This window comes from Shinella sp. AETb1-6 (genome assembly GCF_009826875.1).
GTDB classification, from domain to species: domain Bacteria; phylum Pseudomonadota; class Alphaproteobacteria; order Rhizobiales; family Rhizobiaceae; genus Shinella; species Shinella sumterensis.
The window spans coordinates 343,301-400,971 of record NZ_WUMM01000003.1 but is presented as its reverse complement, the minus strand read 5'-3'; the positions used below and the strand labels follow the sequence as shown (position 1 = coordinate 400,971).

45 protein-coding genes (1 of these 45 cut by a window edge) are annotated in these 57,671 nt (G+C 64.4%); 12 read left to right on the top strand and 33 right to left on the bottom strand.

Going from position 1 to position 57,671, the window contains the following annotated elements; translation table 11 throughout:
* Nucleotides 1–41 precede the first annotated feature (41 nt).
* The 11 genes from GR158_RS07470 to GR158_RS07420 all read right to left on the bottom strand — a co-directional run bounded on the left by GR158_RS07470 (nucleotide 42) and on the right by GR158_RS07420 (nucleotide 12,286).
* The gene (locus tag GR158_RS07470; protein ID WP_160870576.1) at nucleotides 42–1,049 is read right to left on the bottom strand and encodes a CorA family divalent cation transporter; all 1,008 of its coding nucleotides are present in this window, start codon (nucleotides 1,047–1,049) and stop codon (nucleotides 42–44) included.
* Between the two features lie 14 nt (nucleotides 1,050–1,063).
* A complete protein-coding gene (gene ppk2, locus GR158_RS07465; protein ID WP_134648788.1) occupies nucleotides 1,064–1,972 on the bottom strand; it encodes a polyphosphate kinase 2 in 909 nt (302 codons plus the stop codon).
* A gap of 151 nt (nucleotides 1,973–2,123) precedes the next feature.
* Nucleotides 2,124–3,584, bottom strand: coding sequence for an FAD/NAD(P)-binding protein (locus GR158_RS07460; protein ID WP_160870575.1), 1,461 nt, complete (start codon nucleotides 3,582–3,584; stop codon nucleotides 2,124–2,126).
* A 2-nt stretch (nucleotides 3,585–3,586) separates the two neighbouring features.
* Nucleotides 3,587–4,999: an LLM class flavin-dependent oxidoreductase gene (locus GR158_RS07455; protein WP_160870574.1), complete on the bottom strand. Its 1,413-nt coding sequence runs from the start codon at nucleotides 4,997–4,999 to the stop codon at nucleotides 3,587–3,589.
* Between the two features lie 233 nt (nucleotides 5,000–5,232).
* A complete protein-coding gene (locus tag GR158_RS07450) occupies nucleotides 5,233–6,447 on the bottom strand; it encodes an SfnB family sulfur acquisition oxidoreductase (protein ID WP_160870573.1) in 1,215 nt (404 codons plus the stop codon).
* A gap of 81 nt (nucleotides 6,448–6,528) precedes the next feature.
* Nucleotides 6,529–7,569, bottom strand: coding sequence for an isopenicillin N synthase family oxygenase (locus GR158_RS07445; protein ID WP_160870572.1), 1,041 nt, complete (start codon nucleotides 7,567–7,569; stop codon nucleotides 6,529–6,531).
* A 215-nt stretch (nucleotides 7,570–7,784) separates the two neighbouring features.
* The gene (locus GR158_RS07440; protein ID WP_160870571.1) at nucleotides 7,785–9,146 is read right to left on the bottom strand and encodes an O-acetylhomoserine aminocarboxypropyltransferase/cysteine synthase family protein; all 1,362 of its coding nucleotides are present in this window, start codon (nucleotides 9,144–9,146) and stop codon (nucleotides 7,785–7,787) included.
* Nucleotides 9,147–9,171: 25 nt separating this feature from the next.
* Nucleotides 9,172–9,468 (bottom strand): hypothetical protein, encoded by a 297-nt coding sequence (locus GR158_RS07435; RefSeq protein WP_160870570.1) that lies wholly within the window; start codon nucleotides 9,466–9,468, stop codon nucleotides 9,172–9,174.
* On the bottom strand, nucleotides 9,458–10,246 hold the full coding sequence (locus GR158_RS07430; protein WP_160870569.1) for an ABC transporter ATP-binding protein: 789 nt from the start codon (nucleotides 10,244–10,246) through the stop codon (nucleotides 9,458–9,460). Before GR158_RS07430 ends, GR158_RS07435 begins: the two co-directional genes overlap by 11 nt.
* Complete coding sequence (locus GR158_RS07425; protein ID WP_160870568.1) at nucleotides 10,246–11,247, bottom strand: ABC transporter permease; 1,002 nt, start codon at nucleotides 11,245–11,247, stop codon at nucleotides 10,246–10,248. The genes GR158_RS07430 and GR158_RS07425 overlap by 1 nt, the downstream gene beginning before the upstream one ends.
* A 4-nt stretch (nucleotides 11,248–11,251) precedes the next feature.
* Nucleotides 11,252–12,286, bottom strand: a complete 1,035-nt coding sequence (locus GR158_RS07420) for an ABC transporter substrate-binding protein (RefSeq protein ID WP_160870567.1) — start codon at nucleotides 12,284–12,286, stop codon at nucleotides 11,252–11,254.
* Nucleotides 12,287–12,717: 431 nt separating this feature from the next.
* On the opposite strand from GR158_RS07420, the gene ssuD reads away from it, so the two are divergent.
* Nucleotides 12,718–13,887, top strand: a complete 1,170-nt coding sequence (ssuD, locus tag GR158_RS07415) for an FMNH2-dependent alkanesulfonate monooxygenase (RefSeq protein ID WP_160870566.1) — start codon at nucleotides 12,718–12,720, stop codon at nucleotides 13,885–13,887.
* 108 nt (nucleotides 13,888–13,995) lie between these two features.
* On the opposite strand, the gene GR158_RS07410 is transcribed toward ssuD, so the two are convergent.
* The 7 genes from GR158_RS07410 to GR158_RS07380 all read right to left on the bottom strand — a co-directional run bounded on the left by GR158_RS07410 (nucleotide 13,996) and on the right by GR158_RS07380 (nucleotide 22,548).
* Entirely contained in the window at nucleotides 13,996–15,669 is a 1,674-nt protein-coding gene (locus GR158_RS07410) for a glycerol-3-phosphate dehydrogenase/oxidase (protein WP_160870565.1), read from the bottom strand.
* A gap of 15 nt (nucleotides 15,670–15,684) precedes the next feature.
* The gene (locus GR158_RS07405) at nucleotides 15,685–17,208 is read right to left on the bottom strand and encodes an FGGY-family carbohydrate kinase (RefSeq protein WP_160870564.1); all 1,524 of its coding nucleotides are present in this window, start codon (nucleotides 17,206–17,208) and stop codon (nucleotides 15,685–15,687) included.
* Between the two features lie 67 nt (nucleotides 17,209–17,275).
* Nucleotides 17,276–18,130, bottom strand: coding sequence for a DeoR/GlpR family DNA-binding transcription regulator (locus GR158_RS07400; protein ID WP_202402175.1), 855 nt, complete (start codon nucleotides 18,128–18,130; stop codon nucleotides 17,276–17,278).
* Between the two features lie 112 nt (nucleotides 18,131–18,242).
* Complete coding sequence (locus tag GR158_RS07395) at nucleotides 18,243–19,190, bottom strand: D-ribose ABC transporter substrate-binding protein (protein ID WP_134648774.1); 948 nt, start codon at nucleotides 19,188–19,190, stop codon at nucleotides 18,243–18,245.
* A gap of 116 nt (nucleotides 19,191–19,306) precedes the next feature.
* Nucleotides 19,307–20,347, bottom strand: coding sequence for an ABC transporter permease (locus tag GR158_RS07390; RefSeq protein ID WP_160870563.1), 1,041 nt, complete (start codon nucleotides 20,345–20,347; stop codon nucleotides 19,307–19,309).
* Nucleotides 20,348–20,359: 12 nt separating this feature from the next.
* Nucleotides 20,360–21,901, bottom strand: coding sequence for a sugar ABC transporter ATP-binding protein (locus GR158_RS07385; protein ID WP_134648772.1), 1,542 nt, complete (start codon nucleotides 21,899–21,901; stop codon nucleotides 20,360–20,362).
* Nucleotides 21,898–22,548 (bottom strand): DUF2291 family protein, encoded by a 651-nt coding sequence (locus tag GR158_RS07380; RefSeq protein ID WP_134648771.1) that lies wholly within the window; start codon nucleotides 22,546–22,548, stop codon nucleotides 21,898–21,900. Before GR158_RS07380 ends, GR158_RS07385 begins: the two co-directional genes overlap by 4 nt.
* A 732-nt stretch (nucleotides 22,549–23,280) precedes the next feature.
* Between GR158_RS07380 and GR158_RS07375 the strand changes: the two genes are divergently transcribed.
* Genes GR158_RS07375 through GR158_RS07350 form a run of 6 tightly spaced genes read left to right on the top strand, consistent with a single transcriptional unit; the run spans nucleotide 23,281 to nucleotide 29,596 of the window.
* Nucleotides 23,281–24,831: an FGGY-family carbohydrate kinase gene (locus GR158_RS07375; RefSeq protein ID WP_160870562.1), complete on the top strand. Its 1,551-nt coding sequence runs from the start codon at nucleotides 23,281–23,283 to the stop codon at nucleotides 24,829–24,831.
* A 46-nt stretch (nucleotides 24,832–24,877) separates the two neighbouring features.
* Entirely contained in the window at nucleotides 24,878–26,389 is a 1,512-nt protein-coding gene (locus GR158_RS07370; protein WP_160870561.1) for a glycerol-3-phosphate dehydrogenase, read from the top strand.
* An 8-nt stretch (nucleotides 26,390–26,397) separates the two neighbouring features.
* Nucleotides 26,398–27,333 carry a sugar phosphate isomerase/epimerase gene (locus GR158_RS07365; protein WP_160870560.1) on the top strand — a complete coding sequence of 312 codons (936 nt, stop codon included), beginning with the start codon at nucleotides 26,398–26,400 and terminating at the stop codon, nucleotides 27,331–27,333.
* A gap of 43 nt (nucleotides 27,334–27,376) precedes the next feature.
* Nucleotides 27,377–28,321: a sugar-binding transcriptional regulator gene (locus GR158_RS07360; RefSeq protein ID WP_160870559.1), complete on the top strand. Its 945-nt coding sequence runs from the start codon at nucleotides 27,377–27,379 to the stop codon at nucleotides 28,319–28,321.
* A gap of 28 nt (nucleotides 28,322–28,349) precedes the next feature.
* The gene (locus GR158_RS07355; protein WP_160870558.1) at nucleotides 28,350–29,120 is read left to right on the top strand and encodes a triose-phosphate isomerase; all 771 of its coding nucleotides are present in this window, start codon (nucleotides 28,350–28,352) and stop codon (nucleotides 29,118–29,120) included.
* A 14-nt stretch (nucleotides 29,121–29,134) separates the two neighbouring features.
* Nucleotides 29,135–29,596, top strand: a complete 462-nt coding sequence (locus GR158_RS07350; RefSeq protein ID WP_134648765.1) for an RpiB/LacA/LacB family sugar-phosphate isomerase — start codon at nucleotides 29,135–29,137, stop codon at nucleotides 29,594–29,596.
* 42 nt (nucleotides 29,597–29,638) lie between these two features.
* On the opposite strand, the gene GR158_RS07345 is transcribed toward GR158_RS07350, so the two are convergent.
* A complete protein-coding gene (locus GR158_RS07345) occupies nucleotides 29,639–30,085 on the bottom strand; it encodes a PPC domain-containing DNA-binding protein (RefSeq protein WP_160870557.1) in 447 nt (148 codons plus the stop codon).
* 54 nt (nucleotides 30,086–30,139) lie between these two features.
* Nucleotides 30,140–30,952, bottom strand: a complete 813-nt coding sequence (gene otsB, locus GR158_RS07340) for a trehalose-phosphatase (RefSeq protein ID WP_160870556.1) — start codon at nucleotides 30,950–30,952, stop codon at nucleotides 30,140–30,142.
* 108 nt (nucleotides 30,953–31,060) lie between these two features.
* Between otsB and GR158_RS07335 the strand changes: the two genes are divergently transcribed.
* Entirely contained in the window at nucleotides 31,061–32,137 is a 1,077-nt protein-coding gene (locus tag GR158_RS07335) for an ROK family protein (protein ID WP_160870555.1), read from the top strand.
* A gap of 21 nt (nucleotides 32,138–32,158) precedes the next feature.
* On the opposite strand, the gene GR158_RS07330 is transcribed toward GR158_RS07335, so the two are convergent.
* The 4 genes from GR158_RS07330 to GR158_RS07315 all read right to left on the bottom strand — a co-directional run bounded on the left by GR158_RS07330 (nucleotide 32,159) and on the right by GR158_RS07315 (nucleotide 34,853).
* Nucleotides 32,159–32,461, bottom strand: a complete 303-nt coding sequence (locus GR158_RS07330) for a plasmid stabilization protein (RefSeq protein WP_134648761.1) — start codon at nucleotides 32,459–32,461, stop codon at nucleotides 32,159–32,161.
* 91 nt (nucleotides 32,462–32,552) lie between these two features.
* Nucleotides 32,553–33,302 carry an SDR family NAD(P)-dependent oxidoreductase gene (locus tag GR158_RS07325; RefSeq protein ID WP_160870554.1) on the bottom strand — a complete coding sequence of 250 codons (750 nt, stop codon included), beginning with the start codon at nucleotides 33,300–33,302 and terminating at the stop codon, nucleotides 32,553–32,555.
* 10 nt (nucleotides 33,303–33,312) lie between these two features.
* Complete coding sequence (locus GR158_RS07320) at nucleotides 33,313–34,092, bottom strand: SDR family NAD(P)-dependent oxidoreductase (protein ID WP_160870553.1); 780 nt, start codon at nucleotides 34,090–34,092, stop codon at nucleotides 33,313–33,315.
* 29 nt (nucleotides 34,093–34,121) lie between these two features.
* Complete coding sequence (locus GR158_RS07315) at nucleotides 34,122–34,853, bottom strand: GntR family transcriptional regulator (RefSeq protein WP_160870552.1); 732 nt, start codon at nucleotides 34,851–34,853, stop codon at nucleotides 34,122–34,124.
* 193 nt (nucleotides 34,854–35,046) lie between these two features.
* Between GR158_RS07315 and GR158_RS07310 the strand changes: the two genes are divergently transcribed.
* A complete protein-coding gene (locus GR158_RS07310; RefSeq protein WP_160870551.1) occupies nucleotides 35,047–36,060 on the top strand; it encodes an SIS domain-containing protein in 1,014 nt (337 codons plus the stop codon).
* A gap of 81 nt (nucleotides 36,061–36,141) precedes the next feature.
* A complete protein-coding gene (locus GR158_RS07305; protein WP_160870550.1) occupies nucleotides 36,142–36,954 on the top strand; it encodes a PfkB family carbohydrate kinase in 813 nt (270 codons plus the stop codon).
* A gap of 11 nt (nucleotides 36,955–36,965) precedes the next feature.
* Here the strand turns inward: GR158_RS07305 and GR158_RS07300 are convergent, their stop codons facing one another.
* The 6 genes from GR158_RS07300 to katG form a co-directional block, all read right to left on the bottom strand.
* On the bottom strand, nucleotides 36,966–37,937 hold the full coding sequence (locus GR158_RS07300) for an amino acid ABC transporter permease (RefSeq protein WP_160870549.1): 972 nt from the start codon (nucleotides 37,935–37,937) through the stop codon (nucleotides 36,966–36,968).
* Between the two features lie 26 nt (nucleotides 37,938–37,963).
* Nucleotides 37,964–39,244 (bottom strand): FAD-binding oxidoreductase, encoded by a 1,281-nt coding sequence (locus tag GR158_RS07295; RefSeq protein WP_160870548.1) that lies wholly within the window; start codon nucleotides 39,242–39,244, stop codon nucleotides 37,964–37,966.
* 59 nt (nucleotides 39,245–39,303) lie between these two features.
* A complete protein-coding gene (locus GR158_RS07290) occupies nucleotides 39,304–40,131 on the bottom strand; it encodes a transporter substrate-binding domain-containing protein (protein WP_160870547.1) in 828 nt (275 codons plus the stop codon).
* A gap of 430 nt (nucleotides 40,132–40,561) precedes the next feature.
* Nucleotides 40,562–40,867 (bottom strand): hypothetical protein, encoded by a 306-nt coding sequence (locus GR158_RS07285; RefSeq protein ID WP_134648752.1) that lies wholly within the window; start codon nucleotides 40,865–40,867, stop codon nucleotides 40,562–40,564.
* The gene (locus GR158_RS07280; protein WP_160870546.1) at nucleotides 40,864–43,155 is read right to left on the bottom strand and encodes an FdhF/YdeP family oxidoreductase; all 2,292 of its coding nucleotides are present in this window, start codon (nucleotides 43,153–43,155) and stop codon (nucleotides 40,864–40,866) included. Before GR158_RS07280 ends, GR158_RS07285 begins: the two co-directional genes overlap by 4 nt.
* A gap of 188 nt (nucleotides 43,156–43,343) precedes the next feature.
* Nucleotides 43,344–45,527, bottom strand: coding sequence for a catalase/peroxidase HPI (katG, locus tag GR158_RS07275; protein ID WP_160870545.1), 2,184 nt, complete (start codon nucleotides 45,525–45,527; stop codon nucleotides 43,344–43,346).
* Nucleotides 45,528–45,695: 168 nt separating this feature from the next.
* Between katG and GR158_RS07270 the strand changes: the two genes are divergently transcribed.
* Nucleotides 45,696–46,622 carry a hydrogen peroxide-inducible genes activator gene (locus GR158_RS07270; protein WP_160870544.1) on the top strand — a complete coding sequence of 309 codons (927 nt, stop codon included), beginning with the start codon at nucleotides 45,696–45,698 and terminating at the stop codon, nucleotides 46,620–46,622.
* Nucleotides 46,623–46,782: 160 nt separating this feature from the next.
* Nucleotides 46,783–53,571, top strand: coding sequence for an S-layer family protein (locus GR158_RS07265; protein WP_160870543.1), 6,789 nt, complete (start codon nucleotides 46,783–46,785; stop codon nucleotides 53,569–53,571).
* Between the two features lie 68 nt (nucleotides 53,572–53,639).
* Here the strand turns inward: GR158_RS07265 and aguB are convergent, their stop codons facing one another.
* The 3 genes from aguB to GR158_RS07250 all read right to left on the bottom strand — a co-directional run.
* Nucleotides 53,640–54,518 (bottom strand): N-carbamoylputrescine amidase, encoded by an 879-nt coding sequence (gene aguB / locus GR158_RS07260; RefSeq protein WP_160870542.1) that lies wholly within the window; start codon nucleotides 54,516–54,518, stop codon nucleotides 53,640–53,642.
* 124 nt (nucleotides 54,519–54,642) lie between these two features.
* The gene (locus tag GR158_RS07255; protein WP_160870541.1) at nucleotides 54,643–56,367 is read right to left on the bottom strand and encodes a biotin carboxylase N-terminal domain-containing protein; all 1,725 of its coding nucleotides are present in this window, start codon (nucleotides 56,365–56,367) and stop codon (nucleotides 54,643–54,645) included.
* A 10-nt stretch (nucleotides 56,368–56,377) separates the two neighbouring features.
* Nucleotides 56,378–57,671 carry the 3' portion of a 5-oxoprolinase/urea amidolyase family protein gene (locus GR158_RS07250; protein WP_160870540.1) on the bottom strand. The gene runs 299 nt beyond the window's last position, so only the last 1,294 of its 1,593 coding nucleotides appear in the window; its start codon lies off the right edge, out of view — the gene reads right to left on this strand; it ends in the stop codon at nucleotides 56,378–56,380.

Sequence of the window (57,671 nt, the reverse complement as noted above, 5' to 3'; positions counted from 1 at the left end):
GATGAGATTGCAAGACCCTTTTTTGGAAGATCCCGGAATCCTCAGAAGCGAAGGCTGATCCCGGCGCGGCGCAGCAACCAGTAGAAAAGCCCGGTCGCGGCGATCCCCAGCGCCATGGCCCAGCCGAAACCCGAATCGCCGTGGCTGAACGGCAGGCCGGCCGTGTTCATGCCGAAGACGCCCACAACCAGCGTGCCGGGCAGGAGAAGCGCGCTCATGATCGCCATGGCGCGCAGGCTGCGGTTGGACTCGTCGGCAAGCTCGGCCGCCATTTCCTCCTGAAGCAGGCGGGCGCGATCGTTGAGGGTGACGATTTCGCGATCGAGCCGTTCGAGCCGCAGGGAAAGCCGGCGCAGAACGGCATGGGCCGTTTCCGACAGCGTCCAGCCCTCCCGGTCTTCCTCATCGAAAAGCGCCACCATCCCGGCGACGGGCCGGTGCAGGGACACGGCGAGGCGGCGAACCTCCTTCAGGCTGCGCCGTTCGTCGCTCAGCCGTTCGGTGACGATCCGATCCTCGATGGTATCGAGCAGGCCAGACGCCTCCTTGAGCCGAAGATTGGTGTTCTTGCAGAAGGCGGCGACAATGCCTTCGAACAGCTCGTAGGCCGTGGCGGGCGCGAATCCCTCCGAGAACGAGCGGCGCACCTTGTCCACAGCGGCGAGCGGATGGCGCCGCGCCGTCACGAGAAGCCGGTCGGTCAGTGCGAAATGCAGCCGTCCGACCACGGTCGTCACGCGTCCCATGTCCTGCTCCAGGTCGACCACGACGCCGTGGGTGGTGCCCGCCTCGTGGCCCAGCACCAGGCTCTCGTCGTGCCCGTCGAGGACCGCACGTGCGGCGATGGGAAGGGCACAGCGCCCGGTCAGCCAACCCTGCATGCGCTGATCGACGAGATCGACATGCAGCCAGACCCACCCGCTGTCGTCGGCCAATGCCGCATCGAGATCCTGCGGCGCGATCGGCCGCACACGCCCGCCGGGTTCTCCCCGCCAGGCGCCGACGAGCCCGGGCGCATGCCCGCCTTCATTCTCACTTAAAAGCGTCACAGGTCCCGGCCGCGTCAGTAGACCTCGGGAACATACATTTCGTCGGGTGGCTCACGGCGAATGTAGTCGTCATGCCGCACGCGTTCCGGCAGTTCGACGGCGGCCTTCGGCACGTCCTCGTAGGGCACCTGCGCAAGAAGGTGGGCGATGCAGTTCAGGCGCGCTTTCTTCTTGTCCACGGCCTCGACGATCCACCACGGCGCCTCGGGAATGTGCGTGCGCTCCAGCATCTCTTCCTTGGCCTTGGTGTAGTCTTCCCAATGGACGCGGCTTTCCAGGTCCATCGGCGACAGCTTCCACTGCTTCAGCGGATCGTGGATGCGCATGCGGAAGCGGAATTCCTGCTCGTCGTCGGTAATCGAGAACCAGTATTTGATGAGGATGATACCCGAACGCACGAGCATACGCTCGAATTCCGGCACCGAGCGGAAGAACTCCTCCAGTTCGTCGGGCGTGCAGAAGCCCATGACGCGCTCGACGCCGGCGCGGTTGTACCAGGAGCGGTCGAACAGCACCATTTCGCCGGCCGTCGGCAGATGCGGCACATAGCGCTGGAAGTACCACTGATTGCGTTCGCGCTCGGTCGGTGCAGGCAGCGCGACGACGCGGCAGACACGCGGGTTGAGCCGCTGCGTGACGCGCTTGATGGCGCCGCCCTTGCCGGCGGAATCGCGCCCTTCGAACAGCACGACAACCTTGAGCTTCTTGTGCTGGACCCAGTCCTGAAGCTTGACCAGTTCGTGCTGGAGGCGGAACAGCTCGCGGAAATAGATGCGGCGCTCCAGCGTCGGCGCGGGCGCCTCGGACATGCCCTCCGAGATGAGGTCGTCCAGTCGATCCTCCTCGATCTGCATTTCGAGCTCCTCGTCGAAGCTGTCGGCAATTTCCGCCTTGATGCGGTTCAGATTGTTGTCGTTGAACATGACCGGTATCCGCCAATGAACGCTGCGCCCGGAGGCGGCCGCCGCCGGGGTCAGTGAGGCGCATGCCGGCCGCAAGCCAGCATCGGCGCTGCCTAGAGATAGGAAGGCTTCATGAAGCTTTTGTGACGGCAGCATGTGCGCCACCGGCGTCTCAGTCGGTCCGGTAGTTCGCCGTCGTGACCGTTTCCGAAATTGGATGCGTCAGGACCGCAGCGATCCGCTCGGCCACGAAGAGCGCGTGTTCCGTCACCTGGGGCAGGCCCATCAGTTCGCCGAACGTCCCGCGGGCAAGCGGCCCCGCGACATAGAGATCGCGCATGCTCGTGCCGTCCTTGTCGATGACGCGGCTGTCGGCATCGACCGCTATGCCGAGACCGACATTGTCGACCTGCAGAAGACCGGCTTCCGCGAGCCCGGCGAGACAAGGCTGGCTGGACAGGATGCTGCCATGGCCTGGCCCTGTCGCCAGCACCAGCGCATCGTAGCGCCCTTCGAAGGGCTGACCTCCACGGCGCGGGCGGAACGTTACCGCGATCGTATCGTCCGGCTCGCGCGAGACCGCGGCAAGCGACGCCGCATGAAAGTCGAGGCCGCCGGTTGAAAGACGCCGCTCGATGGCCGCCTCGACCTGCGGCGCGATGCGGAAACGGTGGACATCCCAGTAGGGCCGCAGGAAGCGCACGAGCCGCCTTCGCTCGGAAACCGGCAGGGCGCGCCAGATGTCACCACCCTGCGCCCGCAGCCGATCGAAGACCGCGTGCCATGTCACGCCATGCGCCTCGGCGACTGCGATCGTACGGCGAACCCGCTTCAGCAGGACGCCCGCCGTGCGGCTCGGCGGATCGGCGAACTCGCCGAAGGGCTCCTGCGGCAGCAGATTATGACCGCGCGAGCGCAACCCGCGCCGGGAAACGGCGGTTATCCTGCCGGAATGACCGGCCGCATCGAGCGCGGCGATAATGTCGGCCGCGGTCAATCCCGTTCCGACGATCAGTACGCGATCGTGGGGCCGGATCGCCGCGAGCGCCGATGGCCGGGTCGCATCCGCGATGTAACGGGGATGCCCGGCAAGCGCCCGTACGATGCCGGCGGGCGCCTGCGGACCCGGATGGCTCGTCGCCAGGACGAGGTGGTCGGCCACGAGGCCTGCACCATCCTCCGTCTCGATCCGCCATGCCTTGCCCGCCCGCGCGACCCTGACGACGCGCGCCCTGTGATGTTCGACAGCGCCGGCCGCCAGGAACGGCTGGAGCTGCGCCGCGACGTAACGTCCAAAGGCCGAGCGGCGCGCGAAGACATGGCCATCAGGCGTCGTCGCGTCCGCATCGTCATCCAGCGCGCCCGTCCCGACCAGCCAGTCCTGGAAATGTGACCCCTCGCTTGGGATAAGCGACATGCGCGAAGCCGGTACGTTGATGCGGTGGACGGGTTCGGCCGTATCATAGGCCAGCCCGCCGCCAAGGTTTGCACGCGGCTCATAGACCACGATGCGGACCGCCTCTGCACGCACAAGACCAGCGAGATGATAGGCCAACGCCGCGCCGGTGAAGCCGCCGCCGATGATGGCGACAACCGGCCGGGACAGCTCTTTGTGCGGAAAAGGCACCGTCATGATCACCCCGCGATCTTCACGGCCGGGACAACCTCGGCCTCGCGTCGTTTGAAAGCCTCGATATCCCGGTAGCCCTCCGCCGGATGAGACTTCGGCAGATACGGCCCCTCGCCGAACAGTTTCTCCCGCAGCGTTCCCGGCTTGTAGGCCGTGGGATAGGCGCCGCGCTTTTGCAATTCCGGCACGATATGGCCGACGACATCCTCGAAACTGTCAGGCGTTACGGCATAGGCGATGTTGAAGCCATCGACATCCGTATCCGCTACCCACTCCTGCAGGATATCGGCGATGTGCTCCGGCGAGCCGACAAAGACCGGGCCCATGCCCCCGATGCCGCCGAATTGCGCCAGCTCGTCGATGGTCCATGACTTGTCGCCGCCGGCAATGTGCTCGACGAAGGAATGGATCGCATTTGTCTCGATCCTCTCGACGACATCGGTCGGCGCATATTGCCCGAAATCGATGCCGCTCCAGCCGGACATGAAGGTCAGCGAGCCGTCATAGGAGACATAGCTGCGGTAATCCGCGAATTTTTTCTGCGCCTTCTCTTCCGTCTCGTCCGTGATGATGGTGACGAGCGTATAAATGTAAACCTTCTTCGGATCGCGCCCTGCGGCGGCGATCCGCTGGCGAATATCGGCGACATAGGCCCTGAGCACGGCCTTGGTCGGCGCCGCCACGAAGATGCATTCGGCATGGCCGGCGGCGAATGCCTTGCCGGGACCGGACGCGCCGGCCTGGTATAGCACGGGCGTGCGCTGCGGCGAAGGCTCCGTCAAGCCGTAGCCCGGCACCTCGAAATACTTGCCCTTGTGACCGATCTCGTGGACCTTTTCGGGATGGGTAAAGATGCGATTTTCGCTGTCACGCACGACGGCGCCCTCTTCCCAGGACCCTTCCAGCAGCTTGTAGAGCACTTCGAGATATTCGGCGGCGACCTCGTAGCGGTTGTCATGCTGGCGAAGACCGCCCTGCCCAACATTCTTCGCCCCGCTCTCCAGATAGGAGGTGACGATGTTCCAGCCCACGCGGCCCTTGGTGTGATGATCGGCCGTCGCCAGCCGCCGGGCGAAGGTATAGGGGTGTTCGAAGGACGTCGAGGCGGTTATGCCAATACCCAAGTGCTGCGTGGCGAGCGCGATGGGCGCTGCCAGTTGCAGGGGATCGTTCACCGGTATCTGCGCGGCCTGATGGATGGCGTGGTAATTGGAGCCCTTGTAGACGTCGTAATAGCCGACGACGTCGGCGATGAAGATGCCATCGAAGACGCCGCGCTCCAGCGTGCGGGCAAGGTCCTGCCAATAGTCCAGATCCTTGTATTTCGCAGACTTGTCGCGTGGATGCGCCCACAGGCCCGGTGACTGATGGCCCACGCAGTTCATGTCGAAGGCATTGAAACGAATGTGGCGTGCCATGTGTGTCTCCAGAGGTGGGGAATGCCGAGCGGCTTCCGGTTCTGGCGGAGAATAATGCTCCTGCGCATTAAATACAGAAATTCCATCTTTTATATAGATTAATTTTGGAAATCGCATTTCAGCCGAACCGTCCAAGCCAGGCAAACCGCCAGGTCTTGCGGCACCAGCGCATAAAAAAGGCCGCAATCCCAAAGGATTGCGGCCAGTCGACCACCCCCACCACGAGGTTGATCTCAAAGCGCTCCGTTTTTCGGCGGAATGACGTCGTTGAGATGATAGTTGCCCACGACGTGGTATTTCCAGCGAACCGGATCATGCAGCGTATGGGTGCGGGCGTTGCGCCAGTGGCGTTCGAGGTTGAGGCCGCGCTTCGTCGCGGATGTGCCGGCAAGCTCGAAAAGCACGTTCGTCGCATCGATGACCAGTTCGGTCGTCAGGACCTTCGCAGCGGCCACCGCGAGCGTTGCGGCGACAGCATTGTCCGCGTTGAGGCTCACCTGCGCCTGGTCGATCTTCCGCCCCGCCCGCTCCACCGTCGCCTCGGCCGCCTCTATGCGGATGGCCAGGTCGCCCACCCGGGTGATCGTCAGTGGATCGTCCGCGGCCCGCTCGACGCCCGAATCCATCCATGGACGTGCCTTGTCGCGGACATAACCGATGAGTTCCTTGAACGCGGCGCGGGCAATGCCGAGATCGACGCCGGCATGGATGATCTGTCCGACGGAGCCGATTGTGCCCGGTCGTTCGAAGCCCTTCTGATGCGGCACGACGGCATCGGCGGGAACATAGACGTCGCGCAAGATCGTCGTGCCGCTTCCCGTCGTGCGCTGGCCGAAGCCGTCCCAGTCGTCAACGATCTCGATGCCATCGGTGTCACGCGGCACGAAGGACATGGTCAGCCGGTCCTGATCGTCAAGCGCGAAGACGGTGACCCAATGGGCGAACAGCACACCCGTCGAGTAGAACTTGCGCCCATTGATGCGAAACCCCGCCCCGTCAGGCGTGATGCGCGTGTTGTAGTCACCGACCGTCTTCGTGCCGACCTCCGAAAGGGCATTGCCGAAGCGGTCGCCGGCAAGGGCGCGGCCGAAATAGAAGCGCTTCTGCGCCTCGCTCCCGTCATGGCGCAAGGCCTCCAGGATATAGAAATGGTTCTGCGGGATCTGCCCGATCGAGCTGTCGGCCTCCGAAAGGATCGCCGTCACCTCCGCAAGCACCGCGTTCGAAACATCGATGCCGCCGTATTCGGCGGGAACCGTGATGGCGAGCAGGCCCGAGTCGGAAAGCCTGTCCAGCTCCTCGTGCGGCAAGGCGCGTTCGAAGTCGCGCCGGCTCGCGCCGCCGGCGAATTCTGTGGCGAGCGCGCGGGCAACGGAAAGCGCCTCCTCCTCGCTTGCGATGCGGTTGGCAACCTTCGGGGGCTGGACGAGCGTGGTGACGCTGCTCATGGTTCTTCCTTTCTGATTAAGGCCGGCATCCTAAGGCCGGCATCGGCGCTCGAATGGCCACGTTCGAAACCGCGACCCGCGTCACGCCTTGGCGGGCTTGTCCAGCAGATGAAGCAGGTCGGAATGGTGTCGCTCGGCCACATCGGGATGGGAGCGCAGCCGGCTCTTCAGGTGGTTGATGCCGACCTCGCGGAAGATGGGATTGAGCGGATCGACCGTGACGCCGCGCTCGCCGCGCTTCAGTTCCTCCGGCAGCGGAATGACGGGGATGGTTGCGTCGTAACGCGCACCGAGGAAGAAGGCGACCGAGAAGCGCTCCACGCCGGCCGGCGGCGTCACGACATCATGCACGTCGGCGCGCACGAAACCGTTCGTCGCCAGTTCGAGCAACTCGCCGCTGTTGATGATGAAGGTTCCAGGCACCGGCGGCGCCTCGATCCAGACACCCTCTTCGGTGCGGATGCGCAGGCCGGGCGTTGTATCCTGCAGCAGGACCGTGACGAAGCCGCCATCCTTGTGTGCGCCGACCCCCTGGTCGCTGCCGGCAGCCTCGCGGCCGGGATAGCGGATGATCTTCAAGAGCTGGGACGGCGTCGGCTCGTAGATGTCGGCGAAGGCATTTTCCGGCTGCCCAAGCGAAAGCGCGATCGCCTTCAGCACGTCGATACCGATGCGTGTGACTTCCGCCTGATAGCGCAGGAGAAGCGGTTTCAGTTCCGGCAGCGCCTCCGGCCATTGGTTGGGGCCGTGAAGCCGGTTCCAGGGCGTATCCGCGCCACCCTCGACAACCGTGCCCTCGGTGTTGATGTCGAGCTGTTCGCGCCAATCCTGCTCGCCGCGCGTGCGCTCGTATCCGGCCCGATTGTAGCCGCGAAAATGCGGCGACTTGACCATCTCGATCGACAGCTTTTCGGCCTCGGGCAGCGCGAAGAAGCGCTTCGAAACGGCGATAACGTCATCGATCAGGCTCTGCGGCACGCCGTGGCCCGTGAGATAGAAGAAGCCGTGATCGTGCAGAACGCGGGTGAGCTCCCGGATGAAGCCGTCACGTTCGGCGACATCGCCATAGAACCTTGAAAAATCGATGGTCGGCAGATGAACCGGCTTGGTGTGTATCGTCATGTCGCGCGTCCCGCGTTGTTGTGGCGTGGCCGGACAATGTGCCGCGCCCGATCTGAAACGAGACTAGCGGTCGCTTCACAAAAATACAGAAATTCTATCTTTTTTATGCGATTAAAGATGAAATGGCATTTCTTTTGACGGAACGGCAGTTCCTGCAAAGGAAGCCCCGGCGCTGGGAGGAGGTACGCCGGGGCGGTACCGATCGAACGGACGGGTCAGGCCAGTGAAATGGCGCGTTCGAGATCGGCGATCAGGTCATCGGGATGTTCGAGGCCGATGGACAGGCGCACATAGCCGGGCGTTACGCCGGTTGCGAGCTGGTCGTCCTGCGACAGTTGCGAATGGGTCGTCGTCGCGGGATGGATCGCCAGCGAGCGGGCATCCCCGATATTGGCGAGGTGATAGAACAGCTGAAGATTGTCGATGAAGCGGCGGCCAGCCTCACGCCCGCCCTTCAGCTCGAAACCGACCAGCGCGCCAAAATAGCCCGGCTTGAAATACTTGTCCGCCCGGGCCTTGGCCGTGCCCTCCTGGAACTTCGGGAAGATCACGCGCTCGACCTTCGCGTGGCCCTTGAGGAATTCGGCGACCTTCACCGCGTTCTCATTATGCTGGCGCAGGCGCAGCGGCAGGGTTTCGAGCCCTTGGATGAACTGGAAGGCGTTCTGCGGGCTGATCGCGGCACCCAGATCGCGCAGCAGCACGGCGCGGGCGCGCAGGATATAGGGATGGAAGCCGATGGCCGCCGCCTTCTCGATCCAGGTCTTGCCCTGGTAGCTCGCGTCGGGCTCCGTCAGGTTCGGCTGGCGGGCCGGGTTCTCCGTCCAGGGAAAGGTGCCGCTATCGACGATCGCGCCGCCGATGGACGTGCCGTGACCGCCGATATATTTCGTGGTCGAATAGACAACGACAGCCGCGCCATGCTCCAGCGGACGGATGACCAGCGGGGCGGCAGTGTTGTCGACGATCAGCGGAACGCCGTGCCGGCGACCGATGGCGGCGACTTCCGCGATCGGGAAGACTTCCAGCTTCGGGTTCGGCAGGGATTCAACATAATAGGCGCGCGTGTGCTCATCCGTCGCTTTCTCGAAGGCTTCCGGATCGGCCGCGTCGACAAAGCGCGTCTCGATGCCGAAGCTTTTCAGTGTCGCCGCAAACAGCGCCCAGGTGCCGCCGTAGAGGCCGGCGGCGCTGACGATATTGTCGCCGGCGCGCGCAAGGTTGAGGATGGCGAAGGCGGAGGCCGCCTGCCCCGACGAGACCGCCAGCGCCGCCGCGCCGCCTTCGAGCTCTGCCAGCCGTTGTTCGAAGGCATCCTGCGTCGGGTTGGAGACCCGCGTGTAGAGATGGCCGGGCGCCTCAAGCGCAAAGAGCTTGTCCGCCCCGTCGGTGCCGGGCAGCTGGAACGAGGACGTCTGGTAGATGGGCACGGCGACCGCGCCCGTCGAGGGATCGAAGCGGAAACTGCCGCCGTGCAGCGCGATGGTTTCGGGGTGTCGGCTCTTGAACGTCGCGGCGCCCGCGGGAAGGTCGACGATATCCTGCTCGGCGACCTCGGGGGATTGATGGATCGTCATGACATTTCTCCTATGATGACGCGCTTCAGGCGCGCGAGGGACGAGCCGACAGGAACGCGCCGGCGACGAAGAGGCTTGATGCGACCCAGAAGGCTTCCGGCGCGTACCACCGGATGCCGTAAAGGTGATCGTTGGTGCAGAGCGCCTGGGCGAGCGCACAGAGATCCGTCGCCCCGGCAATGCAGGTCACGGCCTGGCGGACGCTCAGGTAGTCGGCCTCGATGACCTTGCTGAAGATCAGCCACCACCAGCCGAGCGCGGCGATGGAAAAGACACCTCCGGCCGCAGCGATGATCGGATAGGGTCGCGCGCTAGACGTCATGGGAAATCCCGAGCTTTTCCAGCAGTTCACGGCGAAGCGCGACGAGGCCGGCGTCATCGCGCCGTCGCGGATGGGGCCGATCGACACGCACCTCTGCGACGATGGACGCCGGCCGGTCCGACAGCACGATCACCCGGTCGGCGAGAAGCAGCGCTTCCTCGACATCGTGTGTGACGAGAAGCGCGGTGAAACCGGCACTCTTCCAAAGCTCGAGAAGCTCGTTCTGCATTTTCAGCCGCGTCAGCGAGTCGAGTTTGCCGAAGGGCTCATCAAGCAACAGGAGTTTGGGATCGTTGACGAGGGCACGGGCGAGGGCCGCACGCTGGGCCATGCCGCCGGACAGCTGATGCGGATAGACATCCGCGAAGCCCTCAAGCTTCACCAGCTTCAGCACCTCGTCGATCCGGTACTCCAGCTCTCGGATGAGACCGCGCGCCTCCAGGCCGATCGCGACATTGTCCCGCACCGTGCGCCATGGAAACAGCGTCGCATCCTGAAAGACGAGGAGACGGTCCGGATCGGGTGCAATGATCGGCCGCCCGTCCTCCAGCACACGGCCGGTGGTTGGCGTCTCCAGGCCGGCCGCAAGCCGCAGGAGCGTGGACTTGCCGCAACCCGACGGCCCGAGCAGGGCGACGAACTCACCGGGCTCGATGACGATGCTGACATTGTCGAGAACCTGAAGGTCCCTGCCGTCGAGGTCGTAGCGGTGTGTGACGCCTTCGATATCGAGGGCAATGCTGTTCGAGACAACGTTCTCCGCAAGAGCAAGCGCCATCAGAGAATCCCCTTCTGCCAGCCGAGCAACCTGTCGCGCACCACGAAGAGCAGGCGCACGAGGCCCGCGCAGATCAGCGCCATGATGATGAGGGCGGCATAGACATTGGCGTAGGCCGAATAGGCGGTGTTGAACTGGAGATACCAGCCGAGGCCGAACTTCGCGCCGAGCATTTCGGCGACGACCAGCACGGCGAAGGAGTAGTAAAGCCCCATGAAGACGCCGACGAAGACGTTCGGCAACGACGCGGGAATGGCGACCTTGAAGATGAGGAAGCGATTGCTGGCGCCGAGCGTACGAGCGACATCATAGAACGAGCGGTTGACCTGCCCGACGCCGGCGGCCGTGAGGATGGCGACAGGAATGCCGGACGCGAGCGCGACGAGGAAGATGGACGCGTGGAAGGTCGTCGGAAACAGGAAGAACGTGCAGGGAATCCAGGCGCTGGCCGGCACGGGGCCGATCAGCTTGAGAAGCGGCATGCCCCAGTAGGCGAAGCGCTTCGACCAGCCGAGCGCCACGCCGCCGGCAAAGCCCACGAGGACGCCCGAAAAGAAGCCGAGACCCCAGAGCCGCCCGGTATAGGCGACGCAGATCAAAAGCCGCTCCCAATCCGTGACATAGACATGCAGCAGGCCCTGCGGCGGCGAGAAGAAGGGTTTGGGCAGCCAGCCGAGCTTGGCCGTCAGCACTTCCCACGCGGCAAGCCACAGGCCGAGCACGATGAACCAGGGCCCGTAGTGCACGAGGGTGCGTCCAACGCTGCCGAGGCGGTGCACCGTCAAGGACAGCGCAACAAACAGGATCGCGCCGGCAAGCGTCACGATTGCGAACAGCTCCGTTGCGCCCCAGGTGATGACATCGGGCAAGCCGTAGGTCATGGCGGAGGCGAGCAGCCATGTTCCGGCTGCAAGCAGGCCGTTTCGCCACAGGCCGGTGACGGGCAAAGCGAGGGATCGCCGCCCTGTCCCGCCGAATGTATCCTCTATCGCAGCGCTCATGGCATCACGCGAAGATGTCGATGGTGATGCGGTTTGCGATCTCGTCGGGGTCCGTCGACGCATCGATGACGCCGGTCAGCTTGAGATCCTCGTAGCCGATCTTCACCTCCTTCAGCAGATCCTTGCCGAACCAGTGGTCGTGGTAGGTAAAGGAGGAGAGGACTTCCGTCAGGTCTTCCAGCGGAAGGCCGGGCTTCAGCGTATCGAAGTACCACTTGGCGACCTCGTCCGGGTGTTTCGCCGTGTACTGGTGGATTTCCAGATTGGCGGCGGCGACGCGCTTGATGGCATCCTTGTTGGCCTCGTAATAATCGCCGTTGACGCCGAGCACGCAGCACACGCGGTCCTTGAAGGTACCGGTCTGCGTGTCGGCGACGCGGCGGAAGCCGTGCTGCTTTTCATAGGAATAGGCCCAGGGGTCCATGTGCGCGACGGCATCCGCCTCGCCCTTCAGCACGCCCTCCGCCACGAGATCGAACGGAAAGACCTTCCAGGTGACATCGGTCTCGGGATTGAGGCCCGCCTTGGCGAGCGCGACGGAAAAGGCGACGCGCGACGGCGACATGACATCGAAGGTGCCGATGGTCTTTCCCTTGAGGTCCGTCAGCGTCTTGATGTCGGAGTCCGGCTTGACGAGCACGCTCTGGCAGCCGCCATGCGAACCGGCAAAGAGCCGCACGTCGAAACCCTGCTCGATGGGCTTCAGCCAGTCGTACAGCAGGCCCGGCCCGGCTTCCGCCTTGCGGGTGGCGAGCGCCTGGATCAGGGTCTGGCCGCTGGCGCCCTGATAGAACAGCTCCACATCCAGGCCATGCTTGGCATAGATGCCCTTGGAAAGACCGAAGCCGACAGGCGAATGGCAGGCCGCCACTTCCGTCCATTCCAGCTTGATCGGTATCGGATTGCCGGCGATGGCATAGCGCGTCGAGCGCGCACCGATGATACCGGCCGTGGCCGCTGCGGCGGTTACCCCGGCTGCCTTGATCAGGCCGCGACGCGACAGGCCCTTGGAAAAGGTGGATTCGGATTGCTGGGTCATCAGAGGTCCCCTCGACTGTTGATGACATCAGCTTAGTTGAAACGCTTATTGTTTATAGATTTTATAGATTATATGTCGCCGTGTGACGGGAATATTGTTTTGTCGAGTGCCGCCGCTCGCGCATTCTGGTCCTCATGACGGGAGAGGAAACGACTTTGCTGCCTATCAAGGCGACCACAGCGGTTGCCGGCAGCCTGAATGAAACATTTTGTCGGGAGAACGCGTCGATGCGGCCCATATTCACTTGAAAACCGTGGCAGACGTCGATCGCGTTTTTACCTTCCATAGGTCGCGATAAAAATCCACGGGCATCCGCCATAAGAGAATTTAATTCCTTACTGAAAATATAGAATTTATTATCCTCCGGGAAACGCCTGTGTTCTCAGGCGCATCATAAGAGACGGCACCATGCACACCGCAGGAGACATTTCGTGACGAAGACAGCCAATCCCCTCGATTTCCTGTGGTTCATCCCATCATCCGGCGACGGCTCCTATCTCGGCTCCGACAAGCTGAGCCGTCCATCGGATCCGGGCTATTTCCGCGAGATCGCCGTTGCCGTCGATCGGCTGGGTTATTCGGGCGTTCTCATCCCGGTCGGCGCGGCCTGCGAGGAGTCCTTCGTGCTTGCCGCCGATCTCGCCGCGCGGACGGAACAGCTGAAATTCCTCGTCGCCATCCGCCCCGGCACGGCAACACCGGCCTATTACGCCCGCCTTGCCTCGACGCTCGACCGCGTATCGAACGGCCGCCTGCTGCTCAACATCGTCGTGGGCGGCAGCGCGCAGGAACTGGCCGGCGACGGCATCTTCCTGCCGCATGACGAGCGCTACGACCACGCCGCCGAATTCTTCAAGGTCTTCAATGAACTGATCGAAACCGGAAGGTCCACCCTGGACGGCAAATATATCAAGGCAATCGATGCCCAGCTCGGCCTTCCTCCGGTGCAGCAGCCGCGCCCGCCGATCTATTTCGGCGGCTCCTCGGACGCCGCGATAGATTTCGCCGGCGGTCTCGTCGACAAGTACCTCACCTGGGGCGAACCTCCGGCGCTGGTGGCCGAAAAGATCGCGCATGCCCGCAAGGCCGCCGCTGCCAAGGGCCGCGACGCGACCTTCGGCATCCGGCTGCATTTCATCGTGCGGGAGACGGACGACGAGGCCTGGGAGGCAGCCGACAGGCTGATCTCCCATCTGTCCGACGAGGCGATTGCAGCGGCACAGGAAGTGCTGACCAAGAATTCGGATTCGGTCGGCCAGGCACGCATGGTCGCCCTGCACAACGGCCGCCGCGACAAGCTGGAAGTCTCGCCCAACCTTTGGGCCGGCATCGGGCTCGTGCGGTCCGGTGCAGGAACGGCGCTGGTCGGCTCGCCGAAGACGGTTGCCGCACGCCTGCGCGAATACCAGGACCTCGGCATCGACACGGTCATTGCCTCGGGTTATCCGCATCTCGAAGAGGCCTACCGCGTCTCCGAACTGCTCTTCCCGGAACTCGGCCTGCCCGGGCCGCGCAACCAGCTGCGCGCCTCCTTCGGTCACCATCAGGTTTTCGGCGGCGGCGGCCACGGCGGCAACGTCAAGCTCACCTCCGCTTCCTGAGTACCACGCCGTCGCCTTGCGTCACGCCGGAGCCTCCGGCGGGCGCCTTGATCACGGGTTCTCGGAAGCGAGACCAGCCACGAGGACGGGTTAAGCGGAAGCCGCGCCTTAAAGGCTGACGCGGTTGAAAGCCGTGAGGTGTGCGGTGACGGCAGCGAGTTCCTCGGCCCGCTTCTCCTCGCTCCAGCCGAGAGCCGCAGCCGCAACGCGTGCGATCTCGTCGAGCCCCGCCGCGGTCAGCTTGCCCTCGATCGCAAGCGTCGTGCGGCGCATGACGATATCGGCGAGATGGCCGACCATCTCGTTGCGCACGATCCAGTCGATCTCGCCCTGGCCATAGCCTTCGACGTGGACGAGCGGCTGGTCGCCCACCTGGCGGATATGCGCCAGCACCGCGTCGGCGGTCGTGCCGTACCGTGCAAGAAGCGTTTCTATCCGAGACGCCGGAAGGCCACTTTCTGCGGCACGCCGTCCGATCCACGCCTTGCGCGTGGCCTCGTCCGTCGGGAAATCCCGTCCGCCACCGATCGGCAGCATCTGGGTGCTGACCGTGCGGCTGCGACCGATGCGCGAGAGGATCGTGTCGGCGACTTCCTCGGCAAATCCACGAAACGTCGTCCACTTGCCACCGACCAACGAGATGACCGGGAACGGCCGTCCCTTGGCCGGCTCGGCGACCGGTGCCGAATGGTCGCGGCTGATCAGGCCCGGATTGCTGGCATCGGATGCCGGGAGCGGACGAATACCGCTATAGGCATAAACGATCTGCTCGCGGTTGAACTCGAGTTTCGGCAGGAGGGCGCGCAAGCTGGCGATGAAGTAGTCGATCTCGTCTTCCTCGCAGCGCACCGTATCCGGATTGTCGGCCTTGATATCCGTCGAGCCGACGAGGGCGAGCCCGAGGAAATCGTAGACCAGGCAGATGCGCCCGTCGTCAGCCTCGAAGTAGATCATCCGGCCCTTCAGGCTTTTCACCAGGTCCGGATGCTGCAGCAGGATATGCGAGCCCTTGGTACCGCCGATCAGCTTGCCGGATATGCCGAGCGCTTCATTGACGTGATCGATCCACGCGCCGGCTGCATTCACCACGGTCCCGCCGCGAACCAGCCGCTCGTCGCCGTTTGCGTCGCGCAGCGTGATCACCCCGTCCTGTTGGCCGATCAGCGTGGTGCCATTCATCGCGCGGGAGCCCACGCTGGCGTCAAGGCCATCGCGCACCAGTTCCCAGACGAGCCGCTCAGGCCGGCTGATCTTCGCATCATAATAGATGCCGCCGGCGACGATACGCGGCGTCAGCGCCGGCATTTCCCGGAGCGCCTTGCGGCGGAAGAAGAACTGGTGCTTCGGCATCACCCGGTGGCGCGCGCCGTAGAGATCATAAAGCGCCAGGCCGATCTTGATGAGCACGGCGCCACGGCTGCGCGGCGCGGTCGTGGAGCCGAGAAGCGTGCGCAACGCGGCAAAGGCCCCCTTCATCAGGGAGAAGGACGGGATGAAGGTCGGCAGCGGCTCCACGCAATGCGGTGCGTTGCGCAGAAGCAGGTTGCGCTCCAGCGTCGACTGCGCGACGAGGCCAAGCTCGCCGGTCTCCAGATACTTGATGCCGCCGTGGATGAGGCGCGAGGGCGCTGCACTGGTGCCGGCGCCGAAATCCGCCTTTTCGACAATCAGGCACTTCAGCCCCTGGAGGCAGAGGTCGCGAAAGAGCCCTGCCCCGTTGATGCCCGCGCCGAGAATGATGACGTCGAATGTTTCGACCGCATCCGCTGTCATGTCCGTCATGATGGGTATGTCCTGTTACTGTGCCGCGCCGCCGAGACGCCGCAGCGTCGGCCAGAGCGGCTTCATGGCCTCTGCGAGATCGAGAAACACCCGGTACTTCTCGTCATAGGCTTTCTGCCGGCCGGGGTCCGGCTGATAGGTCGTTTCGATCGACGCCAAATCGCGGGGATCGTCCGTCGGAGAGGCGAAAAGCCCCGCGCCCGCGCCAGCGCAGAGCGCCGCACCCCAGGCGGCAGCCTCCTCGGTGCGCGTCGCCGTCACCGGCATGCCGAGAATATCGGCGAAGAGACCGGCCATGGCCGGATTGCGCGAGACGCCGCCCGTCAAGCGTGCCGAACGGGGTGCAAATCCGTCGCGCAACGCATCGACATGGACACGGTGGTTGAACGCGATGCCTTCCAGCACGGCGCGCACCAGATCGCCACGGTCATGCCAGGCATTGAGGCCATAGAAACCGGCGCTCGAAGCACCACCGAAGGGCGACCCGAAAAGATAGGGATGGAAGAAGACGCTCGACGGTCGGGCGCGTGCCGCCTCGAATTCCTGACCGAGAATGGCGTGGATGCTCTGACCGGCGGCTTCCGCCGTCTTCGCATCGCTGGCGCAGAACTGATCGATGAACCAGTCGTAATTGGCGGTCGAGGCCGGCGAGATCGACATGCTGTTCCATTCGCCGGGAAGGATGCCGTTGCGGCAGAACCAGCGGGCATCGACCTTCGGCGCACGCGACACCGTTTCATTGATCGAATAGGTGCCGGCAATGACGGCGACGACACCTTCGCCGTAACCACCCATGCCGAGCGCGGAGGCGGTGACGTCGTGGAGACCGGCCATGACGGGCGTGCCCTCGACGAGGCCCGTGAGGCGCGCGGTGGCCGCGGTCACGCCGCCGACGACCTCGGTAGAGCCTGCGATCGGTGGCTGCCGGCCGACGAGACCGTCCAGCCCGAACAGCCGCAATGCGTCGTCAGTGTAGTCCTGGGTGCGAACGTCGGTGAAGGACGTGCTCGCCTCCGTCCGGTCCGTGCCGATCGTGCCGCAAAGGCAGAAGCGCAGCCAGTCCTTCGCGGCGATGAAATGCGCAATCCGCGCATAACGCTCGGGCTCGTTGTCGCGTATCCAGCGCAAGATGGCAGACGGCGCCGAGGCGTGCGGCTTCTGGCCCGTCAGAGCCAGCGATTGTTCGCCGATCTCGGCACTGTTCCAGGCATCCGCAATCGCATCGGCGCGCGTGTCGAGCGAAACGATGGCGTTGCCGAGCGGTCGCGTATCCTTGTCCAAGAGGTAGATGCCGTCGCCATGGGCCGTGGCCGCGATGGCGACGATGTCGGAAGCCGGACGGCCGCAGGCAAAGACCGCCTCCCGGATCGCGTCTGCGGTCGCCGCCCACATGCCGTTCATGTCGCGCTCGATATGCTGCGGCGCGGGGATGAGCTGCGGGACGCGCCGACGGGCGGTGGACAGAACCGTGCCGTCCGCATCGAAAATCACCGCCTTCGTCACGGTCAGTCCGCTGTCTATACCCAAGATGCAGGGCATCGTTGTCTCCATTCTCAAGCGAAGGAGAAACGGTGCCCGGCATCAGCTGTCCGCACCAGCGAACCCTTCAGCCGGACCGCTCCCCATCCGCCACTATGACGTTGATCCCCTTCGAGCGCAGGCGCGACAGATGGGAGACCGGAATATCCTCGTCGACGATCACGGCGTCGAATTCCTGCAGCGTCGCGAAGTGATGCAGCGCGCGCCGCTCGAACTTGGTGTGATCAGCCAGAAGCACGCGACGCGACGCGCATTCGAACATCGCCCGCTTGGTCTCCACCGTCTCCGGCGACTGGTGGTAGACGGCCTCATCGACGATGGCCGAGAGCGACATGAACACGGTATCGGCGCGCAGCCGGCGGATTTCGTTGGTGGTGATGTGCCCCATGAAGGCATTGCACCAATGGTAGAACTGCCCCCCGAGACAGATGAGGTTGATGTCCTTCACCTCCTTCAGCTCGGTGATGAGGACGAGGGAATTGGTGATGACCGTCAGCGGCACCTTGGCCGGCAGGAAACGCGTCATCTCGTGGACCGTGGTGGCATCGTCCATGAAGATCGCCTGCCCCGGCTCGACGAACTGCATCGCCGCCCTGGCGATGGCCTTCTTCTCCTTGGCCTGCTTGGTCGCACGATAGGCGTCGGAGGACTCGATCAGGCTCGTCGGCGCTGCGGAAACGATGCCGCGCGTCTTGCGAAACAGCCCACGGCTGACGAGTTCGTCGACATCGCGGTGAGCGGTCATCAGGCTGATGCCGAAACGTTCGGTCAGGTCCTCGATGCGCAGCGAGCCCTCGGCGATCACCGCCTCGGCGATCATCTGGCGTCGCGCGATCTGTCGGGCGTGCCGGCTGTCGCTCGGCAACTCCTCCGAAAGCAAATCCTTGACATCGACTTTCTTGTTCACGGGAAATCCTGCCATGCTTCGAGGTAAGAGCTGTCGTATCTCGTATCGGGCGGCAAGGAGAATACCAAGCTGACCGGGCAGTGCCCTGGTGGGATGGGAGCGCCCCGAAAGGCGCCCCCGGTCTCGATTACTCGCTCAGAACGAACGGAGCGGTGTACTTGTCGACATTGTCCTTGGTGATCAGCAGGCAATCGAAGAGCTGCTTTTCGGTTTCGACGCCGGTCGAGCCCGTCTTGATGACGTTGTCGGCCTGCTTGACGGCTGCTTCCGAGAAGACGGCAACCGGCTGAAGGACCGTATACTGCAGTTCACCGGCCTTGATGGCGGCGACAGCGTCCGGCGAACCGTCGAAGCCGCCGACCTTGACCTGGTCGAGCTTGCCGGCTTCCTTCAGGGCAGCGATGGCGCCAAGGGCCATTTCGTCGTTACCGCTGATCACGCCGATGATGTCGGGATTTGCCTGGAGCAGCGACTGCATCTTGGCATGGCCCTTGGTGCGGTCCCAGTCAGCGACTTCGCGGCCAACCTTCTCGAGGTCCGGGTACTGCGTCAGCACGGTTTCATACCCGTTGGAACGCGTTGCAGCGTTGTTGTCGGAGGGCGCGCCGAAGAGTTCGACATACTTGCCCGTCTCGCCGACCGACTCGACCCACTGCTGCGCACCGAGAGCGGCGCCCTGAGCGTTGTTGGAGACGAGCTGCGCCTTGGCGAGGCCTTCCTGGTTGATCTCGGCATTGACGAGAATGACCGGGATACCGGCAGCAACGGCTTTCTTGACCGCGCCGACCGAACCGTCGGCATTGGCCGGGTCGAGGATGATCGCGACCGACTTGTTGGTGATCGCGGTGTCGATCAGGTTGCTTTCGGTGTTGGTGTCGCCCTTGTGCGCGCCGACATTGGCCGTGTAGCCGAGGCCTTCGGCCGTCTTCTTGGCAACTTCGCCTTCCGTGAACCAGTACGGGTTAGACGGATCGTTGACGATGACGGTGATGAGGCCTTCGGCCCAGGCCGAGCTGAACAGCAGCGGCACGACGGCCGTTGCTGCGAAGAGGATACGCATACCTTTTTTGAACATAGTCTCACTCCCTTTGTTGAGTCCGTTGACGCCGGTGTCCGGCAATACTTTCCGCGGCCGGCTCCTCGATGGTCCGCCTCGTCGGGCCGCGGTCAGTTCTAGTCAGCCGTCGCGTTTCAGCGACGGCCGTATTTGACGCTGTTCAGGAGAACGGCGGTAACGATGACGGCGCCGGTGAAGACCGTCTGCCAGTAGGCGGAGACGCCGATGATCACGAGGCCATCCGACAGGAAGCCGATCACGAAGGCGCCCAGCATGGTGCCGATGACCGTGCCGCGGCCACCCGTCAGCGCCGCACCGCCGATCACCACGGCCGCGATTGCGGTCAGTTCGTAAGTGGTGCCGGCCGTCGGGCCTGCCGACGTCAGCTGCGATGACAGGACAAGGCCCGCCACGGCGGCGCAGATACCGGAAAGCACATAGACGCTGATCTTGACGCGCTTGACCGGCACGCCCGACAGTTCGGCCGCGCGCTCGTTGCCGCCGGACGCATAGAGCCAGCGGCCGAAGGCGGTACGCGTCAACAGGATGTGGCAGACGACCGCGAAGACCAGGAGAACGAGGACGCCGATCGGCACGCCGGCCAGGCGGTTGAAGCCGAGCCAGTCGAAACCGGTATTGCCAAGCTCCGGACGGCCGCCGAGATTGTTGTAGGTGAGGCCGTTGGTCATCAGGAGAGCGATGCCGCGGGCAACGTAGAGCACGCCGAGCGTGGCGACGAAGGCCGGGACGCGCAGATAGGCGATCAGCACGCCGTTGACCGCGCCGACGACCGCGCCGAGCAGGCAGGTCAGGACCACGACGACCCAGACGGACGGATAGAGGATCACCCCGATTTGCGGCAGCGTCACGCCCTGCATCAGGAAGCCCGCGACCACCCCGGCAAGCCCAAGGGTCGAACCGACCGACAGGTCGATGCCGCCATTGAGGATGACGAGCAGCATGCCGATGGCCAGGAGGCCGAAAATCGCCACATGCGACGCCATGATCAGGAAGTTGTTGATCGTGAAATAGTTCGGCGACATCAGCGAGAAGACGACCACGATGGCGATCAACGCGAAGAAGGCGCGGCCTTCGAACAGCAGTTCGACAAGGCTTTTCTTGCGCTTGCCGCCGCTCGTCGCCGCCTTCGTGTCTATTGCAGGTGTGACTGACATGCTTCAGCGCTCCTAATGGGCATGCACGGCTTCGCCGGAGGCGGCCATGATCTGTTCCTTGGTCGCATCGGGACCGAATTCTGCGGAAATGCGGCCACGCCGCATGACGATGATACGGTGCGCAATGCTGAGGCACTCGCCGACCTCGGAGGTCGTGTAGACGACGGCAAGACCCTGCTTTGCGCGCTCGGCCAAAAGCTTGAACACTTCTGCCTTGGCGCCGATATCGATGCCACGGCTGGGCTCGTCGAGCAGGATGACTTCAGGATTGGTCGCCAGCATCTTGCCGATAACCACCTTCTGCTGGTTGCCGCCCGAGAGCGAACCGATCGCCGCGTCGCCGCCATCCGTCTTGATATGCACCTTGCGGATCGCGTTGCCGACGAGATCGAGCTCGCGGCCGGCGGACGTGAAGAGGCCGCGGGTGAAGGAGCCGATACTGGCGAGCGAGAGGTTGCGGCCAACGGTCATGGTCTGCACCAGACCGTCGCGCTGGCGATCTTCCGGCACGAGCACGAGGCCGTCGCGGATGCACTGGGCGATCGACTGCCCGGTCACGTCCCTGCCCTTCAGCACCACCTTGCCGGCAGTCGGCGTGAGCCGTCCCGCCGCCGTTTCCAGCAGTTCCGTCCGTCCCGCGCCCATCAGGCCATAGATGCAGACGATCTCGCCCTCGCGGACGGACAGCGACAGGCCGTCGACGACCGAATAACCGGCGCCGCCCGGATCGGGCACGGTCAGGCCTTCGATGGAAAGCGCGACATCGCCCATCTCATAACCCGTCGGTGGCGAGCCGAGATCGAAGTTCTCGCCGACCATGTGGCGGACGATCCATTCCAGATCGATTTCCTCGCGCCCGGCATAGGCCGTCATGGCGCCGTCGCGCAGAACCACCGCATGGTTGGTGATCTGCAATGCCTCTTCGAGGTGGTGCGAAATATAGACGATGGAGACGCCGCGGGCGGTCAGGTCGCGGATGACCTTGAACAGCACTTCCACCTCGGAGGCGCTGAGTGCCGAAGTCGGCTCGTCCATGATGAGGATTCGCGAATTGACGGACAGCGCGCGCGCGATCTCGACGATCTGCTGCTGGCCGAGGCGCAACTCCTCCACCGGGGTCAGAGGATCGATATCCTCTTCGAGCTCTTCCATCAGGAGGCGCGTCTGGCGCTCTTCTTCCGCGAAGTCCACGCCCGTCGCCGTCATGATTTCGCGACCCATGAAGATGTTGTCGCGGACGTTCATGTTGGGAGCAAGGCTGAGCTCCTGATGGATGATGGAGATGCCGCGGTCGCGTGCTTGGGAGGATGACGCGAAAGCGACGGATTCCCCATCGAGTATGATTTCGCCGGACGTAGGCTGCACCACGCCGGACAGGATTTTCATCAGCGTCGACTTACCGGCGCCGTTCTCGCCGAAAAGCGTTGTCACTTCGCCGCGGCGAATGTCGAAATTCACGCCCTTCAGGGCATGGATATTGCCGTACGACTTCGCCACGTTGCGTGCAGCGAGGACGACGTCACCCTTCTGGCCGATGTCGGCAACTTCGCTCATTGGACGTCGAACCTCACGGGCGTCACGATCCAGCTCTTCGGGTTGACCAGCTTGAAGACGCCGATGACAGTGACGGTCTTGCCTTCGATCGCCGCCGGATCGAGATTGCCGAGAACGACCTTCTTCACCTCGTTGTTGATGGCGGAACCGGCATCCTGATACTCGATCTGGTTCTTGAACTGGCCGAATTCGATCTTGCCCGTCGCATCGCGCAGGTCTGTACCGTTGAGTGCCGGCCCGGTCTGGACGCGCACGGTCAGCTCGGCCGGCAGGCCCTCGACAGCAACGACATTGTAGTTGGCCTTGCGCTCGCCGAGCACACCGGTGAACTTCACGGGAAAGACGGGCCCGACGGACGTGGCGACGCCGTACTTTTCGCCGGCGGCCTTCCTGTCGGCCGCAATGGCCTGCGACAGCTCGACAGCGTCGACGGCGCGCCCTTCCACATCCTGCTTGATGATCGGGAACTGCTCGGCACCGAAGGCGACCGGCGAGAACTTCTGCACCTGGACATCGGCGTCCGAGCCGATCGTCACGATCTTCGTGTCGAAGGCCATGGCGCCGACGAGCACGATGGCGGCTGCAATGCCAAACCAGCGATAGGACCGCGCCGGCTGCGGCGATTTCGAAAGCGTGGCTTCAGTCATGTCCGTTGACCTTGAAATAGAACGAGGAGGTTTTCAGCGAGGACGACGACGACAGAAGCGGCACGCCGCTTACGCGATGTCCGTTTAAGGGGATCTGAAGACCAGAAGATGTCACGACGTCCTCCCATGAACGCGCTGGCCAGATCTCCTCACCCGCCTCGCGCTGCATTGCACAAACCTTCGCATCTGCGGTATGTGCACGTTATATGTCCCAACACATATGTTAACTTAACACAAGCTGTCAATCGGACTTTTTTCGGTAATCCACATTGGCGCGCCGTGTCGCACCCACAGGAAACATTGATATTTGCAGCACCGGTAGAGCATGAGGAATGACGGATAATTACCTTGAGAAAAATCTAAAATGCCACTGATATTAATGCATTTATCGACAAAACTAATTCAGTGCGCCTGAGGATTGGGCGACGTTGGAGGAAGCGCCCAAAACCCTGCTCGCCGCGCCTACACGTTGAAAATCGCCTCCAATCCACATGCCGTAGAACGTCCGCCTACGTTGAAAAAAACTCCATTGCCCGAAATTTTTTCCGCGACACGCGATAACTTTGTGTTATCTTCTGCATCGAGGTACGGAATATCAGCGTTATTTTCCCTTGCGGGGCGGCATCACCGACGGGTCAAGGAAACCACGCGCTTCCGGAAAGACGTGTCGGGAGGACTGAATGCCCTGTTTTGGATCAGGCAACGCGGCGGATGCCGTTGCACGGGTGCGCCATGACTGATGCGCAGGACCTGATCATCGGCATCGACGCCGGCACATCGGTCATGAAGGCGGTGGCCTTCAGCCTGAACGGTCGCCAGATTGCCAGCGCATCGGTGCGCAACACCTACACGACAGGCGACGACGGCTCCGTTACGCAGTCCCTCGACCAGACCTGGCACGACTGCACGCGCGCGCTTCGCGGCCTGGCGGACAAGGTCGCGCGTCTTGCTGAGCGCACCGCCGCCATCGCGGTTACCGCCCAGGGCGACGGCACCTGGCTCGTCGGCGCTGGCAATCGGCCGGTTGGGGACGCGTGGCTATGGCTCGATGCCCGTGCCGCCTCCACCGTCGAGCGCCTTGCCGCGACAGATGCGGACCGCGCCCGATTCGAGGCGACGGGAACCGGGCTCAACACCTGCCAGCAGGGCACGCAGCTTGCCCATATGGACCGCTATTATCCGGAGCTTCTTGCCGGTGCGGAAACGGCCATGCACTGCAAGGACTGGCTCTATCTCAACCTGACGGGCGTGCGTGCGACGGATCCTTCCGAAGTCAGCTTCACCTTCGGCAATTTCCGCACACGCCAGTACGATACGGATGTGCTGGCCGCGCTGGGTCTTACGCACCGACGCAACTTGCTGCCCGAGGTCATCGACGGCACACAGACCTCGCACAAGCTGACTGCAGAGGCGGCAGCGGCATCGGGTCTGAGAGCCGGAACGCCTGTTAGTCTTGGCTATGTCGACATGTGCATGACGGCGCTGGGTGCCGGCGTGCGCAGCGACGGCCGCAACGCGGCCTGCTCCGCCATCGGCTCGACCGGCGTTCATCTGTTGGCCACGGCTGTGGAAGACGTCGTGCTGAACGCCGAACGCACCGGCTATGTGATCGCGCTTCCGATTCCCGGCATCGTCACCCAGGTCCAGACCAATATGGGCGCGACCATCAATCTCGACTGGCTGCTGCAACTGGGCGCCGATATGCTGGGCGAATTCGGTGTCAGCGTCGGGCTGGACGAGATGATCGCCCGCGTCGACCAATGGTTTGCGGCAAGCAAGCCGGGCAACATTCTCTATCACCCCTATATTTCGGAAGCCGGGGAACGCGGGCCCTTCGTCAACGCCCGCGCCCGCGCCAATTTCACGGGCCTTTCCAGCCGCCACCGCTATCCCGATCTCGTTCGCGCGGTGGTCGAGGGTCTCGGCATGGCGACACGCGATTGTTATGCCGCCATGGGCGCCCTGCCCTCCGAACTGCGCGTGAGCGGCGGAGCAGCCCGGTCAGCCTCCCTTCGACGCACGCTCGGCGCCGCCCTTGGAGCGCCGGTGCGCGTCAGCACGCGCGAAGAAGCCGGAGCCGCAGGCGCCTCGATGATGGCAGCTGTCGCCATCGGCGCCTACCGTACCATGGACGACTGCATCGCCAACTGGGTGACGCCCGAGCTCGGCGCGGCCGAACAGCCCGACATGGAAGCGTCCGAACGCATGACACGCCTCTTTACCGCCTACGCGGATGTGCGCCGGGGCATCGCGCCCGCCTGGGACATCCTTGCCGCGCGCTGAGGAAAACGATGATCGTGCCGCTGCGGCGGCGCCAGAGGAGACTGATATGACCGAGCCACAGCTTATTGACCTCTTCGTCATCGGCGGGGGCATCAACGGCGCGGGCATCGCACGCGACGCTGCCGGACGCGGCCTGTCCGTCGTGCTGAGCGAAAAGGACGACCTTGCCGAAGGCACCTCCTCACGTTCGGGAAAACTGGTCCATGGCGGCCTTCGCTACCTGGAATATTACGAGTTCCGTCTGGTCCGCGAAGCCTTGATCGAGCGTGAGGTGCTGCTCAACGCCGCTCCGCACATCATCTGGCCGATGCGTTTCGTTCTGCCCCATAGCCCGCAGGACCGGCCGGCCTGGCTCGTGCGCCTCGGCCTCTTTCTCTACGACCATCTCGGCGGTCGCAAGAAACTGCCTGGCACCCGCACGCTGGACCTCAAGCGCGATCCCGAGGGCACGCCGATCCTCGACCAGTACACCCGCGGCTTCGAATATTCCGATTGCTGGGTGGACGATGCCCGCCTCGTGACGTTGAACGCCATCGGCGCCGCCGAGAAAGGCGCCGTCGTCCTGACCCGCTCGCCCACCGTATCGGCGCGCCGCGAGAATGGCGCCTGGACCGTCACGACCCAGAACAGCGTGACGGGCGAGACCCGCACGTTCCGCGCCAAGTGCCTCGTCAACTGTGCCGGCCCCTGGGTGACCGACATCATCAACCGCGTCGCCGGCTCGAATTCCGCGCGCAATGTCCGCCTCGTGAAGGGCAGCCACATCATCGTTCCAAAGTTCTGGGCGGGCGCGAACGCCTATCTGGTCCAGAACCATGACAAGCGCGTCATCTTCATCAATCCCTACGAGGGCGACAAGGCGCTGATCGGTACCACCGACATCGCCTATGAAGGCCGCGCCGAGGACGTTGCCGCCGACGAGGCGGAGATCGATTACCTGCTGAAGGCCGTGAACCGCTACTTCAAGGAGAAGCTTCGCCGTCAGGACGTGCTGCATTCCTTCTCCGGCGTGCGCCCGCTCTTTGACGACGGCAAGGGCAACCCCTCAGCCGTTACCCGCGACTATGTGTTCGATCTCGACGAAACCGGCGGCGCACCGCTGCTCAACGTATTCGGCGGCAAGATCACGACGTTCCGTGAACTTGCCGAGCGCGGCATGCACCGCCTGAAACATATCTTCCCGAACATGGGCGCCGACTGGACCGAGAAGGCGCCCCTGCCCGGCGGCGACATGCCGAATGCCGACTACGAGACCTTCGCCAACGGCCTGCGGGACATCTATCCCTGGATGCCGCGCAAGCTCGTCCAGCACTATGGGCGCCTTTATGGGACACGCACGAAGGCCGTCGTCGGCAATGCCGCCGGCATCGAAGACCTCGGCCGGCATTTCGGCGGGCAGCTCTACGAGGCGGAAGCCCGCTATCTCGTCGAGAACGAATGGGCGCTGACGGCGCAGGACATTCTCTATCGCCGCACCAAGCACTATCTCCACCTGACGGAAGCCGAACGGGCCGCCTTCGCGGACTGGTTCAGCACCAGCCGCCTTGCAGCGGCGTGAGGAAAACCATGCCCCTGACGCTCTCGCTCAACACCAATCCGCTCGTCAACCGCTTCGCCGACCCTGACGACCTCATCGATACGGTCGCACGGGATCTCCGGCTGCGCGATCTTCAGCTGACCCATGAGTTCATCAATCCAAGCTGGAACGCCGATACGATCCGCCGCCTGACGCGACAGATGGACCGCGCGCTCCAGCGCACGGGCGTGCGTGTCACGTCCGGCATGACCGGCCCCTATGGCCGACTCAATCATTTCGGCCACCCCGACGCTGAAGTGCGGCGCTATTACATCGACTGGTTCAAGACCTTCGCCGACATCATCGGCGATCTCGGCGGCCAGTCCGTCGGCACCCAGTTCGCGATCTTCACCTACAAGGACTACGATGATCCGGTCCGTCGTGAAGAGCTGATCAAGATCGCCATCGACTGTTGGGCAGAGGTCGCCGACCACGCCCGGGACGCCGGCCTCTCCTACGTGTTCTGGGAACCGATGAGCGTCGGGCGCGAATTCGGCGAGACGATCAACGCCTGCCTCGCCCTGCAGGATCGCCTGACGGCGGCAAACATGGCGGTTCCCATGTGGATGATGGCCGATATCGACCATGGGGACGTGACGTCCGACAATCCCGACGACTACGACCCCTATGCCTGGGCACGCGCGGTTCCGACGGTATCGCCGATCATCCACATCAAGCAGAGCCTGATGGACAAGGGCGGCCACCGGCCGTTCACCGCCGCATTCAACGCCAAGGGCCGCATCCAGCCGGAACCGTTGCTGAAGGCATTTGCCGAAGGCGGTGCGGTCGACAACGAGATCTGCCTTGAACTCTCCTTCAAGGAACGCGAACCGAACGACCGCGAGGTCATCCCGCAGATTGCCGAAAGCATTGCCTTCTGGGCGCCCCATATCGATACCGGTGCATCCGATCTGAAAGCAGGCTGAATAACCCGGCCCCGCGGGATGACAGCAGGACAGGACATCATCGATGACCGACAACGAAGATTCCCTCGCCGTCCGTGCCGCTTGGCTGCACTATGTCGGGGGCTTCACCCAGTCAGCCGTGGCCAAGCGGCTCGGCATTCCCTCGGGCAAGGCGCACCGGCTGATCTCCCGTGCGGTGGCCGAGGGCGTGGTGAAGGTCAGCATCGATGGCGATATCGCCGAATGCGTCAACCTGGAGGTCGCGCTTTCGGAGCGCTACGGTCTGGATTACTGTGAGGTCGCACCCGATGTCGACGATGATGCGCTTGCGCTGACGGCGCTCGGCCATGCCGGCGCGGATTTCCTTCGCCGGGAAATCGAGGGCGGCACAGCTGCCGTCATCGGCCTTGGTCATGGCCGCACGCTGTCGGCCGCCGTCCATCACCTGCCGCGCATCAGCGCAGGCAATACGCGTTTCGTCTCGCTGCTGGGCGGGCTCACCCGCGATTATGCGACAAATCCCTATGACGTCATGCATCAGCTTGCGGCAAAGACCGGCAGGCAAGCCTATGTGATGCCCGTACCCTTCTTCGCCAATACCGAGGACGACCGCGAGGTGTTGCTTGCCCAGCGCGGCGTCCGCGATGTGTTCCATCTCGCCCGCAGCGCCGATCTGAAGATCGTCGGCATCGGAACGGTGGACAGCCAGGCGCACCTCGTCACCTCCGGCATGCTGCACGCCGACGAGCTGGAGGAAATCGCAGCGCTTGGCGGCATCGGCGAACTGCTCGGCCACTTCTTCGACAACAAGGGCCGTATCCTGGAAACATCCGTGACGGCACGAACGCTTGCGGCCTCCTTCACCGAGTCCGGCCGGGATCGCATCGTCGCCATTGCCGGCGGCCCGGCCAAGACCGAAGCCATCCGGGCCGTTCTGCACAGCTACAAGCTTCACGGCCTGATCACCGACGAGCGAACCGCTCGTCTTCTGCTAGAAAGCTCCGCATGAGGCACACAATGACGAGGGAGAATACACCATGAGCGACGGCCGGAACTTCTGGGTCGGCACAAGCTGGAAGATGAACAAGACGCTGGCCGAGGCAAAGGTTTTCGCCGAGGGCCTGAAGGCTGCCGACAAGGATCGCCATGCCCGCATCCAGCGCTTCATCATCCCGCCCTTCACCGCGGTGCGCGAGGTCAAGGCGCTGCTTGCCGAGACCTCCGTCAAGGTCGGTGCACAGAATATGCACTGGGCCGACGAGGGCGCCTGGACCGGCGAGATTTCTCCGGTCATGCTGAAGGACTGCAATCTCGACCTCGTCGAACTCGGCCACTCCGAACGCCGCGAGCATTTCGGGGAGACGGACGAGGCTGTCGGCCTGAAGACGGAGGCCGCCGTGCGCCATGGCCTCGTGCCGCTCATCTGCATCGGTGAAACGCTCGCGGACCGGGAAAGCGGCAATGCCGACGCCGTGTTGGCGCAGCAGGTTCGCGGCGCCCTCGGAAAACTCCAGGGCGCACAGAAGGAATCGGAAGTCCTGCTCGCTTATGAGCCCGTCTGGGCAATCGGCGAAAAGGGCATTCCGGCAACTGCCGACTATGCCGATGCACGGCATGCCGAAATCGCCAAGGTCGCGGAGGATATCCTCGGCCGCCGGATCCCGTGCCTCTACGGCGGCTCGGTCAATCCGCAGAACTGCGAAGAACTGATCGCCTGCCCGAATATCGACGGGCTTTTCATCGGCCGCTCAGCCTGGAAGGTTGAAGGCTATCTCGACATCCTGGCGCGTTGCGCCGCCACCATCTGAAAAGGAGTTGCACCATGAAACTTGCTATTGCCGGTGACAGCGCGGGCGAAGGCCTCGCCAAGGTTCTCGCCGATTACCTCAAGGACCGCCACGAAGTGCACGAAGTCTCGCGTACCGATGCCGGCCCTGACGCGTTCTACGCCACCCTCTCCGACCGCGTCGCCTCCGCCGTCATCGCCGGCGAATATGACCGCGCGATCCTCGTCTGCGGTACTGGCATCGGCGTGTGCATCGCGGCCAACAAGGTGCCCGGCATCCGCGCTGCGCTGACCCACGATACCTATTCGGCCGAGCGCGCGGCGCTGTCCAACAATGCGCAGATCATCACAATGGGCGCACGCGTCATCGGTTCGGAAGTCGCAAAGACCATCGCCGACGCCTTCCTGGCCCAGACGTTCGACGAAAACGGCCGCTCGGCCGGCAACGTCAACGCCATCAACGAGGTCGACGCCAAGTACAACACCGCCGGCAAGTGAGCCGGCCTTGAAGGGCGGAGACCGTCGTCTCCGCCCTTCTTTTCAAGCCTGGTCGATATCGATCAGCGCGATACCCAGTTCGGCACGGCGCCTGCGGCGCAATTTCGCCGGCGTTTCGCGCACCACCACCTCCAATGTCGGCCGCACATGGCCTTCCAGGAAATGGCCGCCCCTCGTGCTCCCATCGGACAGGCCGAGCACGACGTGAAGATGCAGGCTCGCCTTGCCCTCGTCATCGACGGCAATGTCACCCATCAGGCTGAGCACCTCCGACTGCACCTCGACAGGTATCCGCTTGTAGTTCTTCGTCTCGAACTCGAAGAAGGCGATGGTCGCCGACCGGAAAGCGCCGATGGCGGTGACGGACGCCGCCGTGATGCGTTCCTGCTGCGCGAAAGCGGTGAGACATGCGAAAGCCTCATCGCCTTCTTCGAGGATCAGGATGAAGGTGCGTTCACCTGCGTCGTTTGCCAGCAATTTGTGCTTCATTGTTTTCTCCTTGTCCCAAAGGGAAAGGCGCAGAGCCGGTTTGGGTTCCGGCCTCTACGACGCCGAAGCCTTCCTCTCGCCGCTTGACGACGCGATGGTCGCCAGTGCCGAGCGGAGCGCGGAGGGCGAGGATGCCTTGGCGAGCGCGCAGGTCTCGGTCGACAGCGAGCCGACCCGGATCGACTGCCCGCCCCGCGCATTGGCCAGCGCAAACATGGATTCGTCGGTGAGATCATCGCCGATCGCGATCGGCAGGCGCCCGGCAAACACGGGCTCTTCCAGGTAGGACGCAACCGCCTCCCCCTTGTCGGCGCGCGACGGCCGGATTTCGAAGACCATCTTGCCGGGCTGCAGCACCCAGTCCGGTCCCGCCTCCTCGGCGAAGGCACGCATGATCTGCTCGAGCGCCTTGTCATAGGCGGGCGCCAGCCGGTAATGGGCTGCGACGGCAGCACCCTTGTCCTCGATCAGCACGCCCTCCATCCATGCCGTCTGCTGCAGCAGGCGCAGCTTGATGGCCGCGAAAGCCGGGGTCTCGACGACGGCATTCACCTTGCCATCCGCGCTGCGGAATTGCGCGCCGTGCAGCCCGGCTATGGGGAAGCGGTGCGGTGCGAAGAGGCCATCGGCGTAAGGAAGGCTCCGGCCTGTCACGAGCGCCAGCGCGCCGCCGAGACGGGCCGAAACGGCGCTGAGATCCGAGGCGAGCGACAGCGGGACCTGAATGGCATCGGGCGTCGCCGCAAGGTCGAGCAGCGTGCCATCGATATCGAGGAAGAGTGCCCAGCGCTCCGGTTCGTCGACGAGGCGGCGAACGAGACGGCGGGTGGCCGCGTCCGACGGACGCAATTTCTCCAGTTCAGTCATGGCATTGCAAGTAGATCGTAAATCCGGCCCGGCAAGGGGGCGTGCCGGAACAAGTTTCATCGCCCCGCATTTGGGTTCTGCGTTTCGTCACGGGGGCTGGGAGCTGGCATGACAAAGAAGAAAAAACCGCAGGAGAGCAACGGGAGTGCGGCGCCCGTCGCCCATGGCGCGGAGGATCTGCCGGCGGTGACAGTGGCGAGCTACAACCTGGAGGTCCGCGACAAGGACGGTTTTATCGGCGACCGCGCCAATAAGTCTGCCTTCCGCGACATGCTCGATGATTGGCGCAAGCGAGCGCGGGACGGTGGATCGGATCCCCTCGGAGACATCGCAACGGGCGACCTCTCGAAGAAAGACGTCGACGCCCTTCTGGACCAGCTCGAAACGGAGAAGGCTGCCCTTGTGCTTTCCGCCATCGACGATTTTTCACGGGAGCTCGCCGGCGTCCTGACCCGCTACATGAAGGAAGACCCGTGGAAGGGCGTAAAGAAGATCGTGGTCGGCGGCGGGTTCAAGGACAGCCTGTCGGGCCTTATGGCGATCGCGCGAACCGGCTTGCTGCTGAAGGCGGCCGGAATGAAGGTGGACGTTCTGCCGATCGAGCATCACCCTGACAAGGCTGGTCTCATCGGCGCGGTCCATCTCATTCCGGCCTGGATGCTTCGGGGCCACGACGCCATCATTGCCGTCGATATCGGCGGGACCAACATCCGCGCCGGCATCGTGAAGCTCAACCTCGATGAGAAGCCGGACTTCTCGAAGGCAAAGGTGTGGAAATCGGAACTGTGGCGTCACGCCGAGGACGAACCGCGACGCACCGCGACCATCGCCTATCTGGTCAGCATGATCGAGGACCTGATCGCCAAGGCGAAGAAGGCGAAGATCGCGCTGGCGCCCGTGATCGGCATCGGATGTCCCGGGATCATCGCAGCGGACGGTTCGATTGCCCGCGGCGGCCAGAACCTTCCAGGCGGCAACTGGGAAAGCACCCATTTCAACCTGCCGGAAGCGCTTCGCAAAGCGATCCCGCAGATCGCGGACCACCCGACCTTCGTCATCATGCACAACGACGCGGTCGTTCAGGGCCTGTCGGAAGTGCCCCGCATGGCCGATGTCGACCATTGGGGCGCAATCACCATCGGAACCGGCCTCGGCAACGCAAGTTTCGTTCGAAAACAGGACTAGGCTGGCACGAGGCCCGTCGCGTCAATGATGCCTCTCCTTGCGGGTTTCGGCGGCTTTCTTGGCACTGGCCGAACGCTCCGATGCAGGGCGATCAGCCGACGCGGCGCCACCCTTCCGGCCGCCTTTCTTGGCGGAGGCATTCGTGTCAGCCTTGCCTCGGCCCGAGCCGGATTTGTTGCCGCCGCCGCTATCCTTGTTGACGGTAGCCCAGGCGCGGCGCTCGGCTTCATCGTTCGAAACACCGCGCTCCTTGTAGCCTTCCTCGATATGCTCGGCCTTGCGCTTCTGCTTGTCGGTATAGGCGGACTTGTCTCCCTGGGGCATGTCCGGTCTCCTGGCTGTTGCATGGATGATGCCCAAACGAGAGGACCCACGCGATGTTCCATGCCGCCCGAACGTCCGCCGAAGCCGGACGTCAGCTCTTTGTTTCCTGCAGGATGTTTCCGCCGTCCACCACCAGCACGGCGCCGTTGATGTAGCTGGCCTTCGGCGAGGCAAGGAAGGTAACGGCTGCGGCAACCTCGTCGGGCCGGCCGGCACGGCCGCAGGGTGTCGCCCTCGCCGCACGGCGTTCTTCGTCGGTGGAAGCGCCGGTATCGATCCAGCCCGGCGCGACGGCATTGATCGTGACGCCACGCGGGCCGGCTTCCAGCGCAAGCGCATGCGTCATGCCCACCATCCCGGCCTTGGCTGCGGAGTAGGCCGTTTCTCCGCGATTGGCGACATAGGGCCCAGTCACCGACGCCACGTTGACGATACGGCCATAGCCATCCGCCAGCATGTCCGGCAGGTAGATGCGGGTCGCGAGGAAGGCGGTCTTCAGCGTGACGGAGATGCCGCGATCCCAGTCGGCCTCCTCGAGATCGACGAATTCGCGCTGCAATGCCGGCTGCGCAAGACTTCCCATGCCGGCATTGTTGACGAGGATGGCGGCGGGACCGGTCACACGGCGCAGGTCCTCGACCGCAGCCTTCGCGGTCAGATCACAGATATGACCCGTTGCCGAAAAGCCGGCAGCCCGAAGTTCCTGCGCCCGCTGGAGGATGCGTTCGCTGGTGGCGACGAGATGAACGGCGAGGCCCTCTTCGGCCAGGCTTCTGGCGCAGGCGAAGCCGATGCCGTCCTCGGCGCCCGCCCCCGTGATGATCGCGGTCTTGCGCTGCATGTGCGCCTCCTCAGTAGCCGGCCGTCACGCCGAAATCGATCGAAAGGGCGGCACCGGTGATCGGGGCGGCACTCTCCTCGCACAGGAAGGCCACCATGCGCGCAATCTCTTCGGGCCGGATGAAGCGGGCGGCCGCCTGCTGCGGATAGTTCGAGAGGAGCTTTGCCTTGTAGCCCTCCGGGTCGCCGCCGCCATAGCGCTCGGCCTGGAAGTCGATCATCGGCGTGGCGACATCGCCGGGGCAAACGGCATTGACCCGGATCTGCCGCGGTGCAAGCTCCAGTGCCAGCGCCTTGGTCAGCAGCACGAGCCCACCCTTGGACGCGCAATAGATCGATGCGCCATTGTTGCCGACGAGACCGGCATCCGAAGCGATGTTGACGATGGCAGCGCCCGCGGCGAGGTGCGGGATGGCCGCCTGGATCAGGAAGAACGCCCCCTTGAGGTTGACGTCGAGAACGAGATCCCAATCGTCTTCCGTCATCGTGACGGCATCGCCCTCGCGCCAGACGCCGGCCGCGTTGACCAGCACGTCGAGACGGCCATGCCAGCCGATGACGGCTTCGACGGCGGCCGCGCAGGCGGAAACCTTGCGGATATCGAGTGGCACGCTGAGCACGTCGGCACCCTGTGCCGTCAGCGCCGCCACCGCCGAGGTCAGGCGCTCGGAGGCGAGGTCAGCAATGGCGACGGCGTAACCGGCCGCGGCGAGACGAGCCGCGATTGCTATTCCCATGCCGCCGGCACCGCCGGCCACGAGCGCTACTTTCCGATTGATCTCTTCGGTCATATTCACCTCTGATGTGAAACGTCTGGTCGCTATTTGCGCGTCAGGCTGAAGGAGAAATGGCTGCCACGATGATAATCGATGGCGTAGTTCACCGGTTCGCCCGCAGCGTTGAAGCAGGTTTCCGTGATGAGCAGGGCGGGGCCGAAATCGCGCAGGCCATGTCGGTCGATCACGTCCTGGGGCAGCATGACGGCCGAAACGCTGGCCGCCGACATGCGCGGGCGATTTCCGTACCGTTCCATAAGGTCGAGCAACGACCCGCTCCACTCGATGTCATAGAGCGGACCTGGAACAAGAGCGCGCGGCAGGTAGTCGACGCAGTAGAGAATGGGCGTGTCGTCATGCAGGCGGATACGCTCGATGCGGATAACACGGTCCTTCGGCGCCAGCCGCAGGCTTTCCGCGACCCGCTTGTCCGGCGCCTCCTCGGCAATCGACAACACGCGGTTGACCGGCCGGTAGCCGTATTGGCGCGCCATGTCGGTCACGCTCTCGAAAGCCGTGATCGGCCGGTCGACCTGCACGGCCGACAGCGCGGAGACGAAACGGCCTCGGCCGTGCTCGACAAAGATCACGTCGTCCTGCTCGAGCAGTTTCAGCGCCTCGCGCAGCGCGGGGCGGGAAATCTTGAAGCGTTGGGTCAACTGGGCTTCGGTCGGCAGCTTGTCGCCCGGCTTCAGCCCCTCCCCGCGAATGAGGTCGGCGATCCGGTCGCGGAGCTGAACGGCAAGCGTGCGCGAATCGCGCAGAGGTTCCTCCACCGTAAGCCTCGTTTGATCGTTGATCCTGTCCTTTCTTGTCTGACAAATCCGGGCGGGTCAAGGTCGAGGTTGACTGGGCGCCAACAAGCGAGATTCCATACAACGGCGCAGCAGGCCGCCGGGCCCGTCTTGACAGGCGATAGTCATGATGTCAGTTGTCTTACAACTTTTGCATTCTTCAGGAAGAGCCGTCATGCTAAACTTCGACGAACAGAGATTCCTCCGCATCCAGGCCGGCGCAGTCGCATTGCGGCAGCGCCTGGAGACCGTTATCGCTGGTTGCCTCGACGCCGGTGCCGAAAACATCTTCTTCCTCGGCACGGGCGGTGCGGCGATCCTGATGCAGCCGGCGGCCCAGCTTTTGCAACGGCGCTCGCGCTTTCCCGCCTTCATCGACATGCCGGCCGAACTCGTCATCACCGGCTCCGCACATCTGACGAACAGGTCCATCGTCGTCATGCCGTCACTTTCCGGCACGACGAAGGAAAGCGTGGCGCTGCTGGAGAAGCTGAAATCGATCGGCGCCACCGTGCTCACCCTTGTCGGCAATGCGGATACGCCGCTCGGGCAAGGCGGCGACCATGTCTTCGTCAACGCCGCGGCTGACGATACCTCGTCGGAATCCTTCTACCTGCAATCCCTCTTCATAGCGCTGGCGATCCTGCACCATCGCGGCGAGATCGTGAACCACGATGATATCGTCGCCGGGCTGGATCGCATGCCTGAACTGCTCTTGGAGGTGAAGCGCGCCTACGAGCCACAGGCGGAAGCCTTTGCGAAGGTTCTAGCCGGATCGGACTATCATATCATCACCGGCGCGGGGAACGTCTGGCCGGAAGCGTTCTACTATGGCATGTGCATCCTGGAAGAGATGCAGTGGATACGCACCCGCCCCGTCCACGCCTCGGACTTCTTCCACGGCACGCTGGAACTGGTGGAAAAGGATGTCAGCGTCATCCTCTTCAAGGGCGAAGACGAATTGCGGCCGCTGGCAGAGCGCGTGGCATCCTTCGTACCGCAATATACCGAAAGGCTGACCGTGCTCGACACCGCCGCCTTTGCGCTACCCGGCCTTTCGGCGGAGGTCCGAGCGCTTGTCTCACCCGTGGTGCTGGCAACCGTTCTCGAACGTATCAGCGCCCATCTGGAGGTCATGCGCAATCATCCGCTGACGACCCGGCGCTACTACAAGCGGGTCGCCTATTGAAACCGCGGCTTGACGATAGCCTGAAAGCCGGCAATGCAGGAGCCGACGTCCATAATTTCAGAGCCTTGCCTTGATATGCTCATGACGCGCCTTAAGTTCGCCGCCGTCGGCGATAACTGCATAGATCGCTTCGGCCCGCCGCTTTCGCAATCGCTTGTGGGCGGGAACGCGGTGAATGTCGCCGTGCAGCTTGCGCGGCTTGGACATACGGCGCTCTACTTCGGCGCGGTCGGCGAAGACACAGACGGCCGGCGGACGAGCGCGGCGCTGGCCGCAAACGGGGTGGATGTCACATATCTGCGCAAACGCCCCGGCATAACGGCCTATACCGATATCGAGATCACGCCCTCGGGCGAGCGCATCTTCGTCCACGAGGATTTCGGCGCCTGTGCCGGCTACAGACCCGACGATACGGAAACCGCGGTTCTCAAGACCATGGACCATGTCCATATCGGCTGGCTGGACGATGGCGGCGCCCTGCGGCGAACCCTTGCAGCGGCGGGCGTCAGCGTCTCACAGGATATTTCCGTCAATGCGGATCCGGCCAATCTGGGCATCGCGGGCCTTTCCGTCGTCTTTGCCTCAGCGGGCGACGACCATGGCAAGGCAGAGACTATGCTGCGTAAGCTGCTTGACGACGGTGCGCCCCTTGCCGTGGTCACCCGTGGCAGCAACGGCTCGATTGCCGGCGACGGGCTTGAACGCGTCGAGATCGGCAGCTTGACCGTACCGGTCGTGGATACGACGGGCGCGGGCGACAGCTTCATCGCGGGCTTCCTGGCCGCCCGTATCGCCAAACGGCCGCTCTTGGATTGCCTCATAGCCGGGCGTGACCATGCGGCACTGGCCTGCACCCATGTCGGTGGCTTCCCGCAGGAACCGCAGCCGTTCTGATGCAAGCCCCTTCAACGAGCGTTGAAGCGGCCGAAGCGCTCTTCGATGCGGGATTGGGCGAATTCCAGGCCGATGGACAGGATCCAGTAGATCATCGACGCGGTGATCAGCATCTCGATATGGCGGAATTCGGTCTGGCCCTGCGTGCGGGCGAGATACATGATCTCCCAGACGCCGACGACCGAGACGAGCGAGGAATCCTTCAGCATGGCGATGAACTGGTTGCCGGTGGGCGGGATGATGACACGCATCGCCTGCGGCAGGATGACCAGCATCATGGTCTGGGCGGCGCTCAGACCGAGCGCCGTCGCACCCTCCGTCTGGCCGCGACTGATGCTCTGGATGCCGGCGCGAAAGATTTCCGTCATGTAGGCGCCGTAGCAGAGCGAGAGCGCAAGAATGCCCGCCGGCACGGCGCCGATCACATAACCGACCTGCGGCAGACCGAGATAGATGATGTAGATCTGCATGAGCAGGGGCAGACCGCGGAAAAGCGAGGTGTAGAAGGTCGCAAGCCCGTAGATCACGCCATTGCTTGACAGCTTGGCGATCGCGCCGGCGAGCGCGATGATCGTCGCGATGACGATCGAAATGGCCGAGATATAGAGCGTGGTGACGACGCCCTGCGAAATGAGGAAGCCGATCTTCTTGGCGATGAAGGCAAAGGACAGATCGAAGGAATAGAAGAACAGCATCAGCAACGCGAAGAGCTCGAGCCAGACGGCCACGATCTGCTGGCGCCGTGAAAGCTGGCGCAACGCCTTCCAGTTCGCGGCGAGTATCAGCGCGATCAGCAGTGCCGAGACGAGCCGGCCGATACCCGGATTGGCTTTGACCCACCCCGCCGACGACGGCAGCAGATGGCCCATCCACGCCGGGCTCACCCCAAGGGCATAGAGGGCCACTACCACGAAGGCGAGGATCAGCAGGCTCCCGACCCTGCGCGCGGTTTCGGGATAGGAGAGTATCAGCCGACCGATCATGTTCCGTCCTTTCCCGTGTCAGACGTTCAGGCTGCGCGCTCGCGCCACCAGTCCTGTGCCTGAAGCTTCCAGTAAGTGAGTTGCGCCACCGCAAGCCCCGCAAGGCCGCCGGCCCATACGAGGCCGAAAGGCTCGTAGAGCCGGTAGCGATCGCTGGCGCCGAGAATGCCTTCGGCAATCACCTTGCCGCCGATCGCCGTGGTGTTCAGCCCGTGCCCGCCGAATGCGGTGCAATACCAGACACCCGGGCTCATGCGGCCGATCTGGGGCATCAGGTGGCGGGCATAGGACATGAGGCCCGACCAGGCGAGTTCCGTTTTAAGGCCGGCGAGCTGCGGATAGGTGCCGACCATCTCCGCACGCAGCTCCTTGACGAGACCGGCCGTCGAGGCGGCATGCGTGGTGATGCGTCCACCCCAGAGAAGCCGGCGGCCATCGTCGATGACGCGGTAATAATCCCCTGCCCTGCGGTTGTCGCCGATGGCGTCGCGCGTGGCGATGGCCGACGCGATCAGCTCCGGCGCCTCTTCGCTGACCATGACATACGTCGCGATCGGCAGGAAGGAGCGCTTCAGCCTGCCGTTGAGGCCGCCCGTATAGCCGCCCGTCGTAAACACGACGTCCCGCGCCCGCACCTCGCCGCCTGCGGTTTTCACCCGCTTTTCGGGTCCGGAAAGCGCCGTCGCCGTTGCGGGAGATTGTTCGAAGATCAATCCGCCGAGACGCTCGATCTCGCGTGCGATCCCGCGCAGGTAGTTCAGGGGATGGATGTGAAAGGCGTTCGGATTGCGCAGCGCCTGAAAATAGCGCTCCGACTTCAGGACTGACCGAACGGCGTCGCGGTCCATATATTCGAGTTCATAGCCGTAGTCGTGTCGGGTCTGATCGGCATAGGCCTTGAGACTTGCAGCATCGTCGTAGCGCAGCACGCTCATGAGGCCGGGCACGGGTTTGGCATCGTCGATGCCGAGCGCCCTGATATTGTCGCGAACGAAATCCACACCCTCGATGGAAAGCATGTGGAGCTTGCGTGCCGTTTCCTTGCCCGCGATCCGGGCGATATCGTCGCCATCAGTCGCATAGCCGGCGCTGACAAAGCCGCCGTTGCGTCCCGACGCGCCGAAGCCGACGCTTTCGGCCTCCAGCACCGCGATGCGCTTGCCGGCCCGTGCGAGTTGCAGGGCGGTCGACAGACCGGCCAGGCCCCCACCGATGATGACCGCGTCGCATTCGACCGTGCCCGAAAGGGCCCCGCGCGTCGCGCCGTCCGCCATGGTTCTCTTGTAATAGGTGTCCGGATAGGCCATCGGCATGCTCCCCCTGGAAATGAATGGCGCGGACGAAGACCGCCCGCGCCGGCCTTGCCTCAGTCGGCGCTGTAATCCTTGCCGTACCACTTGGTGGTCAGCTGGCCCAGCGTCTCGTCCTTCTTCATTTCCTCGATGATCCCGCCTACCTTCGCGGTCCATTCCGGGTCGACCTTCTCCGCGATGACGACGAGCGGCTCGCGGAAGGCATATTCCCCTTCGAGGATCTTGACCGGATAACCGTTCTTGATGGCGTTCATCGCCGTCTGTTCCGGCGCGATGACGGCGTCGAGGCGAACGCCCGCGCCAAGGCGCAGATCGTCGAAGGGCAGCATGGAATCGGCGAAGGTGCGGACCTCGCCCGGTTCCAGCTTGTACTCCACGGGCGGAAGGCCGGGCGCATCGATCTCGAGGCGGCGGTTGATGAAGTCTTCGGACGTCGTCGCGGTCTCGACACCGATGACCTTACCGTTCAGGTCGTTGACGGACTTGGCCTCGCTGTCCTTGTGCACGACATAGACATAGGGGCTGTAATAATAGATCCCGACGAAGTCGATGACCTGCGCGCGTGCCTTGGTGGGCGTGACCGAGCCGACGCCGAGGTCGTACCGACCCTGCCAGCGGCCACCCGTCAATGTCTGCCAGTCCGGCGTATCGAAGCTCACCTCGACGCCGAGACGCTTGGCGATCTCGCGCGATACATCGATGTCGAAGCCGACCATCTCGTTGTTGTCGTCGAGGTAACTCTGGGGTGGCCAGCCGCTGTTCGTGGCGACAACCATCGCCTTCTTTTCCATGACGCGGTCGAGCGTTTCTCCGGCCTGTGCCGATACCGCAGCCGCCAGGAACGCGGCGCCGGCGGCAAATCGCATGAAGAGCGTTTTCATATGGTCCTCCTTAGGTAGGTCAGCCTTGATCCCCATTATTATGTAAGATGTCTGACAACGAAATCTGTCAGCGCTCGGCTTTCTGTGTCAAGCGTGAAGCGACCGGAACCTCATGAAACAATAAGATCACGTCATAGGTTTTGGTGATGGGGTGATGATCGAGGTGCTGGCGGCTAAGCGGCGCGCCCGCACCTGTAAACACACGATCCGGCGAGCGAACCGTCCTACGCAAATGTGTTCCCGCCTTGAAGCCCGCAAGATAATTTCTCACGCAGGTTTATTTAATCAACCGTACCCGATTCGCCATATCAGACCTTCCTTGCCGATGGTCAAAACCGTAGTTGGGGTTACTCGCGTTCTCGCGAGCTTCCCCGCGTCACCGGGAGCCAAACCGTGGCGCTTGCTGCCCCGCTTCGTGCGGGGCTTTTTTTCACCGCATATCCTCCGCGAAAAGATGCGCCGCCGCCTCACCGAGTGTGAAATGCGTGCGCATCGTGCGGCCATCCCGCTTTTCGATATGCAGCAATCCTTCGCGTTGTGCGAGGCCGTTGACCGCGCGCAGCACCAGCGCATGCTCGATGTCGAGCAGCCGCGAAAAGGTGCGGCTGTCGCGGGCAATATCGGCGTGGGCGGCGACAAGAAGTCCGGCCTCGAGCGCGGTCAGGCCAGGATCTCTTTGCTGCAACTGCCCGACTGCCGCAAGGAAGTCGTCCGCATCGGGTGCGGCGGCGCTCACGCCGCCCGCTTGCGGAACGTCACCATGATCGACTTGGAGGTCGGCGTGTCGCTCTCCTCGCCGGCGCTGGCGAGCGGCACGAGCACGTTCAGTTCCGGATAATACCCGGCAATGCTGCCGCGCGGGATATCGTAGGGCACGAAGCGGAAATCGGCGGCGATACGCTCGACGCCATCGTCATGATCACCGACGACATCCACACGTTCGCCGGCTTCGGCCCCAATGGCCTTCAGGTCTTCCGGATGGATGAAGATCACCTGGCGTTCGCCATAGACGCCGCGATAGCGATCGTCGAGGCCATAGACCGTGGTGTTGTACTGGTCGTGCGACCGGAAGGTCTGCAGCGCATAGCGTCCGCCGCCGCGCTTGGCGCGCTGGTGCACCGTCTCCGAGGGCAGCGGGCCGGTGAAGAAGGTCGCCTTGCCGGCCGGCGTGCTCCACTCGCGGTGGGCCGCCGTGTTGCGCAGGTGAAAGCCGCGCGGCTTGCGCAGACGCTTGTTGTAGTCTTCGAACCCCGGAATGGTTGCCTCGATATGGTCGCGGATCCGGTCGTAGTCGTCGGCGAGCGCCCGCCAGTCGACGACGCCGTCGCCGACGGTCGCCGCCGCGATGCCGGCGATGATCGCGACTTCGGACAGCAGATGCGGCGAGGCCGGGCGATTGATGCCCGCCGAGCCGTGCACCATGCTCATGGAGTCCTCGACGCTGATCAACTGCGATTGGCCGGCTGAGTTGAGGTCCATTTCCGTGCGGCCCAGGCAGGGCAGGATATAGGACACTTCGCCCGGCATCAGGTGCGAGTGATTGGGCTTGGTGGCGATGTTGACCGTGAGCTTGAGGCCACTCAGAGCTTTCTCGACGAGGGCGCTGTCGGGTGTCGCGCGCGCGAAATTGCCGCCAAGGCCGATAAAGGCCTGCGCCGACCCGTCCAGCATGGCACCGATGGCGGACAGCACATTGTGCCCGTCCTTGCGCGGCACCTTGAAACCGAAATGTGTCTCCAGCGCATCGAGAAAAGCCTTCGGCGGCTTCTCGTTGATGCCGACGGTGCGGTCGCCCTGAACGTTGGAATGGCCGCGCACCGGGCAGAGGCCGGCCCCGGGCCGGCCGATATTGCCGCGCAGGAACATGAAGTTGGCGATCTCGCGGATCGTCGCAACGGAATGGATATGTTGCGTGACACCCATCGCCCAGGTGCAGATCACCCGGTCGGCCTTCATATAGACCTCGGCTGCCCGTTCGATCTCGGCACGCGTGAGGCCCGATTGATCCTCGATCGCGTCCCAGCCCGTCGCATCGACCGCCGCGCGGTAGGCGGCAAAATCGGCGCAGTGCTCGGCAAGGAAAGCGTGGTCGAGAACGGAAGGAAGACCGGCGGCAACGGCCGCATCCTCGGCCGCCAGCACGACCTTTGCCATGCCGCGCACGGCGGCCATGTCGCCTCCGAGCTGTGGCTGGAAATAGTGGCTGGCGATGTCCGTCGCCCCGCCGCGCAGCATCTCGATCTTGTCCTGCGGGTCGGAGAAGCGCTCAAGCCCGCGTTCGCGGATCGGATTGAAGACGACGATACGCGCGCCGCGCATGGCCGCACGGCGCAGGTCGCCCAGCATGCGGGGATGGTTGGTGCCGGGGTTCTGGCCGATCACGAAAATCGCATCCGCCGCTTCGAAATCCTCAAGCAGGACCGTGCCCTTGCCGACGCCGATCGCCTGCTTCAGGCCGACGCCGCTCGCCTCGTGGCACATGTTCGAGCAGTCGGGGAAATTGTTTGTCCCGTAGATGCGCACGAAAAGCTGATAGAGATAGGCCGCCTCATTGCTGGCGCGGCCGGATGTGTAGAATTCGGCGCGATCCGGGCTATCGAGCCCCTTGAGAATGCCGCCGATCTCCGCAAAGGCCTCGTCCCAGGCCACCGGCAGATATTTGTCGCTTGCCGCATCATAGCGCATCGGATGCGTCAGCCGCCCGTTTCGCTCCAGCTCATAATCGCTGAGCTTGCGCAGTTCGGAAACGGTACTGGCGGCAAAAAAGGCCGGCGTCGCCCGCTTCTCGGTCGATTCCCACGCGACGGCCTTCACGCCATTCTCGCAGAACTCGAACGAGGAGCCATGGGCGGGATCACCCCAGGCGCAGCCCGGGCAATCGAAGCCGTCGGGCTGGTTGGCCTTCAGCAGGGTGCGTGCCCCGGAGATCGGCATGCCGCTCTCCAGAAGACGTTTTCCGCAGCTCTTCAGCGCTCCCCAGCCACCAGCCGCGGAGGATTTCTTACCGATAAAGGGTGTGTCCATGGCCGCGATATTTGCGATCCGTCAGGAATGATCAAGGGGACGGTTCGTATGGCTTGATAGGTAACGCCTATCAAGTGGGATGGAGAGCGCTGTCCGCGGCCGGACATGGCCCGCATCGGCCCGTTCGCCTTCCAAACAAAAACGCCGCGGAGGTTGTCCGCGGCGTTTTCGATGCGACGATCGTTCGATCAGGCGAGATCGAAACGGTCGGCGTTCATGACCTTGTTCCAGGCAGCGACGAAGTCGCGCACGAACTTCTCGCGGGCGTCGGACGAGCCGTAGACTTCGGCAAGTGCACGCAGCTGGGCATGCGAACCGAAGATCAGGTCGACGCGGGTGCCGGTCCACTTGACCTCGTTCGTCTTGCGATCGCGGCCTTCGTAGACGCCGTTCTGGCCCGCGAGCGGGGCCCAGACCGTGCCCATGTCGAGCAGGTTCACGAAGAAGTCGTTCGTCAGGGTTTCCGGGCGGTGCGTGAAGACGCCATGCTCCGGCGCACCGGTCTTCAGCACGCGCAGGCCGCCGAGCAGCACCGTCAGTTCCGGTGCGGTCAGCGTCAGGAGCTGAGCCCGATCGATGAGGGCTTCTTCTGCCTTGAGGAACTGCTTGCGGTTGGCGTTCACATAGTTGCGGAAGCCATCGGCACGCGGCTCGAGCGCAGCGAAGGAGGCCGCATCCGTCTGTTCGGCAGACGCATCCATACGGCCGGGCGTGAAAGGCACGGTCACGTCGTGGCCGCCATCCTTCGCCGCCTTCTCAACACCCGCGCCACCGGCGAGCACGATAAGGTCGGCAAGCGAGATCTTCTTGCCGCCGGTCTGGGCTGCATTGAAGTCCGACTGGATGCCTTCGAGAACGCCGAGCACGCGGGCAAGCTGTTCCGGCTGGTTGGCTTCCCAATCCTTCTGCGGAGCCAGGCGGATGCGTGCGCCATTGGCGCCGCCGCGCTTGTCGGAACCGCGGAAGGTCGAGGCCGAAGCCCAGGCGGTGGACACCAGTTCCTGCACCGAAAGACCGGAGGCCAGAACCTTGGCCTTGAGATCGGCGATATCCTTCTCGTCGACCAGCGGATGGTCGACAGCGGGGATGACATCCTGCCAGATCAGGTCTTCAGCCGGCACTTCCGGACCGAGGTAACGGGCCTTGGGGCCCATATCGCGGTGGGTGAGCTTGAACCAGGCGCGCGCAAAGGCATCGGCGAACTGGTCCGGGTTCTCCAGGAAGCGGCGGGAGATCTTCTCGTATTCCGGGTCGAAGCGCAGCGCGAGGTCCGAGGTGAGCATGCGCGGCAGGTGCTTCTTGTTCGGATCGAACGCGTCCGGGATCGTGGCACCGGCGCCCTTGGCGACCCACTGATGTGCTCCGGCCGGGCTCTTTTCCAGTTCCCACTCGTAGCCGAACAGGTTCCAGAAGAAGTTGTTGCTCCACTTGGTCGGCGTCGAGGTCCAGGTGACTTCCAGACCGCTGCCGATCGCATCCTTGCCGACGCCGGAATTGAACGTGCTCTTCCAGCCGAGACCCTGTGCTTCCAGCTCGCCGCCTTCGGGATCGATGCCGACGAAAGAGGCATCGCCTGCGCCGTGGGTCTTGCCGAAGGTATGGCCGCCGGCGATGAGCGCGACGGTCTCTTCGTCGTTCATGGCCATGCGGGCGAAGGTGGCACGGATATCGCGCGCCGATGCGAGCGGGTCCGGGTTGCCGTTCGGGCCTTCCGGGTTGACGTAGATCAGGCCCATCTGGACGGCGCCGAGGGGTTCTGCCAGTTCGCGCTCGCCGCTATAGCGCTCGTCGCCGAGCCAGGTGCCTTCCGGCCCCCAATAAAGCTCTTCGGGCTCCCAGACGTCGGCGCGGCCGCCGGCGAAACCAAAGGTCTTGAAGCCCATGGATTCGAGCGCAACGTTGCCGGTCAGGATGAGCAGGTCGGCCCAGGAGATCTTGTTGCCGTACTTCTGCTTGATCGGCCAGAGAAGGCGGCGGGCCTTGTCGAGGTTGACGTTGTCAGGCCACGAATTGAGCGGCGCAAAGCGCTGCTGGCCCATGCCCGCGCCGCCACGGCCGTCGGTGATGCGGTAGGTGCCGGCAGAGTGCCAGGCCATGCGGATGAAGAGGCCGCCGTAATGACCGAAGTCCGCCGGCCACCATTCCTGCGAATCCGTCATCAGCGCATGGAGGTCCTGCTTCAGCGCGTCCAGGTCGAGCTTCTTGAATTCCTCGGCATAATTGAAGGCCTCGCCCATCGGGTCCGACAGGTTGGAATGCGTGTGCAGCACCTGGACATCCAGCTGGTCCGGCCACCAGTCGCGGTTGGAGCGACCCTTCGTGACGGAATGCGCGACGGGACACTTGCCCGCGGTGTCGGTTTTCTGGTCCATGATGGTCTCCTGTTCGTCAAATGCCCAGTGATCGGCGGAAAGCACAAAACGACCTTAGCCGCCTTGCATGACGGCAAACAGATCGCCGCGCCTTCGTTGCCTCCTTCATAGCCGACTGATACGATAAATTTAAGTTGGATTTACTGATTATCCCGATAAGATATTCTTATGGCGAACTTGACCCTGAAACAGCTGCGATATTTCGAGGCGTTGACCCGGCATGGCCGGTTTCGCCTAGCCGCCGATGCCTGCGCGATTTCCCAGCCCGCGCTGTCCATGCAGATCAGGGAACTGGAGGACCAGCTCGGCAACGACCTTTTCGAGCGCACCGCGCGCGATGCGAAGCTGACAGCCTTCGGCGAGATCTTCGCCCACCGGGTCCGCGAAATCTTGCGCGCCGTAGATGAATTGGGCGAGCTCGCCCGCGCCGCGCGCAATCCGTTCCTCGCACGCCTGCGCATCGGCATCATCCCGACGGTTGCCCCCTATCTGCTGCCTGTCGTCATCAACGAACTCAACCGCACCTTCGAGGGTATCCAGATCGATGTGCGCGAGACCCAGACTGCACGCCTCATACAGGAGCTGGCACAGGGCGAATTGGACATGGCCATCGTGGCCCTGCCGGTCTCCGAGCCCTCGTTGACGGAGTTCAAGCTCTTCGACGAGGATTTCGTGCTCGTCCGGCGGCACGAGGACGCGGGAAAACCCGTGCCCGAGCGCGATGCACTGCGCGAAATGCGGCTGCTGCTGCTGGAGGAAGGCCATTGCTTCCGTGAGCAGGCGCTCTCCTTCTGCCGGATCGGCTCCGCCCGTCCGCGTGAAATCATGGAAGGCAGTTCCCTTTCCACGCTGGTCCAGATGGTGGGGGCAGGCATCGGCATCACCCTGATCCCCGAAATGGCCGTTCCGGTCGAAACGCGGTCGGCGCAGGTTTCCATCGCCCGCTTTCCCGCCCCTTCGCCATCACGCACCATCGGCATGATCTGGCGCAACGCGACACCGCTCGTCCGCCAGCTCCGGCAGATTGCCGATGTCATCCACGCCTGCACCGCGCCCATGCGCGAACAAGCAGAAAGTGGCACCGGCCGGCCTTAGGCGAACGGGCAAAAGCTGCGGTCTTCCAGGGACATCCAAAGGCCCCACAAGAATACCTGAAGGCAAAAAGACAGGCTCAGGCAAGCTCATCCACGTATGGAGAAGCCTGCCTAGTTGTGGAATCGCGCGTTCTTTTCGCTATTTTTTCAGGGTTTTGCTCATGACGTCGGTCGTTTCATCGCTCACCATCAACCAGATCCGGCAGCTGAAGCCGGATGTGATCCGGGAGTGGACGACGGAAGACGTGGCCTCGCTTTCGACTGGCCAGCTGGGCGCGCTTTCCTCCGCGCAAGTCGCCGCGCTGGAAGCGGAAGACATCGGCGTGCTGGGCGCGCGCATCAGCGCGATCTCACGCGGCGCCATTCTCGGCCTGTCGCTGGAACATATCGGCGTCCTCGAGAAATTCGCGATCGAAAGCCTGACGACCGGTCAGGTCGGCGCGCTGTCGACAGCCCAGCTCGGTGCCTTGACGAGCGAACAGGCCGAGGCCTTGACGCCCGGCCAGATCAACATGCTGAGCGCCGCGCAACTCGCCGCGCTCGGTCCTGAGGAAGTCGCGACCTTCTCCGCCGAGGACATGGCGGCGATCAGCTACAAGTCGGTTCAGGGGCTCAGCCCCGCGGCAATCGCCGCGCTCTCCACCGACCAGATCGCATCGCTTACGCCCCTTTCGCTGGCCGGGCTCACATCCGCGCAGGCCGCGGCGCTCACTGCGGAGCAGATCGAGGCGCTTTCCGTCGAGCAGGTCGCCCTTCTGAAACCCGCTCAGATCGCAGCACTCGGCCCGGATGCCATCCAGGCATTCTCCACCGAGCAGATTGCCGCGCTCAATACCGGCGCGGTCGGCGGCCTGACGACCTCACAGATCAAGCTTCTGGACACCGATCGGATCGAGGCCTTCACGACGGCGCAGGTCCGGGCGCTCACCGCCCAGCAGCTCGCCGCCATCGGCCCGGCCGGCATCGTCACCTTCTCTCCCGCCGACATGGCCGCGATCTCGGCCAAGTCGATCGCCGGCTTGAGCCCGGACATGATCGCCGCGCTGGACGGCGAGCAGATCGCGGCCCTCGACCCGAAAACCATTGCAGGCATGACGGCCGCCCAGGCCGCGGCACTCACGCCCGATCAGATCGGCGAGTTTACCCCCGCGCAGGCCCGCGCCCTGACCGCAACCCACCTCGGCGCCTTCTCGGCCGAAAGCCTTGCGGCACTGTCGAGCGAAAGCATCGCCGCCCTGTCGAACCAGGCGATCAAGGGTATCAGCACGACCGCAATCGCAGGGCTGGACGGCGAAGTCGCGACGCTCGTGGAGTCGCTGAGCGCAAGCCAGATCAGCGCGCTCGACGCAAAACAGATCACGGCCCTCGGCGCGCAAGGTCTGCGCTGGTTCACGCCCGCCCAGATAGCCGCCATAAGCCCGGCAGGCGTCAAGGGACTGACGGCGGATCAGATCGCCGAGCTCGATAGCGATCAGGCCGCAGCCTTCACGCCCGGCCAGATCAAGCTCTTCGCGGCGAACCAGATCGGCGCGTTCGACAGTCTTTCCATCGCCGCCTTCTCGCTGGAAGATATCGCGGCCATCGCCGGCAACGCCATCGGCGGTCTCAGCACGGATGCTATCGAAGGCCTGACGCCGGCGCAGATCGCAGCCCTCAGCCCGAAGGCCATCGCCGGCCTGACCGCACAGCAGATCGCGGCCCTTTCGCCCGAACAGGCAGCGGCTCTCACGCCCGCCCAGGTGAAGGCGATGACGCCGACCCAGGTTGGCGCACTTTCGCCCGAAGCCATTGCCGCTTTCTCTCCAGCCAAGATCGCGGCCATTCCGACCAACGCCATCGGCAGCCTGAGCAAGGAAACGCTCGCAGCTCTCGACAGCGCCCAGATCGCGGCCATGACGGGCGCGCAGATCGGTGCGCTGAAGCCTGCCCAGGTCGCCGTGCTCGATGTCGAGGTCCTTTCGCCGGCCCAGATCCGCTTCATGACCGCGCAGCAGCTGGCGGCGCTCAGCGCCGAAGCGCTGTCGACCTTCTCTGCCGAAGACATGGCCGCCATCACCAACAAGGCGATCACCGGCATCAGCAGCGCCGCAATCGCCGGTCTGCCGGCCGGCCACATCGCCGCGCTCAGCACCGCCGTCCTTGCCAGCCTGACCACGACGCAGATGCGCGGCGTCACGAGCGAACAGCTGCTTGCGCTGTCCACCGGACAGATTGCCGGCCTCAATGCGGGGCAGATCTCCGCCATTTCGTCCAGTGCGCTGCTCGAACTTTCGCCTGCACAGTTCGGCGCCATAAACGGCAAGGCGGTGGCTGGTCTTTCCACATCAGCGCTCGCGGCCCTGTCGACGGACCAGATCGCCTCGCTCAGCTCGGGTGTCATCGCCGGGTTGACCACGCAACAGATCGCGGCCCTCAGCCCGGGCCAGATCGAGGCACTCACGCCGACCCAGGTCCGCGCCTTGAGTGCCAAACAGCTGACCGTGCTTGGTTCGGCCGGCATCGCAACCTTCTCGACCGACGACATCGCAGCAATCAACGCGAAGGCGATACCCGGACTGTCCAGCTCTGCCTTCGCCGAACTGACATCCAGCCAACTCGCCGCCCTCACCACCGCACAGATCGCCGCCCTGCTTCCCGCGCAGATCAGCGCCGCCAGCGAAGGCTTCTTTGCCGGGCTGACACCCGCGCAGGTCGCCGTCCTCGGCACGGGGATCATCGCCAGCCTCAAGCCCGAGCAGATCGAGGCCATGACGACCGCGCAGGTCGAGGCGCTCACGCCGACCCAGGTCCGCGTCATGAACTCCGCGCAACTTGCCGCGCTCGGGCCCGAGGAACTCGCAACGTTCTCGACCGCCGATATCGCGGCGATCAGCAACAAGGCCATATCAGGCCTGACGGCCAGTGCGCTGGCCGGCCTCACCACGGAGCAGACGGTGGCCCTCAGCCGCTCGGCGCTTTCAGGCCTCACCGCCGAGCAGGTCGAAGCCCTGTCGACGGCCCAGATCGGCGCGCTCACAACGACGCAGATCGGCGGGCTCACCTCCGCACAGATCGCAGCACTCGAACTCCAGGACCTCCAGGCCCTGACGCCCGCGCAGATAACGGCGATCGGCGGCAGCGCCCTCAAGGGGCTCGGCACGGACCTCCTGGCGGGCCTGTCTTCGGCCCAGCTTGCCGCGCTCACCACCAGCGCCGTCGCGAGCCTAACCAGCGTCCAGGTGGAGGCCCTGACATCCCAGCAGATCGGCCTGCTGTCCTCCAGCCAGGTCAAGGCGCTGACATCCGCACAGCTGGGCGCGCTCGGCAGCAATGTATCGGCCCTCACCCCCGCCCAGATCGCCAGCCTCAGCGCCGCCGCCATTGCGGGTCTCGCGACCGACCAGATTTCCGCCTTGCAATCGGGTCAGTTGGCCGCGCTGACGCCAGCCCAGATCGGTTCGCTGTCTTCGAGCCAGGTCGCGGCACTGGGCAGCGACAACCTGGCCAACCTGACGACAGCGCAGATCGCCGCCATCAGCGCGGGCGGCATTTCCGGCCTGACGTCAGCCCAGATCAATGCGCTCGGTGCCGGGCAGATCGCGGCGCTCACCGCCAAGCAGATGGCGGGCCTGACCTCGACGCAGATCCCGGCCTTCAGCACCGCAAAGATCGCAGCGCTCACCACGGCGCAGATTGCCGGTCTCAATGCCGGCAGCATCTCCGGTTTCACGACCCAGCAGCTCGCCGTGCTGAACATCGCCCAGGCAGAGGCCCTGACGAGCGCGCAGGTGGGAACGCTGAGCTCCGAACAGATCGCGCAGTTCGGCACCGACAGCATCGCCGCCTTCTCCACGAAGGACATCTCGATGATCACGGCGGGCGCCATCGCCGGCCTCACCACCGCAACCCTTGCCTCGCTTTCGACGGCACAGATCGCCGCGCTCAGCCCCGCAGCTGTCGGCGCGCTCAGCACACGCCAGATCGATGCCCTGAGCAGCGGACAGGTACAGGCACTGACCCGCACGCAGATTGCCGCGATGAGCTCGGCGCAGATCGCCGCGCTCGGCCCTGACGACATCGCCACCTTCTCCGTCCAGGAAATGGGCGCGATCAGCGCGGGCGCGATGGCCGGCCTTTCGACGGACGCGCTCGGCGCGCTTTCGATGGCGCAGATCGCAGGCCTCAGCACGGCCGGCATCAGCGGCATGACGACGAAGCAGATTTCCGCGCTGAGCCTGGCACAGGCGGAGGCGCTTTCCACCACGCAAATCGGCAGCCTGTCCTCCACGCAGCTTGCCGCCTTCACGACGGACAAGATCGCCACCTTCACGACGCGCGAGATCGCCGCCATCGGCGCAACGGCCGTCGGCGGCCTTTCAAGCGACATCATAGCCTCGCTTTCGACGGCCCATATCGCGGCGCTGAGCACAGCGGCGATCAGCGGGCTGCAGCCGCGCCAGATCGCGGCCTTGACCAGCACGCAGCTCGATGCGCTGCGGCCGGACCAGGTGCGCATCCTCGATGCGCGCCAGATCGCCTCGCTCGGGCCGGAATATATCGCGTCGCTGACGCCCGCGCAGATCGCCGCCCTTGGCACTGCTGCCATTGCGGGCCTTTCGACCGAACAGGTCGCCGCACTTTCGACGGCCCAGGCCGAAGCGTTGGCGCCGGCGCAGATCGCAGCCTTCACCTCCCGCCAGATCGCGGCGCTGAGTGCCGAACAGCTCGACACCTTCTCGCTGGCCGACATGGCGGCCATCAGTTCCACCGCCATGGCCGGCCTGTCGACAGGTATGCTGGCGTCGCTCTCCACGGGCCAGATCGCAGCTCTTGGCCCCGCCGGGCTTTCGGGAATGACCAGCGCGCAGATCGGCGCCCTCAGCCCCGCGCAGCTCGAAGCCCTGACAACGGCGCAGATCGGTGCTCTCGGCTCCCGGCAGATCGCCGCACTGACGCCGCAGAACCTTGCAGGCTTCTCGTCTGCGCAGATCGCCGCGCTCAGCGCCGGCGCGATCCCGGGCCTCACCGCGGCGCAGATCGCCGGCCTCTCCAGCGCACAGGCCGAGGCGCTCACCAGCGCGCAGATCGCGGCGCTCGGATCTGCCCAGATCTCCGCCTTCAGCGCCGAGAATATCGGCACCTTCACGACGGCCGAGATCGCGTCTATCGGCTCATGGGCTGTCGCCGGGTTGCCGACGGCCGTTATCGCGGCCCTTCCGGCAGGCCACATCGCCGCCCTCAACGCGGCGGGCCTTACCGCCGCGCAGGTATCTTCGCTCAGCGCCAGCCAGTTCGAAGCCCTGACAAATCTTCAGCTCGCCGCGCTCGGCTCCACGCAGATTGCGGCCTTCGGCACGGCGGGCATTGCCGCGCTTTCGCCCGCGCAGATCGCCGCTCTCAGCACGGCCGCCGTCGCAGCCCTCAGCACCGCACAGATCGGCGCGCTCTCGACCGGGCAGGCCGAGGCGCTGACGCCGACACAGGTCGGTGCGCTGACCTCACAGCAGATCGCGGCCTTCAGTGCTGACGATCTCTCGCTTTTCTCGACGGCCGATATCGCCGCACTCGGCTCGCGGGCCGTCCTCGGCCTGTCGACCGCCACGCTGGCGACGCTTACCACAGCCCAGATCGCCGCTCTCAGCACGGCCGGCATCTCCGGCCTGTCGAGCGCGCAGATCAATGCCCTCACCGAGGAGCAGATCGAGGCCTTGACCGCCACACAGATCGGTGCGCTCTCCTCCAAGCAGATCGCCGTCCTCGATGCCGCCGACATCGCCTTGTTCACCACGGCGGAAATCGCCGCCATCGGCTCGGCGGCCATTGCGGGCCTGGCGGCGGCCATCATCGCCGGTTTCTCGCCCGAACAGATTTCGGCGATCAGCCCCGCCGGCATCGGTGGCCTTTCCACAAGCCAGATTGCCGCGCTCGGCTCGACGCAGATCACCGGTCTTTCCACCCAGCAGATCGCAGCCCTCGGCTCCAAGCAGATCGCAGCCCTCGGCGCAGCCGATATCGCGGCACTTACCCCCGGCCAGCTTGCCGCCATCAGCCCTGCCGGTCTTGCCGGGCTCACTGGCCCGCAGGCCGCAGGCCTGAGCTTCGAACAGGCCGAAGCCCTGTCCGCCAGCCAGATTGCGGCGCTCGGTTCCGCCGCACTCGGCAGCCTGTCGAGTGCGGCCCTTGATACGCTTTCGACGGACAAGCTCGCCGCCATCGGATCGGCGGCCATCAAGGGCCTGCCGTCCTCATATCTGGCGACGCTGGAAACCGCCGAAATCGCCGCGTTGAGCACAGGCGCCATTTCCGGCCTCAGCAGCGCGCAGGTCGCCGCGCTCTCGACGCAACAGGTCGAGGCCTTGTCGGCAGCGCAGATCGCCGCCCTCAGCTCGCCCGGCACGGCCGGCCTGACGCCCGCGCATATGGAAACCATCTCGACGGAAGAACTGGCGTCGATGAGTTCGTCGGCGATAAGGGGCCTGACGACGGCCGTCATCGGCGCGCTGTCGACCGAAAGCGTGGCAGCCTTGCGCAAGGAGCAGATCGCCGCCCTCACCTACGGCCAGATGGGCGCCATGAGCACCAGCCAGGTCGCGACCCTCTCGACGGAGCAGGCCGGCGCGCTGACCGCCACGCAGACGGCAGCACTTGGCCCGGCAGCCCTCGCGGCCTTCCCGATCGACAACATCGTCGCGCTGGGGACCAACGCCATCTCGGGTCTGAGCACGGCGGCGCTTGCCGGGCTGACGCCGGAGCAGGCGAATGCCTTCACCCCCGGCCAGCTCGCCGCAATGAGCCAGTCGCAGATCGACGCGCTGCCGCGTGGGCCGGGGGCCTCGCCGTCTAGCTTCCGCACCGCTGCGGAAGACACCGGCGCGCCGCAGGATATCCAGTCCCAACCCGAGACGGCGGTTGAAACGGGCGGCCAGCAGGACGATATCGCGGCCTTCATCTCTTCCTATCTGGAAGTCTGAGCTTTACGCATACGAAAAGAGCCGAACGTCTCGTCCGGCTCTGTGTCATCTCCTCTTGGCGGTCGACGTTACGAGACCGCATGGCCGTCCAGTGTCGCCAAATGCCTGTAGAGCTCCGGCCGCCTGTCGCGGAACACGCCCCAGGATCGGCGCTGATGATCGATGGCGTCGAGATCGAATGTGGCGGTCAGCACCGTTTCCGTCTCCCGATCCGCCTCGGCGACCTTCGCGCCCGTGGCGTCAGCGATGAAGGACGAGCCGTAGAAGGTGATCTTCGTGCCGTGACGGCCTTCTTCCGTGCCGATGCGGTTCGAGGCAATGAGCGGCATGAGGTTGGCGCCGGCGTGTCCCTGCATCACACGCTGCCAGTGCGCACTGGAATCCAGCATGGGATCGTGGGGTTCGGAGCCGATGGCCGTCGGGTAAAGCAGGATTTCTGCCCCCTGCAGGGCCATGGAGCGTGCGGATTCAGGGAACCATTGATCCCAGCAGATGCCGACACCGATGCGACCGGCGCGCGTATCCCACACCTTGAAACCGGTGTTCCCCGGCGAGAAATAGAACTTCTCGGTATAGCCGGGTCCGTCCGGAATGTGGCTTTTGCGGTAGTTGCCGAGGACGCTGCCATCGGCATCGATAATGGCCACGCTGTTGAAATGGGATTGGCCGGCACGCTCGAAGTAACTGATCGGCAGCACGACGCCGAGTTCGGCGGCAAGCTTGGCAAAACGCGCGATCAGCGTGTTGCCCTCGAAGGGCTGCGCCAGCGAAAAGAAATCGTGGATCTGGTCCTGGCAGAAATAGGGTGCCGCAAAGAGCTCCTGGATCAGCACGAGGTCGGCGCCTTTGTCCCTCGCGTCACGGACAAGCTGCTCGGCCCGCTCGATATTGGCCTTCTCGTCCCAGATACAGGCCATCTGGGTGGCCGCGACCGTCACATTGCGCATCTGCCGATTTCCTTTGCTCGACGCCATTCTGTGCGGACAGCGCCAATGCAATTTCGCAGCGCTCCGCGCGCGCATTTAGGCAGGCCCGCGTTCCTCCGGTCAATGAGTCATTTGGGGCGTGTCGTCATGGCTCATAGATCAGCAGTGTATCACCGGCGTTGACATAGCCGCCCTCCTCCACCCGCCGGCGCAGACGACCGGCGCGGGCCGCGAAGACCTGCGTTTCCATCTTCATCGCCTCCATCACGGCGACAAGGTCGCCTTCTGCTACCTCCGCACCGTCTGCAACCCGGAAGGCCTGGAGGGTGCCGGAGACCGGCGCAATGATCGCGTCTTCGGTCGGAGTTGCTTTCGCAGCGGATGTCGGGCCTTGTCCCGCCCCTCCCAGACCGGCAAGCAGCATGGTCGGCAAGGCCAGCGCGACGCGTCGGCCGTCGATTTCCACATGGGTGCGGATCAGCGCCGGGTCGGCGGCCGGTTCAGGCCGCGCGGCGGCTTCCGGCATGGCCGCGAAATCCGTCTCGATCCAGCGCGTGTGGACCTTGAAGCCGTCGGTGCCGATGAAATCCGCGGTCTCGATGGCCGCGCGGTGGAACGGCAGGACGGTGGCGACGCCCTCGATGCGGAACTCCCGCAAGGCGCGGCGCGCGCGGCGCAACGCCTCCTCGCGCGTGGCACCCGTCACCACCAGCTTGGCCATGAGGGAATCGAAGACGCCGGGGATGGAGGCGCCATTCGCTACGCCGCTGTCGAGCCGCACGCCCGGGCCCGACGGCGGCTCGAAGACGGTGATCGTGCCCGGCGTCGGCAGGAAGCCACGACCGGGATCCTCGGCATTGATGCGGAACTCGATGGCGTGACCGCGCGGCACAGGCGTTTCAAGGACGGATAGGCGCTCGCCGTCTGCAATGCGGAACTGTTCGACGACGAGATCGATGCCGGTCGTTTCTTCCGTGACGGGGTGCTCGACCTGGAGGCGGGTGTTCACCTCGAGAAATGAGATAGTGCCGTCCACGCCGAGCAGGAACTCCACCGTCCCGGCGCCGGTGTAGCCGGCCGCAGCGCAGATCGCCTTCGCCGCCGTATGGATCGTTTCGCGCTGTCGTGAGGTCAGGAAAGGGGCCGGTGCTTCCTCCACGAGCTTCTGGTTTCGCCGTTGCAGCGAGCAGTCGCGGGTGCCGAGCACCACCACATTGCCATGCCTGTCGGCAATGACCTGCGCCTCGACGTGGCGCGGGCGATCGAGGAACCGCTCGAGGAAACACTCGCCCCGGCCGAAAGCGGCCGTTGCCTCGCGCACGGCCGATTCGTAGAGATCAGCAATCTCGTCCATCTTCCAGGCGACCTTGAGACCTCTGCCGCCGCCGCCGTGCGCCGCCTTTATGGCGACAGGCAATCCATGCTGCTTGGCAAACGCAATGACCTCGGCAGAGGACGAAACCGGACCATCGCTGCCGGCCACGAGGGGCGCTCCGACTTGAGCGGCGATCCGGCGCGCCTCGACCTTGTCGCCGAGCGCCTCGATGACCTCGGGGTCGGGGCCGATCCAGGTGAGGCCCGCCTCCAGCACGGCGCGCGCGAACTCCGCCCGCTCCGAGAGGAAGCCATAACCGGGATGCACGGCATCCGCCCCGGAACGCCGGGCGATGGCGATCAGCTTTTCGATATCGAGATAGGTTTCGGCCGGCCGCACCCCATCGAGGCCGTAGGCCTCGTCGGCCTGGCGCACGAAGAGCGCATCCGCGTCCGGGTCCGCGTAGACGGCGACCGATTGCAGGCCGTAGTCGCGGCAGGCCCGCACGATCCGGACAGCGATTTCCCCGCGATTGGCGATCAGGACTTTCTTCACGGCATGTCTCCTAACGGGTCCCGGCAATGTCGGCAAAAGGGCCGAGCGGACGGAAACGGATCTTCGCATTGACGGGGATCTGCCCCGCCAGATCGAGATGGTGGTCGGCGACGGCCCCGATCACCGGATAACCGCCCGTCAGCGGATGGTCGGCGAGAAACAGCACCGGCTGGCCGCTATGCGGAACCTGGATCGCACCGGTCGCCGTGCCTTCGCTCGGCAGCTCGGCGCTATCCCTGCGTTCCAGCGGCACGTCGCCGGCCAGGCGGATACCGATGCGGTTGGATTGCGGGGTGACCTGCCAGAGCTGGTTCGTCAGCGTTTCCAACCCCTGTTGGGTGAACCAGTCGGTGCGTGGCCCAAGCACGACATCGAGCGTGACGACATCATCGGCACCCGGCAGATCGAAGGCGGCAGTCTCGTCGAGCGCGACGCTCGAAAGCCCCGCTGTCTCCTGCTTCAGCGCCAGCACGGAGCCGGCCATGACAACGGGAGGTCCAACCGCGGCGAGCGTATCGGTCGCAGCACTGCCCAGCACCGGCGCCACCTCGAAACCGCCCCTGACCGCCAGGTAGGTACGCATGCCCCTGCGCGGATGACCGATGGTCACGATATCGCCGGGCTCCAGCGCGATCGGTGCATAGGTTTGGCACTCCCGGCTCATACCCGCATGATCGCGTACGGTCACCGATACGGTTGCGCCGGCGAACGCGATCACCGCTCGCGCATTACAGGCGAAACTGAAGCCGCCGAGCGTGAGTTCCAGTGCCGGCGTGTTCACGGGATTGCCAACCACGCGATTGACGGCGTTGAAGGCCGAACGGTCCAGCGCGCCGGAGGCAGACACGCCCTGCCCCGTCTGGCCGAAGCGGCCGAGGTCCTGGAAAACAGCAGGGATCGGCGCGGCCAGCACGCTGAACTGCGGCCCCTCGGTGCGTCCAACCGGTACGGGGCGCGGGAGCGGTCCGGGAACATCGATGGACCCGCCGGCCGCATCCATATCGCGGAACCGGACGCGGTATCCGGGCTGCAACAGAGCACCCGGTTCGCGATCGATGTCCCACATTCTGACGGGTGTCTTGCCGATGATCTGCCAGCCGCCCGGGCTCTCCTGCGGATAGACGCCGCTGAAAGCGCCGGCAATCGCGACGGAACCGGCGGGAACGCGGGTGCGCGGGCTCTTGCGGCGCGGCACATGCAGCGCCGGATCGCCGCCGACCAGATAGCCGAATCCCGGCGCGAAACCGCAGAAGGCGACGGTGAACTCGCTCCCGGTGTGCCGGCGGATGACCTCCGCGACGCTG

Bases quoted from the DNA above. Each gene is read 5' to 3' on its own strand.
- GR158_RS07305 (WP_160870550.1), top strand. From the start codon at position 36,142: ATGACGCGCCTTAAGTTCGCCGCCGTCGGCGATAACTGCATAGATCGC.
- GR158_RS07355 (WP_160870558.1), top strand. From the start codon at position 28,350: ATGAGCGACGGCCGGAACTTCTGGGTCGGCACAAGCTGGAAGATGAAC.
- GR158_RS07300 (WP_160870549.1), bottom strand. From the start codon at position 37,937: ATGATCGGTCGGCTGATACTCTCCTATCCCGAAACCGCGCGCAGGGTC.
- GR158_RS07430 (WP_160870569.1), bottom strand. From the start codon at position 10,246: ATGGCGCTTGCTCTTGCGGAGAACGTTGTCTCGAACAGCATTGCCCTC.
- GR158_RS07425 (WP_160870568.1), bottom strand. From the start codon at position 11,247: ATGAGCGCTGCGATAGAGGATACATTCGGCGGGACAGGGCGGCGATCC.
- GR158_RS07320 (WP_160870553.1), bottom strand. From the start codon at position 34,092: ATGACCGAAGAGATCAATCGGAAAGTAGCGCTCGTGGCCGGCGGTGCC.
- GR158_RS07330 (WP_134648761.1), bottom strand. From the start codon at position 32,461: ATGCCCCAGGGAGACAAGTCCGCCTATACCGACAAGCAGAAGCGCAAG.
- GR158_RS07450 (WP_160870573.1), bottom strand. From the start codon at position 6,447: ATGAGCAGCGTCACCACGCTCGTCCAGCCCCCGAAGGTTGCCAACCGC.
- GR158_RS07390 (WP_160870563.1), bottom strand. From the start codon at position 20,347: ATGTCAGTCACACCTGCAATAGACACGAAGGCGGCGACGAGCGGCGGC.
- GR158_RS07365 (WP_160870560.1), top strand. From the start codon at position 26,398: ATGCCCCTGACGCTCTCGCTCAACACCAATCCGCTCGTCAACCGCTTC.
- katG (WP_160870545.1), bottom strand. From the start codon at position 45,527: ATGGACCAGAAAACCGACACCGCGGGCAAGTGTCCCGTCGCGCATTCC.
- GR158_RS07440 (WP_160870571.1), bottom strand. From the start codon at position 9,146: ATGACGATCCATCAATCCCCCGAGGTCGCCGAGCAGGATATCGTCGAC.
- GR158_RS07435 (WP_160870570.1), bottom strand. From the start codon at position 9,468: ATGACGTCTAGCGCGCGACCCTATCCGATCATCGCTGCGGCCGGAGGT.
- GR158_RS07405 (WP_160870564.1), bottom strand. From the start codon at position 17,208: ATGCCCTGCATCTTGGGTATAGACAGCGGACTGACCGTGACGAAGGCG.
- otsB (WP_160870556.1), bottom strand. From the start codon at position 30,952: ATGACTGAACTGGAGAAATTGCGTCCGTCGGACGCGGCCACCCGCCGT.
- GR158_RS07445 (WP_160870572.1), bottom strand. From the start codon at position 7,569: ATGACGATACACACCAAGCCGGTTCATCTGCCGACCATCGATTTTTCA.
- GR158_RS07345 (WP_160870557.1), bottom strand. From the start codon at position 30,085: ATGAAGCACAAATTGCTGGCAAACGACGCAGGTGAACGCACCTTCATC.
- GR158_RS07400 (WP_202402175.1), bottom strand. From the start codon at position 18,130: ATGGCAGGATTTCCCGTGAACAAGAAAGTCGATGTCAAGGATTTGCTT.
- ppk2 (WP_134648788.1), bottom strand. From the start codon at position 1,972: ATGTTCAACGACAACAATCTGAACCGCATCAAGGCGGAAATTGCCGAC.
- GR158_RS07395 (WP_134648774.1), bottom strand. From the start codon at position 19,190: ATGTTCAAAAAAGGTATGCGTATCCTCTTCGCAGCAACGGCCGTCGTG.
- GR158_RS07380 (WP_134648771.1), bottom strand. From the start codon at position 22,548: ATGACTGAAGCCACGCTTTCGAAATCGCCGCAGCCGGCGCGGTCCTAT.
- GR158_RS07460 (WP_160870575.1), bottom strand. From the start codon at position 3,584: ATGACGGTGCCTTTTCCGCACAAAGAGCTGTCCCGGCCGGTTGTCGCC.
- GR158_RS07385 (WP_134648772.1), bottom strand. From the start codon at position 21,901: ATGAGCGAAGTTGCCGACATCGGCCAGAAGGGTGACGTCGTCCTCGCT.
- GR158_RS07375 (WP_160870562.1), top strand. From the start codon at position 23,281: ATGACTGATGCGCAGGACCTGATCATCGGCATCGACGCCGGCACATCG.
- GR158_RS07295 (WP_160870548.1), bottom strand. From the start codon at position 39,244: ATGGCCTATCCGGACACCTATTACAAGAGAACCATGGCGGACGGCGCG.
- GR158_RS07420 (WP_160870567.1), bottom strand. From the start codon at position 12,286: ATGACCCAGCAATCCGAATCCACCTTTTCCAAGGGCCTGTCGCGTCGC.
- GR158_RS07310 (WP_160870551.1), top strand. From the start codon at position 35,047: ATGCTAAACTTCGACGAACAGAGATTCCTCCGCATCCAGGCCGGCGCA.
- GR158_RS07360 (WP_160870559.1), top strand. From the start codon at position 27,377: ATGACCGACAACGAAGATTCCCTCGCCGTCCGTGCCGCTTGGCTGCAC.
- GR158_RS07280 (WP_160870546.1), bottom strand. From the start codon at position 43,155: ATGGACACACCCTTTATCGGTAAGAAATCCTCCGCGGCTGGTGGCTGG.
- GR158_RS07335 (WP_160870555.1), top strand. From the start codon at position 31,061: ATGACAAAGAAGAAAAAACCGCAGGAGAGCAACGGGAGTGCGGCGCCC.
- GR158_RS07410 (WP_160870565.1), bottom strand. From the start codon at position 15,669: ATGACGGACATGACAGCGGATGCGGTCGAAACATTCGACGTCATCATT.
- aguB (WP_160870542.1), bottom strand. From the start codon at position 54,518: ATGCGCAATGTGACGGTCGCGGCCACCCAGATGGCCTGTATCTGGGAC.
- GR158_RS07370 (WP_160870561.1), top strand. From the start codon at position 24,878: ATGACCGAGCCACAGCTTATTGACCTCTTCGTCATCGGCGGGGGCATC.
- GR158_RS07265 (WP_160870543.1), top strand. From the start codon at position 46,783: ATGACGTCGGTCGTTTCATCGCTCACCATCAACCAGATCCGGCAGCTG.
- GR158_RS07270 (WP_160870544.1), top strand. From the start codon at position 45,696: ATGGCGAACTTGACCCTGAAACAGCTGCGATATTTCGAGGCGTTGACC.
- GR158_RS07325 (WP_160870554.1), bottom strand. From the start codon at position 33,302: ATGCAGCGCAAGACCGCGATCATCACGGGGGCGGGCGCCGAGGACGGC.
- GR158_RS07290 (WP_160870547.1), bottom strand. From the start codon at position 40,131: ATGAAAACGCTCTTCATGCGATTTGCCGCCGGCGCCGCGTTCCTGGCG.
- GR158_RS07350 (WP_134648765.1), top strand. From the start codon at position 29,135: ATGAAACTTGCTATTGCCGGTGACAGCGCGGGCGAAGGCCTCGCCAAG.
- GR158_RS07455 (WP_160870574.1), bottom strand. From the start codon at position 4,999: ATGGCACGCCACATTCGTTTCAATGCCTTCGACATGAACTGCGTGGGC.